The 54789-nt window shown below is 62.7% G+C and carries 62 protein-coding genes (1 of these 62 only partly in view); 23 read left to right on the top strand and 39 right to left on the bottom strand.

Annotated elements, in window-relative coordinates; translation table 11 throughout:
- Window positions 1–19 carry the end of a DJ-1/PfpI family protein gene (locus NKI17_RS22650; RefSeq protein ID WP_352620261.1) on the top strand. It extends 602 nt beyond the left edge of the window, so only the last 19 of its 621 coding nucleotides appear in the window; its start codon lies beyond the left edge, outside the window; the stop codon is at window positions 17–19.
- Between the two features lie 148 nt (window positions 20–167).
- On the opposite strand, the gene NKI17_RS22645 is transcribed toward NKI17_RS22650, so the two are convergent.
- Both NKI17_RS22645 and NKI17_RS22640 read right to left on the bottom strand, forming a co-directional pair.
- A complete protein-coding gene (locus NKI17_RS22645; protein WP_352588358.1) occupies window positions 168–1190 on the bottom strand; it encodes a fatty acid desaturase in 1023 nt (340 codons plus the stop codon).
- A gap of 126 nt (window positions 1191–1316) precedes the next feature.
- Window positions 1317–1520, bottom strand: a complete 204-nt coding sequence (locus NKI17_RS22640) for a hypothetical protein (RefSeq protein ID WP_023675249.1) — start codon at window positions 1518–1520, stop codon at window positions 1317–1319.
- 236 nt (window positions 1521–1756) lie between these two features.
- Between NKI17_RS22640 and grpE the strand changes: the two genes are divergently transcribed.
- Window positions 1757–2392: a nucleotide exchange factor GrpE gene (gene grpE, locus NKI17_RS22635; RefSeq protein ID WP_023675250.1), complete on the top strand. Its 636-nt coding sequence runs from the start codon at window positions 1757–1759 to the stop codon at window positions 2390–2392.
- Between the two features lie 160 nt (window positions 2393–2552).
- Here grpE and olsB read toward each other — a convergent pair whose 3' ends face one another.
- The 7 genes from olsB to NKI17_RS22600 all read right to left on the bottom strand — a co-directional run bounded on the left by olsB (window position 2553) and on the right by NKI17_RS22600 (window position 9998).
- The gene (gene olsB, locus NKI17_RS22630) at window positions 2553–3428 is read right to left on the bottom strand and encodes a l-ornithine N(alpha)-acyltransferase (RefSeq protein ID WP_023675251.1); all 876 of its coding nucleotides are present in this window, start codon (window positions 3426–3428) and stop codon (window positions 2553–2555) included.
- A 149-nt stretch (window positions 3429–3577) separates the two neighbouring features.
- On the bottom strand, window positions 3578–5866 hold the full coding sequence (locus NKI17_RS22625; RefSeq protein WP_352906821.1) for a PAS domain-containing hybrid sensor histidine kinase/response regulator: 2289 nt from the start codon (window positions 5864–5866) through the stop codon (window positions 3578–3580).
- 88 nt (window positions 5867–5954) lie between these two features.
- Window positions 5955–6944, bottom strand: coding sequence for an acrylyl-CoA reductase (NADPH) (acuI, locus tag NKI17_RS22620; RefSeq protein ID WP_352644096.1), 990 nt, complete (start codon window positions 6942–6944; stop codon window positions 5955–5957).
- A gap of 51 nt (window positions 6945–6995) precedes the next feature.
- Window positions 6996–7472 (bottom strand): signal peptidase II, encoded by a 477-nt coding sequence (lspA, locus tag NKI17_RS22615; RefSeq protein WP_352588495.1) that lies wholly within the window; start codon window positions 7470–7472, stop codon window positions 6996–6998.
- Between the two features lie 26 nt (window positions 7473–7498).
- Window positions 7499–8362 carry a TrmH family RNA methyltransferase gene (locus NKI17_RS22610; protein WP_352906820.1) on the bottom strand — a complete coding sequence of 288 codons (864 nt, stop codon included), beginning with the start codon at window positions 8360–8362 and terminating at the stop codon, window positions 7499–7501.
- A complete protein-coding gene (locus NKI17_RS22605) occupies window positions 8363–9424 on the bottom strand; it encodes an RsmD family RNA methyltransferase (protein ID WP_352906819.1) in 1062 nt (353 codons plus the stop codon).
- An 88-nt stretch (window positions 9425–9512) separates the two neighbouring features.
- Entirely contained in the window at window positions 9513–9998 is a 486-nt protein-coding gene (locus tag NKI17_RS22600) for a DUF1772 domain-containing protein (protein WP_352568230.1), read from the bottom strand.
- Window positions 9999–10104: 106 nt separating this feature from the next.
- Between NKI17_RS22600 and NKI17_RS22595 the strand changes: the two genes are divergently transcribed.
- Both NKI17_RS22595 and NKI17_RS22590 read left to right on the top strand, forming a co-directional pair.
- The gene (locus NKI17_RS22595) at window positions 10105–10788 is read left to right on the top strand and encodes a helix-turn-helix transcriptional regulator (RefSeq protein ID WP_352906818.1); all 684 of its coding nucleotides are present in this window, start codon (window positions 10105–10107) and stop codon (window positions 10786–10788) included.
- Between the two features lie 86 nt (window positions 10789–10874).
- The gene (locus NKI17_RS22590) at window positions 10875–11243 is read left to right on the top strand and encodes a VOC family protein (protein ID WP_352906817.1); all 369 of its coding nucleotides are present in this window, start codon (window positions 10875–10877) and stop codon (window positions 11241–11243) included.
- Between the two features lie 80 nt (window positions 11244–11323).
- Here NKI17_RS22590 and lhpI read toward each other — a convergent pair whose 3' ends face one another.
- From lhpI to sppA, 4 genes are all read right to left on the bottom strand, one after another.
- Window positions 11324–12316, bottom strand: coding sequence for a bifunctional Delta(1)-pyrroline-2-carboxylate/Delta(1)-piperideine-2-carboxylate reductase (gene lhpI / locus NKI17_RS22585; protein WP_352906816.1), 993 nt, complete (start codon window positions 12314–12316; stop codon window positions 11324–11326).
- A gap of 52 nt (window positions 12317–12368) precedes the next feature.
- The gene (locus tag NKI17_RS22580) at window positions 12369–12701 is read right to left on the bottom strand and encodes a LapA family protein (RefSeq protein WP_352906815.1); all 333 of its coding nucleotides are present in this window, start codon (window positions 12699–12701) and stop codon (window positions 12369–12371) included.
- A gap of 47 nt (window positions 12702–12748) precedes the next feature.
- On the bottom strand, window positions 12749–13033 hold the full coding sequence (locus tag NKI17_RS22575) for an integration host factor subunit beta (RefSeq protein WP_023675261.1): 285 nt from the start codon (window positions 13031–13033) through the stop codon (window positions 12749–12751).
- Window positions 13034–13114: 81 nt separating this feature from the next.
- On the bottom strand, window positions 13115–14071 hold the full coding sequence (gene sppA / locus NKI17_RS22570; protein WP_352568227.1) for a signal peptide peptidase SppA: 957 nt from the start codon (window positions 14069–14071) through the stop codon (window positions 13115–13117).
- 308 nt (window positions 14072–14379) lie between these two features.
- Between sppA and lptC the strand changes: the two genes are divergently transcribed.
- The 6 genes from lptC (at window position 14380) to ptsN (ending at window position 19621) form a co-directional block, all read left to right on the top strand.
- Complete coding sequence (gene lptC, locus NKI17_RS22565) at window positions 14380–15093, top strand: LPS export ABC transporter periplasmic protein LptC (RefSeq protein ID WP_352568226.1); 714 nt, start codon at window positions 14380–14382, stop codon at window positions 15091–15093.
- Window positions 15080–15679 carry an LptA/OstA family protein gene (locus NKI17_RS22560; RefSeq protein WP_023675264.1) on the top strand — a complete coding sequence of 200 codons (600 nt, stop codon included), beginning with the start codon at window positions 15080–15082 and terminating at the stop codon, window positions 15677–15679. Before lptC ends, NKI17_RS22560 begins: the two co-directional genes overlap by 14 nt.
- Window positions 15679–16497, top strand: a complete 819-nt coding sequence (gene lptB, locus NKI17_RS22555; RefSeq protein ID WP_023675265.1) for an LPS export ABC transporter ATP-binding protein — start codon at window positions 15679–15681, stop codon at window positions 16495–16497. Before NKI17_RS22560 ends, lptB begins: the two co-directional genes overlap by 1 nt.
- Window positions 16498–16694: 197 nt before the next feature.
- Entirely contained in the window at window positions 16695–18221 is a 1527-nt protein-coding gene (gene rpoN, locus NKI17_RS22550) for an RNA polymerase factor sigma-54 (RefSeq protein WP_352568225.1), read from the top strand.
- A gap of 291 nt (window positions 18222–18512) precedes the next feature.
- Entirely contained in the window at window positions 18513–19097 is a 585-nt protein-coding gene (gene hpf, locus NKI17_RS22545) for a ribosome hibernation-promoting factor, HPF/YfiA family (RefSeq protein ID WP_023675267.1), read from the top strand.
- Window positions 19098–19156: 59 nt separating this feature from the next.
- Window positions 19157–19621, top strand: a complete 465-nt coding sequence (gene ptsN / locus NKI17_RS22540) for a PTS IIA-like nitrogen regulatory protein PtsN (protein ID WP_023675268.1) — start codon at window positions 19157–19159, stop codon at window positions 19619–19621.
- Between the two features lie 111 nt (window positions 19622–19732).
- Here ptsN and NKI17_RS22535 read toward each other — a convergent pair whose 3' ends face one another.
- Together NKI17_RS22535 and NKI17_RS22530 are read right to left on the bottom strand one after the other, a co-directional pair.
- Complete coding sequence (locus NKI17_RS22535; RefSeq protein ID WP_023675269.1) at window positions 19733–19990, bottom strand: BQ00720 family protein; 258 nt, start codon at window positions 19988–19990, stop codon at window positions 19733–19735.
- A 63-nt stretch (window positions 19991–20053) separates the two neighbouring features.
- Window positions 20054–20479, bottom strand: coding sequence for an Hsp20 family protein (locus tag NKI17_RS22530; protein WP_023675270.1), 426 nt, complete (start codon window positions 20477–20479; stop codon window positions 20054–20056).
- A 144-nt stretch (window positions 20480–20623) separates the two neighbouring features.
- On the opposite strand from NKI17_RS22530, the gene NKI17_RS22525 reads away from it, so the two are divergent.
- On the top strand, window positions 20624–21565 hold the full coding sequence (locus NKI17_RS22525) for a nucleoside hydrolase (protein WP_352453985.1): 942 nt from the start codon (window positions 20624–20626) through the stop codon (window positions 21563–21565).
- Window positions 21566–21574: 9 nt separating this feature from the next.
- Here the strand turns inward: NKI17_RS22525 and NKI17_RS22520 are convergent, their stop codons facing one another.
- The 6 genes from NKI17_RS22520 to NKI17_RS22495 form a co-directional block, all read right to left on the bottom strand.
- Window positions 21575–21934, bottom strand: coding sequence for a hypothetical protein (locus NKI17_RS22520; RefSeq protein ID WP_352577452.1), 360 nt, complete (start codon window positions 21932–21934; stop codon window positions 21575–21577).
- 3 nt (window positions 21935–21937) lie between these two features.
- Window positions 21938–22306 carry a hypothetical protein gene (locus tag NKI17_RS22515; RefSeq protein WP_352906814.1) on the bottom strand — a complete coding sequence of 123 codons (369 nt, stop codon included), beginning with the start codon at window positions 22304–22306 and terminating at the stop codon, window positions 21938–21940.
- Window positions 22307–22358: 52 nt separating this feature from the next.
- Entirely contained in the window at window positions 22359–22973 is a 615-nt protein-coding gene (locus NKI17_RS22510; protein WP_352644100.1) for a LysE family translocator, read from the bottom strand.
- A gap of 103 nt (window positions 22974–23076) precedes the next feature.
- Window positions 23077–24537 (bottom strand): amidase, encoded by a 1461-nt coding sequence (locus NKI17_RS22505; protein ID WP_352755082.1) that lies wholly within the window; start codon window positions 24535–24537, stop codon window positions 23077–23079.
- A gap of 6 nt (window positions 24538–24543) precedes the next feature.
- Window positions 24544–25452 (bottom strand): ribokinase, encoded by a 909-nt coding sequence (locus NKI17_RS22500; RefSeq protein WP_352588331.1) that lies wholly within the window; start codon window positions 25450–25452, stop codon window positions 24544–24546.
- Window positions 25453–25568: 116 nt separating this feature from the next.
- The gene (locus tag NKI17_RS22495) at window positions 25569–26462 is read right to left on the bottom strand and encodes a methylated-DNA--[protein]-cysteine S-methyltransferase (protein WP_352453988.1); all 894 of its coding nucleotides are present in this window, start codon (window positions 26460–26462) and stop codon (window positions 25569–25571) included.
- A 162-nt stretch (window positions 26463–26624) separates the two neighbouring features.
- Between NKI17_RS22495 and NKI17_RS22490 the strand changes: the two genes are divergently transcribed.
- On the top strand, window positions 26625–27392 hold the full coding sequence (locus NKI17_RS22490) for a class I SAM-dependent methyltransferase (protein WP_352576236.1): 768 nt from the start codon (window positions 26625–26627) through the stop codon (window positions 27390–27392).
- Window positions 27393–27401: 9 nt separating this feature from the next.
- Here NKI17_RS22490 and NKI17_RS22485 read toward each other — a convergent pair whose 3' ends face one another.
- On the bottom strand, window positions 27402–27896 hold the full coding sequence (locus NKI17_RS22485) for a DUF2244 domain-containing protein (protein WP_023675281.1): 495 nt from the start codon (window positions 27894–27896) through the stop codon (window positions 27402–27404).
- Between the two features lie 22 nt (window positions 27897–27918).
- On the opposite strand from NKI17_RS22485, the gene nth reads away from it, so the two are divergent.
- Window positions 27919–28740: an endonuclease III gene (gene nth, locus NKI17_RS22480; RefSeq protein WP_023675282.1), complete on the top strand. Its 822-nt coding sequence runs from the start codon at window positions 27919–27921 to the stop codon at window positions 28738–28740.
- A gap of 34 nt (window positions 28741–28774) precedes the next feature.
- On the opposite strand, the gene NKI17_RS22475 is transcribed toward nth, so the two are convergent.
- The 4 genes from NKI17_RS22475 to NKI17_RS22460 form a co-directional block, all read right to left on the bottom strand.
- A complete protein-coding gene (locus NKI17_RS22475) occupies window positions 28775–30286 on the bottom strand; it encodes a tripartite tricarboxylate transporter permease (protein WP_352588322.1) in 1512 nt (503 codons plus the stop codon).
- Between the two features lie 9 nt (window positions 30287–30295).
- Window positions 30296–30763 carry a tripartite tricarboxylate transporter TctB family protein gene (locus tag NKI17_RS22470; RefSeq protein ID WP_352568215.1) on the bottom strand — a complete coding sequence of 156 codons (468 nt, stop codon included), beginning with the start codon at window positions 30761–30763 and terminating at the stop codon, window positions 30296–30298.
- Between the two features lie 79 nt (window positions 30764–30842).
- On the bottom strand, window positions 30843–31820 hold the full coding sequence (locus NKI17_RS22465) for a tripartite tricarboxylate transporter substrate-binding protein (RefSeq protein WP_352453992.1): 978 nt from the start codon (window positions 31818–31820) through the stop codon (window positions 30843–30845).
- Window positions 31821–32005: 185 nt separating this feature from the next.
- Window positions 32006–32461: a DUF2214 family protein gene (locus tag NKI17_RS22460; RefSeq protein WP_352453993.1), complete on the bottom strand. Its 456-nt coding sequence runs from the start codon at window positions 32459–32461 to the stop codon at window positions 32006–32008.
- Window positions 32462–32686: 225 nt separating this feature from the next.
- On the opposite strand from NKI17_RS22460, the gene NKI17_RS22455 reads away from it, so the two are divergent.
- The 6 genes from NKI17_RS22455 (at window position 32687) to NKI17_RS22430 (ending at window position 38679) form a co-directional block, all read left to right on the top strand.
- A complete protein-coding gene (locus NKI17_RS22455; protein ID WP_352576228.1) occupies window positions 32687–33226 on the top strand; it encodes a GNAT family N-acetyltransferase in 540 nt (179 codons plus the stop codon).
- Window positions 33227–33433: 207 nt separating this feature from the next.
- Window positions 33434–34411 (top strand): Bug family tripartite tricarboxylate transporter substrate binding protein, encoded by a 978-nt coding sequence (locus tag NKI17_RS22450; RefSeq protein ID WP_352576226.1) that lies wholly within the window; start codon window positions 33434–33436, stop codon window positions 34409–34411.
- Window positions 34412–34569: 158 nt separating this feature from the next.
- A complete protein-coding gene (locus NKI17_RS22445) occupies window positions 34570–35103 on the top strand; it encodes a tripartite tricarboxylate transporter TctB family protein (protein ID WP_352906813.1) in 534 nt (177 codons plus the stop codon).
- Between the two features lie 4 nt (window positions 35104–35107).
- The gene (locus tag NKI17_RS22440) at window positions 35108–36631 is read left to right on the top strand and encodes a tripartite tricarboxylate transporter permease (RefSeq protein ID WP_352568211.1); all 1524 of its coding nucleotides are present in this window, start codon (window positions 35108–35110) and stop codon (window positions 36629–36631) included.
- A 15-nt stretch (window positions 36632–36646) separates the two neighbouring features.
- A complete protein-coding gene (locus tag NKI17_RS22435) occupies window positions 36647–37831 on the top strand; it encodes a CaiB/BaiF CoA transferase family protein (RefSeq protein ID WP_352568210.1) in 1185 nt (394 codons plus the stop codon).
- Window positions 37828–38679 (top strand): citryl-CoA lyase, encoded by an 852-nt coding sequence (locus NKI17_RS22430; protein WP_352465928.1) that lies wholly within the window; start codon window positions 37828–37830, stop codon window positions 38677–38679. Before NKI17_RS22435 ends, NKI17_RS22430 begins: the two co-directional genes overlap by 4 nt.
- Window positions 38680–38757: 78 nt before the next feature.
- Here NKI17_RS22430 and NKI17_RS22425 read toward each other — a convergent pair whose 3' ends face one another.
- From NKI17_RS22425 to NKI17_RS22365, 13 genes are all read right to left on the bottom strand, one after another.
- Window positions 38758–39267 (bottom strand): NUDIX hydrolase, encoded by a 510-nt coding sequence (locus tag NKI17_RS22425; protein ID WP_352755073.1) that lies wholly within the window; start codon window positions 39265–39267, stop codon window positions 38758–38760.
- A gap of 130 nt (window positions 39268–39397) precedes the next feature.
- On the bottom strand, window positions 39398–39853 hold the full coding sequence (locus NKI17_RS22420) for a hypothetical protein (protein WP_352755070.1): 456 nt from the start codon (window positions 39851–39853) through the stop codon (window positions 39398–39400).
- Window positions 39825–40517, bottom strand: coding sequence for a response regulator transcription factor (locus NKI17_RS22415; protein ID WP_352454001.1), 693 nt, complete (start codon window positions 40515–40517; stop codon window positions 39825–39827). The genes NKI17_RS22420 and NKI17_RS22415 overlap by 29 nt, the downstream gene beginning before the upstream one ends.
- Window positions 40514–43255, bottom strand: a complete 2742-nt coding sequence (locus NKI17_RS22410; protein WP_352568206.1) for a DUF4118 domain-containing protein — start codon at window positions 43253–43255, stop codon at window positions 40514–40516. Before NKI17_RS22410 ends, NKI17_RS22415 begins: the two co-directional genes overlap by 4 nt.
- A gap of 53 nt (window positions 43256–43308) precedes the next feature.
- Complete coding sequence (gene kdpC / locus NKI17_RS22405; RefSeq protein WP_023675296.1) at window positions 43309–43878, bottom strand: potassium-transporting ATPase subunit KdpC; 570 nt, start codon at window positions 43876–43878, stop codon at window positions 43309–43311.
- Window positions 43879–43890: 12 nt separating this feature from the next.
- Window positions 43891–45984: a potassium-transporting ATPase subunit KdpB gene (gene kdpB / locus NKI17_RS22400; RefSeq protein ID WP_352568204.1), complete on the bottom strand. Its 2094-nt coding sequence runs from the start codon at window positions 45982–45984 to the stop codon at window positions 43891–43893.
- A gap of 213 nt (window positions 45985–46197) precedes the next feature.
- Window positions 46198–47901, bottom strand: coding sequence for a potassium-transporting ATPase subunit KdpA (kdpA, locus tag NKI17_RS22395; RefSeq protein WP_352906812.1), 1704 nt, complete (start codon window positions 47899–47901; stop codon window positions 46198–46200).
- A gap of 25 nt (window positions 47902–47926) precedes the next feature.
- On the bottom strand, window positions 47927–48016 hold the full coding sequence (locus tag NKI17_RS22390) for a K(+)-transporting ATPase subunit F (RefSeq protein ID WP_023675300.1): 90 nt from the start codon (window positions 48014–48016) through the stop codon (window positions 47927–47929).
- A 334-nt stretch (window positions 48017–48350) separates the two neighbouring features.
- Window positions 48351–49832 carry a hypothetical protein gene (locus tag NKI17_RS22385; protein ID WP_352568202.1) on the bottom strand — a complete coding sequence of 494 codons (1482 nt, stop codon included), beginning with the start codon at window positions 49830–49832 and terminating at the stop codon, window positions 48351–48353.
- A 113-nt stretch (window positions 49833–49945) separates the two neighbouring features.
- A complete protein-coding gene (locus tag NKI17_RS22380) occupies window positions 49946–50128 on the bottom strand; it encodes a hypothetical protein (RefSeq protein WP_352568201.1) in 183 nt (60 codons plus the stop codon).
- Complete coding sequence (locus tag NKI17_RS22375) at window positions 50128–50316, bottom strand: DUF3606 domain-containing protein (protein WP_023675302.1); 189 nt, start codon at window positions 50314–50316, stop codon at window positions 50128–50130. The genes NKI17_RS22380 and NKI17_RS22375 overlap by 1 nt, the downstream gene beginning before the upstream one ends.
- A 231-nt stretch (window positions 50317–50547) precedes the next feature.
- A complete protein-coding gene (locus NKI17_RS22370) occupies window positions 50548–50778 on the bottom strand; it encodes a hypothetical protein (protein WP_023675303.1) in 231 nt (76 codons plus the stop codon).
- A 374-nt stretch (window positions 50779–51152) separates the two neighbouring features.
- Complete coding sequence (locus NKI17_RS22365) at window positions 51153–51578, bottom strand: DUF3597 domain-containing protein (RefSeq protein WP_352568200.1); 426 nt, start codon at window positions 51576–51578, stop codon at window positions 51153–51155.
- A 321-nt stretch (window positions 51579–51899) separates the two neighbouring features.
- On the opposite strand from NKI17_RS22365, the gene NKI17_RS22360 reads away from it, so the two are divergent.
- The 4 genes from NKI17_RS22360 to NKI17_RS22345 all read left to right on the top strand — a co-directional run bounded on the left by NKI17_RS22360 (window position 51900) and on the right by NKI17_RS22345 (window position 54455).
- Entirely contained in the window at window positions 51900–52325 is a 426-nt protein-coding gene (locus tag NKI17_RS22360) for a cupin domain-containing protein (protein ID WP_352568199.1), read from the top strand.
- Between the two features lie 120 nt (window positions 52326–52445).
- The gene (locus tag NKI17_RS22355) at window positions 52446–53045 is read left to right on the top strand and encodes a YdeI/OmpD-associated family protein (protein ID WP_352568198.1); all 600 of its coding nucleotides are present in this window, start codon (window positions 52446–52448) and stop codon (window positions 53043–53045) included.
- A gap of 460 nt (window positions 53046–53505) precedes the next feature.
- Complete coding sequence (locus NKI17_RS22350) at window positions 53506–53778, top strand: hypothetical protein (protein WP_292657364.1); 273 nt, start codon at window positions 53506–53508, stop codon at window positions 53776–53778.
- A 269-nt stretch (window positions 53779–54047) separates the two neighbouring features.
- Entirely contained in the window at window positions 54048–54455 is a 408-nt protein-coding gene (locus tag NKI17_RS22345; RefSeq protein ID WP_023675307.1) for a hypothetical protein, read from the top strand.
- The last annotated feature ends 334 nt before the right edge of the window (window positions 54456–54789 follow it).

The following is a 54789-nucleotide window of genomic DNA, read 5'->3' as shown; positions in this document are numbered from 1 at the left end:
CCAGCGCCAGGCGGCTTAAGCTCGGAATGTGGAGCCCCGCCGCACCCCTAACGCATGTCGCGCAAAAGTGTTCAGCGGTTTTGCGATAACGGCATGCATAAACAAGAACCTAAAGCGCGTCGCATGAGGCCGGTCGAGCGCGACGCGCTTTAGATGCGGCGGTGCGTCTACACGGCCATCCGCGCTTCGCGGAACGATACCAGCTTGCTGCGGCTCTCGTCCCACAGCGCCAGCTTGACGCAGCGCAAGCTGTCGAGGAGTGTGACGCGGCCGATCTCACGCAGCTCCGGATAGTCCCTCAGCACTTCCGGAAGCCGGTAGCATGGCACCTTGGCCGAGAGGTGGTGCACGTGGTGGACGCCGATATTGCCGGTGATCCAGTTCAGCACCGGCGGCAGGTCGTAATAGGACGAACCGTGCAGGGCAGCGTGCTGGAATTCCCACTCGGAGTCCTTTGTCCACTCCGTCTCTTCGAACTGATGCTGGACATAGAACAGCCAGATGCCGGCCGATCCGGCGAGGATGACGATCGGCAAATGCACGACCAGAAACGCGCCGGGGCCAACGAACCAGATGAGCAGAGCGGCTATGACCGTGATGGCTAGGTTGGTGGACATCGACGACACCCAAGGGGTGAGGCCGCCCCGCATCATGCCCAAGGGCAGTCTCTGCTCGAAAATGAAAATCCAGATCGGGCCAAGGCCGAACATCACCAGCGGATGGCGATAGAGGCGATAGGCGAGCCGGCCCCGCCACGACAGTTGCCGGTATTCGGCGACGGTCAGTGTCTTGATGTCGCCGGTGCCGCGCTCGTCGAGATTGCCGGCGCTGGCGTGATGGGTTGCGTGGGCGCGGCGCCAGCAATCGTAGGGCGTCAGCGTCAGCACGCCAAGGACGCGGCCGATCCAGTCGTCGGCATAGCGATTGGCAAAAAAGGAGCCGTGGCCGCAATCGTGCTGGATCATGAAGATCCGCACCAGAAAGCCGGCGGCCGGAAGGATGAGGACCAGACCCCACCAATGGCCATAAGCATAAGCGGCCGAGGACAATGCCCACAGCGTGGCGAAAGGAATGAGGGTGATGGCGAGTTCGACGGCGCTGCGACGCCTGTCGGGCTTTTTATAGCGCGACAGGATTTTCAACCAGGCGCGCTTGCTGTTTGCCACAGCTTCGGGGGAAATCATGTTCATCATGAAACATAGGCGGAGCGGCGCGCTGCCGCAAGGCGGAGATCACGCAAAGTTACTGCGGGTAAATGTCGCGCGATGGCGAGGAATTGCGGCCGCAATCGCAGGTCGCGTTGCTTGCGATGGTGTCTACCGACGGCGCCCGCCTGCGACCACCTTGGCTTCGACGCCGTCCAGGCGGTCGAGCAATTCCTTCAGACGGTCGGGAATATCGGACTCCGTGCGGAAGGCCGGCAAGGTGCGCAGAAAGCGCTTGGTCGCCTCGGTGCCGAGCTGGCGCCGGATATCGGCGGCGAGCCCGTCGCGTTTTTCGCCATTCCTGCGGGGCATCATCCAAAATCCTGTGTCGGCTTCGAAACTCTTCCAAGGGAGGAATGGTTCCCGCATTGTAGTATGCTGGCAAGCAAAGCCGTCGGGTACGGTAAAGTTTGAATTAAAATCGAAAGGTCTGCGCCGTCCGCCATCAAGCCGCGGCAGCGGCTGCAGTAGCGCTTGCCCCTTGATTTTTGGCCGCTAAACCTCGATATCGGGCGCAAATCCACACCATTCGAAAATGACGGGAAACGGCGATGAGCGACCAGGCAAAAGACGAACGCGCGCCCGATGAAGCCGAGAAGACCGAGGCTGCCGCGGAGCCAAGGGAAGGCGGCGTCGACGGCGACTATGAAGCGCTTGTGCGGCTTCTGAAGGAAAACGAAGAGCTGAAGGATCGCGCGCTGCGCGTCGCGGCCGACATGGAGAACTTGCGTCGCCGCACCGCCCGCGACGTCCACGATGCGCGCGCCTATGCGGTTGCCAATTTTGCCCGCGACATGCTTTCGGTGTCAGACAATCTGCGCCGTGCGCTGGATGCCATCCCGGAGGAGGCCAAGGCTTCGGGCGATGCCGGCTTCAAGGCGCTGATCGACGGCGTCGAGATCACCGAGCGCGCCATGCTGTCGGCGCTGGAACGCCACGGCGTGAAGAAGCTCGAGCCCGAGGGCGAGAAATTCGATCCGAATTTTCACCAGGCGATGTTCGAGGTGCCCAATCCCGACGTACCGGCCAACACGGTCGTGCAGGTCGTGCAGCCCGGCTATTCGATCGGCGAGCGTGTTCTGCGGCCGGCCATGGTCGGCGTCGCCAAGGGCGGCCCCAAGCATGTCGCAAGCGAAGCGCCGGTGGAGCCGGGGCCGGTCAACGAGCAGGCTGAGAAAGATGCGTGAATGGTGAATGGTGAATAGTGAATGGTGAATAGTGAATGGTTAGTAGTGAATGGTGAGTAGTGAGTAGTGAGTAGTGAGTAGCCAATTGCTGCTCCAGCAGTCAGTGCTAGGTTCTATTCACTATTCACTATTCACTCACTATTCACTCACTATTCACTACTCAGGCCGCAAACCGCTGCGCTTCTCCGCCATAATAATTGACGTAGCGGGCGCCGATCTCCTTGACCGGCATCACCACGAACACGTCGACCGTCGAGAATTCACGGTCGATGACGCAACCGTCGCCAATGCGCGCGCCGACGCGCAGATAGCCCTTGACCAGCGGCGGCATCGCGGCGATCGCCGCCTTGGTATTGACGGCCTCGATCGGCATCAGATCCATGGAACAATAGCGCCCGGCGACGGCGCGCACGTCCCAGGATGAATTCGTCCGGCAGTGGTGGGCAAGATAGGTCAGCGCCTCCGCATGTGCCGCCGGCACGGTGCCGTGGAACGACGCGCAGCCGGTCATCACGCCGATGCCGTAATGGTTGATGTAGGCCCAGATGCCTTGCCACAGCGCCTCGATGGTGCGCTTCGAGCGGTATTCCGGCAGAACGCAGGAGCGGCCGAGCTCGAGGAAGCGCTGGCCGGGATGCCGCGCGATCAGCTTGGTCAGCTCGAATTCACCTTCGGAATAGAAGCCGCCGGCGGCCGCGGCAATCTCCTGCCGCAGCAGGCGGTAGGTGCCGACGATGCGGCGATGCTCGGGGCCGGAAAGCGAAGTATCGAAGACCAGCAGATGATCGCAGAGGGGATCGAAGCGATCGGCATCGCGGCGGTCCTGCATCTGGAACAGGTCCTTCCTGGCACCAAGCTCGTCGTAGAACACCCGGTAGCGCACTTCCTGCGCGGCAGCGATCTCGGCCTCGTTGCGGGCGAGCCGCACTTCGAGATTGCCGATGCGGCCGAGCGATGCGCCTTTTATGACGGCATCGGCGTTCCGGCCGACGAGCAAAGGCCCGCTGGCGTTCGGCCGAGCATCACATTCCGGCATGACTGTATGCACGAGTGATTCTCCTTCGAGCCATCCCTCTTGGCACGGGGATACGGTGTAGGTGCAACAGGATTGTGACAGTACCGTGATACGGCTCTGCGGGCAATACTTCGTCGGCTGGGTAATCTATCAACCGTCTATGTTGTGCCTCAGGCGGCCGCTTGCCCTTCGACCGCATGAACCAGGGCATCGGGGTCGAGCGGCTTGGTGACGAAGCCGCTGGCACCGTGAGCGAGCACGGCGTGGCGGGTCTTTTCCTGGCTGTCGGCCGACAGCACCATGATCGGCACCGGCGGCACCGCGGTCTCCTCCTCATGGCGGCGGATGGCGGCGATGGCGTCCAGGCCGTCCATGACAGGCATATGCAAGTCCATCAGCACCACGTCGTAACGGTGCTTGTGGCCGGTGCTGATGACCGCCTCGACGGCGGCCTTGCCGTTGCCGACCACTTTCACGCGATGCCCGGCCTTCAGCAGCGTGGCGCGGGCCAGCATGGCGTTGATGTCGTTGTCCTCGGCGATCAGCACCGACAGGCCCTGCTGGCGGGCGCCAATGGCGTGCCCCGCCTGCGCGCCGCGCTTTTGCAGTTGCGGCTCGGCGATGACCGGTGCGTGGCTGGTCAAAAGCACGCGCAGCAATGTCTCGCCGCGCACCGGCCTCGCAAGGAAGGTGGCGTAACCATTGGCACGGAACTCGCCAAGCATGCCACGGTCGGTCGGTGCGATCAGCGTCACTGCCTCGCAATCGGCAAATCCGCTCTGGCGCAGGCGCCTGAGCAGCCTGCCGTCGCTTTGCTCCATGGCAGCATCGATCAGCAGCACGTCGCAGCTCTCGGCGAAAGGGGTGGCCTGGGCGGCGGCGGTGGCCAGATCGACCGTGCCGCCATTGGCGCGAATGGTGCGGGCGAGGGCTTCGGCCTCGACCAGGTTCTTCGACACGATCACCGCATGCCGGCCCGACAGCGCGTCCTGGTGGATCTGCGGCGCCTCGACGGCGGAAATAGCGGGAATATCGAAGACGAATTCGGACCCCTGGCCAAGCCGGCTCGACACCGAGATAGCGCCGCCCATGGCGGTCACCAGGCGCTTGGAAATGGCAAGGCCGAGGCCGGCGCCGCCATGCGCGCGGGTCGAGGTGCCGTCGGCCTGTTCGAAGTCCTCGAAGATGCGCTCCATGTCCTCCTCACGCAGACCGGGGCCGGTGTCGGCGATGGTGAAGCGGATGCGGTCGGTGGTTTCGGTTCGGACGCGGGCGATGCTTGCCAGGACGCCGCCGCTGTCGGTGAACTTGACGGCGTTGCCGATGAGATTGAGCAGCACCTGCCTGACCCTGCCGGGGTCGGCGGTGATCAGCTGCGGCACGTCGGGTTCGACATGACAGCCGAGGCCGATATCCTTGGCAAAAGCCCGCGCCGCCAAAAGCTCGACGACATTGTCGGCGATCTCGCGCACCGACATCGGCTGCGGTTCGGGATCGAAGCGGCCGGCCTCGATCTTGGAGTAGTCGAGCAGGTCCTCGATCAGCGCCAGCAGCGCGCTGGCCGAGGTCGAGATGGCGCCGACATAGGTCCGCTGCTCGGGCGAAAGGCTGGTGTCGGCGAGAAGCCGGGCCATGCCCATGATGCCGTTCATCGGCGTGCGGATCTCGTGGCTGACGGTGGCGAGAAAGCGCGATTTGGCCTGGCTCGCATATTCGGCCCGCTCGCGGGCGGTGATCAGCGAGGATTCGGCGCGCTTGCGAGCGGTGATGTCGCGGGCGATGGCGCGATGCGAAACGGCGCCGCTGTCCTTGTCGCGCACCGACAGCTCGATCCAAGAGAACCAGCGTGGGCCGTCCGGCGTGCGAATGGCGACGTCGGTGGAACTCAGGCATTCATGGTCGGAAAACGCGGCGTCGGGGACGATGCCGACATCGATGCCTAGTTCGGCCAGGGTCTTGCCGGCAAGGTCGCGCTGGTCGGTTTCGACAAGGTCGGCGAAAACCTTGTTGGCGTAGACAATGTGGCCGTCGCGGTCACGATGGACGACGAGATCGCCGAGTGCATCGATCAGCCCGCGAAAGCGCTCCTCGCTCTCCTGCATCTCCCACATGCGGTCGGCCAGCGTCTCGATTTCGGCGCGGCTGCGGGCGGTCGTGGCATCGAGCAGGGCCACCGCGCGGCGCTCGGTGCGCCTGTTGCGCAGATGCATGGCGAGCCCGGCGATGGCTGTCGCCAAAAGGCCGATGGTGATGAAGATCGGCGCCCCGGTCAGATGCGAAAAGCCTGCCAGCACGACGATGGCGACGAGCGTCAGGAAGGGCAGGCCTTCGCGGTTGGAGGCCGGCAGTTCCGGCGCCAGCGGTGGCGCGGCGACAAGCTGCCGTCCTGGCGCCGCGGGGGCCGTCCCGTCGGCCCGTTCGGCTGGTTCCGCCTCTCTGATGCCGGGTTCCGCAATCATACAGAACTCCTGCCAGACAGAGCTTATCGAAGGTTGTGGTTGATCGCTCGAATTTTAGCGGTCGCGCTCTTTTTTATCCCTTGGGGGCTCACATATCCACCACCACGCGGCCGCGGATCTTGCCCTCGACGATGTCATGCGCGGCGCCGATGATGCCGTCGAAGCCGATGCTCGTCGACAGGCTGGCAAGCTTTGCGTGGTCGAGATCGGCGCCGATGCGGCGCCAGGCCTCGAGGCGGACCGCCTTCGGCGCCATCACCGAATCGATGCCGAGCAGCGAGACGCCGCGCAGGATGAAGGGGGCGACGCTTGCCGGCAGGTCCATGCCGCCGGCGAGGCCGCAAGCGGCGACGGCGCCGCCATAGGAGGTCATCGACAGAACGTTGGCCAGCGTGTGACTGCCGACCGCATCGACGCCGCCGGCCCAGCGTTCCTTGGCGAGCGGTTTTGCCGGCTGGGTGAGCTCGTCGCGTGAAATCACTTCCGCGGCGCCGAGGTCGATCAGATAGGGGCTTTCGGCAGCGCGGCCGGTCGAGGCGATGACGTGATAGCCGAGGCTGGACAGGATCGAGACCGCGACCGAGCCGACGCCACCGGCAGCGCCGGTCACCACCACCGGGCCGCGATCGGGCACGATGCCGTGGCGCTCCAGCGCGATGACGCAAAGCATGGCGGTGTAGCCGGCGGTGCCGACCGCCATCGCATCATGCGGGCTCATGCCGTCCGGCAGCGGCACCAGCCAGTCGCCCTTGACGCGGGCGCGTCCGGCATAGGCGCCGAAATGCGTCTCGCCGACGCCCCAGCCGTTCAATATGACCTTGTCACCCTTGCGCCAGCCAGGATTGGAAGACGAGATGACGGTGCCGGCGAAATCGATGCCCGGCACCAGCGGCCAGCGGCGGATCACCGGCGCCTTGCCGGTAATTGCAAGACCGTCCTTGTAGTTCACCGTCGTCGCCTCGACCGCGACAGTGACGTCGCCCTCCATCAGGTCTGCCTCGGTAAGCTCGGTCACCGCGACTGACTGGTTTTTCTCGGCGTCACGCGAAACGAGGATGGCTTTGAAGGTTTCGGGCATTTTTTCTCCTCGGGCTTGCAGATCAGAATGTGCGGCGCCGGGCGAGTGAGGTCAATCGCTCGACGCTCCGCGCCGCCAGCCAATGAGTTCGTCGAAGACGACCAGCACGGCACCGACCGAAATGAAGGCATCGGCGAGGTTGAAGATCGCGAAGGACCAGACCGGCGTGTGAAACAGAATATAGTCGATGACATGACCGTAGATAGCGCGGTCGATCAGATTGCCGAGCGCGCCGCCGACGATCAGCGCGAAGCCGATGCGGGCAAGCAGGTGGCCCGGCGGCGTGCGGGCCGCAAGGTAGAGCACGAAAGCGACCACCACAACCGCGACGACCACCAGGCCGGTGTCGCCGAAGGACGAAAACAGCGAAAACGCGATGCCGGTGTTGTAGGTGCGGTACAGCGCCAGGAAAGGCAGGAGATCGAGCTTTTCCTGAAAGGCAAGGCCGGTCTCGACCAGATATTTCAGCCACTGGTCGAGCGCTATCGCGGCGACAACCAGAAAAGCGTAGGGGCTCCAGGACTTCATAGTTTGCAGTTTCACGGTTTGGGACGTCACGATCGGGCATCCTCCGGGCCGAGCTTCAGCGCGCCGCGCCGGATCTCGAACAGCATGACGCCGGTGGCCACCGCAAGGTTGAGCGAATCGGCGCGGCCGGCCTGCGGTATCCGCAGCAGTTTGTCGCAGCTTGCGGCAAGCTCGTCAGGCAGGCCTTGCTGCTCGTTACCCATCATCAAAAGCACCGGGCCTTTTGAAAAATCGACCGAGCGGTAGTCGACCGCACCCTTCAGATGGGTGCCGGAGACGAGGCCGGGAAAGCTCGTTCGCCAGGCGAGAAAAGCTTCGGGCGACGCCTTGGCGACCGGCACGGCGAAAATCGAGCCCATGGTGGCGCGCACCGTTTCGACCGAAAAGGGATCGGTGGTCTCGCCGACCAAGATGACGCCCCTGGCCCCGACAGCGTCGACCGTGCGGATGACGGTGCCGAGATTGCCGGGGTCGCGGACGCGGTCGAGCGCCACCCAGACGTCGCCGTCACGGGCGCGGATGTCCTTCAACGGCAGGAATTTCTGCGAGAACACGCCGACGACCATTTGCGGATTGTCGCGGCGGGTGATGGCGACCAGCACTTTTTCCGAAACTTCAAGGACGGTGCCGCCGGCGGCGACCGTGCGCGCCGCGATCTTTTCAACCGCCGTATTGCCACGTCCGGCCTTGGCGAAGACCAATGTCCTGATCGACCAGCCGAGATCGAGCGCGTCGATGACCAGCTTCAGGCCTTCGGCCATGAAGGCATTCTGCTGGTCACGGAATTTCTTCAGCGCGAGCGCCTTGATGTCCTTGACCAGCGGGTTGGCGAGGCTGGTGACTTCCTTCACCTGCCCTGGCGCGCCCGCGTGCCGTTCGTACGCACTCATTCAGGCCACCCAGCGTGAGAACAGCGAGGTCGACAGCGCCCGACCGGCAGATTTCTCGCGGATGATCAATTCACCCGACTCGACCGTGCCGCCCATGCCGGCGAAGGTGTCGCGCATCACGGCATGGATGGCGAAAAAAGAGGCGCGGATCGAATAGGCGGTCAGCACAACAGCGAGCGGCTTCGGCGTCAGGATCGCGCGGCAGATATCGGTCAGCGCCGGCAAATCCTCGAACAGCTGCCAGACCTCGCCCTTCGGTCCGCGGCCATAGGCGGGCGGGTCGAACAGGATGATGTCGTAGCGGCTGCCGCGGCGCTCCTCGCGTTCGGCGAATTTCACGGCATCATCGACGATCCAGCGGATCGGCTTTTGCGACAAGCCCGCCATTTCTTGGTTTTCGCGCGCCCAGCCGATCGCCTTCTTGGAAGCATCGACGTGGGTGACCTCGGCGCCGGCACGCGCCGCCACCAAGGAGGCAAGGCCGGTGTAACCGAACAGGTTCAACACCTTCACCGGCCGTTTTGCCGCCGCGATCAGTCCGGCCATGTGGTCCCAGTGCGAGGCCTGCTCGGGAAAGACGCCGACATGGCGAAACGAAGTGAAGCGGCCGAGATAATCTATGCCGTCATGCTTCATCGGCCAGGTCTCGCGGAGCGGCGTCTTGGGGAAGCGCCAGCGGCCGATGCCTTCCTCGTCGGTATCGCCGGTGAAAATGGCGTCGGCGCGCTCCCAGTCCCTGGCCGGCAAAGCCTTTTGCCAGATCGCCTGGCCCTCCGGCCGAACGATGCGGTAGGGGCCGTATTGCTCGAGTTTCTCTCCGGCGCCGCTGTCGAGCAGCGCGTAGTCCTGATTGGCGCCGACCTCGAGGATCAGCGGCAGATGTTCGGCAGGCAGCGCGCCATCGCGGCGGGATAGAGGGCGCGGCGCGGCTTTCGGCTCGGACCGGTCCTGCAGTTTAGGCTCCGAACCGGCGGTCAGGCCGGCGTCGCGCCGCCGCGGCTGCTCCGCCCCGCCCTTCGCGGGCGGGCGGCTGTCGCGGCGTTTGTCGCGAAAAGGTTTCAAGAAGGCGCATCTCCGGAAGGCGGCTCGCCGCTTCTGCCACAGCACATTGACCGGCGCAACAAAAGGGCTGCCGACGTGTGCAACCGGATCAGCCGCGCCTGATCGACAGCAGGCCGACTGCGAGCGCTATGAAACCAACGGCCTTGAAGCCGGTGACGACCATATGGCCGGTTTCCCAGCTGCTCCGGATACTTTCGAAATTGTCCGGGATCGGTCCAGGCACCCAGGTGGCCAGGACATCGTTTGCCGGTTTGACCAGGGTAAACCACGCCACGAGGGCCATCAGATAAAGCACGGTGGCGGCCAAAATCCACCAGAATGCCGGGCGGTCGCTGCGCAGCATCCAGGCGAGAAGCCCCGGGCAGGCGATCGCGGCCACGTCCAGCGGTGCGCCGACAATCGCGAAGAATTGGAACTGAGCGTTGAAGACAGTGGTTTCACGCCAGAGCGAAGGCGGCCATCTGGTCAGCCGCGGCACCGATTCCAGCACATGGGCGAAGGATGGTCCGAGGCTGAGCGCAGCGACGATGGCGGTCAAAACCGACCAGAACAACAGGAACCCGCGTATATCCATAATGGCCAGACAACGGCGTCAGGGCGCAGACGTTCCCGTCCGCCACCATGTCGCTTGCCGCCGAAAGTGCTGGGGCTCTATCGTGATTGAAACTAGGTCATGATTCATGTCCCGTGCTGAACGCCTGCTCGACCTGATCCAGATCCTGCGCCGGCATCGCCGGCCGGTCAGCGGCCGCAGCCTTGCGGGCGAAATGGGTGTGTCGATCCGCACGCTCTATCGCGATATCGCCACGCTGCAGGGGCAGGGCGCGCCGATCGAGGGCGAGGCGGGGTTGGGTTACGTGCTCAGGCCCGGTTTCATGCTGCCGCCCTTGATGTTCACCGATGAGGAGATCGAGGCGATTGTGCTCGGTTCGCGCTGGGTGGCCAAGCAGCCGGACTGGCGGCTTGCGAACGCCGCCACCGACGCGCTGGCCAAGATCGCCGCGGTGCTGCCGGACGATTTGCGCGAAGAGCTCGATGCCTCGACGCTGTTGGTCGGGTCGCGCACCGAGCTCGCCGAAGGCATCGATCTCGGCGTGGTGCGGCAGGCCATCCGCGAGGAGCGCAAGCTGAGCTTTGTCTATCGCGACGCCGGCGGCGCTGCCTCCGAGCGCACCGTCTGGCCGTTTGCACTCGGCTTCTTCGACAAGGTGCGCGTCGTCGCGGCCTGGTGCGAGATGCGCCAGGATTTCAGGCACTTTCGCGCCGATCGGATATCCGGCCTCAACGCCACCGACATGCGCTATCCGCGCCGCCGTCAGGTGCTGCTCAAAGAATGGCGGGCGACGCTCGACACGCCAAGCTAAGGCTGCTGCTCAGTTAAGACTGCTGCCAGAATCTGGCAGTGGCATACGCTATGCTCCTCCAGTCGAAACCATCTGGAGAGCAATTCATGACACCGCCCAATTTCGTCATCCTCTATGTCGACAAGCCTGAGCAAAGCGGCGCCTTCTACAGCGCGCTGCTTGGGCGGCAACCGGTCGAGACCTCGCCGACCTTCGTGCTGTTCGTGCTCGACAACGACTTCAAGCTCGGCCTCTGGTCGCGTCACACCGTGGAACCGACCGCCGCGGCAGCAGGCGGTGGCGCCGAGATCGTCTTTGCGCTGGACACGCCGGGTGCCGTCGACGCCACCCATGCCGAGTGGGCCGGCCGCGGGCTGAAAATTCTGCAGACGCCGACCGACATGGATTTCGGCCGCACCTTCGTCGCGCTTGATCCCGACAGCCACCGGCTGCGGGTTTATTGGCAAAGGGAGTAAGGCAGTAGGGCAGTAGGGCAGTAGGGGAGTACGTGACAGGAAATATAGCTGGCGCGGCGCCGCACGATCAGTGCGGTTTCCTACTCCCCTACTCCCCTACTCCCCCGCTGCCCTACGTTTGCCCGACACACGGCAATGCCGGCGGCGAGGTCCTCGAGGGCTGCGCCGACCGACTTGAACAGCGTGATCTCGTCGTCGTTCTGCCGGCCTTTTTTCTGGCCGCGCGTGAGTTCATAAAGGTCGGCGACGATGGCTTCCGGCTTCAACACGCCGGATGCCAGCGGCTGGACGATGTCACCGGCTTCCTTGGTGGCGCCGGCGCGGGTGTCGACATAGACGCGGGCGCGTACGATCGCGTCGTCGTCGCTTTCGCGCATCGCCGGCGTGAAGCCGCCGACCAGATCGACATGGGTTCCGGGCTTCAACAGTGCCCCCTTGATCAGTGGCATGGTGGTGATGGTCGCCGACGATACGATATCGGCCTGGCCGAGTTCGGCGTCGAGATCGCCTGCTGCTTCGGCCGCAAAACCCTCGGCACGCAATTTTGCCGCGACCTTTTCGGCATTCGCCGGCGTGCGGTTCCAGATGCGGATGTTCTTGATCGGACGCACCGCCGAATGCGCCTTTGCAAGGAATGGCGACAGCGCGCCGGCGCCGACCACCAGCAGCCGCGATGCGTCCTCGCGGGCCAGATAGGAGGCAGCCAGCGCCGAGGCACAGGCCGTGCGCCACTGTGTCAGCCTCTGGCCGTCGATCAAGGCCTGCGGCTCGCCTGTGGTGCCGTCGAGCAAGAGGTAAAGCCCCATCACCGCAGGCTTGCCGACGGCATTGTTGTCGGGCGACACGGTGACGATCTTGACGCCGATATGGCCACCGGCCGAGGTGCCGGCGGCGTTGAAGTCGGTCCAGGCCGGCATCAAAAGCAGCGTCGAGGCGGCGCCATCGGGCCGCTCGACCGTGTGATGATGCCTGACCGGCTGCACGGCGCCGTCGCGAAAAGCGGCGCGCAATGTCTCGACCAGCCCGGGAAAGGTCAGCGCGCGGTCGACCTCGGCGGCGGAAATGGTCAGCATGAAAGGCTCCGTGGAGAAATAGGCCAGCTGCGCTTCAGGCCCGAGTCGCGGCTCAGTTCGTCGGCTTCGGCAAGGCCGGGCCCTGCGACGCGGTGGGCGCGCGGCTGACCGCCTGGCGCAGGTTCTCGGCCTCGGCGCCGCGCTGGCGCGCCAGCTTGCGGTAGCGGCCCTGCTTGATCCAGGTCGCCAGGCTGCCGACGATCATGCCGATGGCCAGCGCCAGGAACAGGAAAATGAAGAGCGGCATGGTCAGCGTCAGCGCCGGATTGCCGGGATTGAACGGATCGAGCGTGAAGGCGACCGGTTCGCGATTGGCGACGGCCAGCGCAATCAGGATGACGGCCAGCGGCACGAAAACCACGATGAGAATGAAGCGATTGAACATGTTTTTCCGTTCGGAAGCAAAGGCACCAGCGGTGGCGGGCGCCGCGCCTATTTGCCTCCGTTCAGCCTTTCACGCAATTCCTTGCCGGTCTTGAAGAACGGTACCCATTTCTCCTCGACCTCTACGGATTCGCCGGTGCGCGGGTTGCGGCCGGTGCGGGCAGGGCGATTTTTCACCGAAAACGCGCCGAAGCCGCGCAACTCGACCCGGTTGCCCTCGGCAAGCGCGTCGGTGATTTCATCGAAGATGGCGCTGACAATGTTTTCGACGTCGCGCAGGAAAAGATGCGGATTACGCGTGGCGATGATCTGCACAAGTTCGGATTTGATCATGAAAAGGCTCCCCGTAAAAGCAGTGCCGCCGAAATTATCAGAATGATTTTATTTGGTTTTTCACTCGTCCCAAGCGGTTCCTCAAGGGTGCCAGACGGAAACGAGACCGTCAAGAAACAAGCGGTCCGCTCCAATTTCGTGAAGGACGTCGCCGCCATGGCCGGGCAGGCCAAGCGCAGCACCGACGGTCTGCGCCATCGCCTTGGAGAACAGGAAACCACCACGTTTTTCCGTGTCCTTCCATTCCACCACCTTGAGCTTGGCATCGACACCCTTGCCTGCAAGCCAGTCGATTGCTTCGGCCTCGCCGCCGACCGCGTCGATCAATCTGTTGGTGACCGCCTGCCGGCCGGTGAAGATCGACCCGTCTGCGAGCGCCAGCGCCTCCGGCTTGGTCATGTTGCGGCGCTCGGCGACGATGCCGACGAACCAGTCGTAGCTGTCGAGGATGAGCTTGCGGACCATGGCGCGCTCATCGTCATTGGTCGGCTTGAAGGGAGAAGGCGAGGCCTTCAAGGGCGAGGATTTCACCTCCTCCAGCTTGACGCCGAGCTTGTCCATGAGGCCGCTGACGTCCGGGTACTGGATCAGCACGCCGATCGAGCCGACGATCGAGGATTTGCGTGCGACAATATGGTCGGCCGCGGTGGCGATCATATAGCCCGCCGAAGCCGCGAGCGTGCCGACCTCGGCCACCACCGGCTTGTCGGCGGCGAGCTTGCGCACTGCCTCATAGATCGACTCGCCACCGACGGTGGTGCCGCCGGGTGAATCGATCGACAGGATCACAGCCTTGACGCGCGGCGACTGACGGATTGCCTCCAGCCGCTTGATCAGTTCTTCGTCTTCGGTGATGGTACCTTCGATCTTGACCTTGGCGATGTGGTCGACAGCCGCGCCGGTGAAGTCGTCACCATAGATCCATGCCGAGAAGGCGATCAGTCCGGCTGCTGCGACGATAATCGCCGCAACACGCCAGAATGTCAGCTTGCGGCGCAAGCGGCGGCGGTCGATCAGGTCGTCGGCTCTCAATGCCATGGTCAGCCTCGTAGTCGGTGGGAGCAGATGCTTTTAAAGCAACCATTCGCGCCCGGCTACCGTTTCCTGACGGCCTTGCGCCAAAGGCCGTCTTAGGCATTCGCGGCAAGCCTCAACCTGTCACGTTCTACAGGCTCTAACACTGTGCGCCCATATCTGGTATGAGGTACAGGCTGCGCTGGGGCCATTTTCATTGTACAGGGGCGGCTGTCACATTTTTGCGGTTTTCCTCGGCTTGTGCTTGCTTGAGGGCGCCGGCACCCCACCTATAGGGCGGCCTGGCGGGCAGGGGTTTAGAAGAAGCAGTCATGTTAGCGGGACCAATCGAACCGACCAACACCGAGACGGAGTTGGCTCCCAAGGCCGCAGGCCGGGCGCGGGTCGACGCGTTTGACGTTGCGCAGCGTCATTCGCGCCGGGTCCGTATCCTCAAGCTGGCCGTGCCGCTGGTCGCTGCCGTGATTGCGGTCGCGTTTCCGGTCTATTCCTATCTCATGGCTCCCGCTGCAATCGAGGTGCAGGCCGACGGCGGCGCCTTTGCCGATGGCAAGCTGGTGATGGCCAATCCCAAGCTCAACGGCTTCACCAAGCAGGACCTGCCCTATTCGATGACGGCCCTGCGCGCCATACAGGACGTCAGCAAACAGGGCATCATCGATCTGGAAGGCATCAAGGCCAAGCTGCCGATTGCGGCCGACAACACGGCCGCCATCAACGCCACGCACGGCACCTACGATCGCGACGGCAACACGCTCAGCCTGACCAGCGATGTGACCGTGTCGACGACGGATGGTGTGGTGGCAAAATTCAAATCAGTCTATCTCGACATGGGCGAAGGCACTATGAAGACAAGCGAGCCCGTCGATGTCAGCCGCGGCGGGTCGCGGATCAGGGCGGATTCGATGTCGGTCCAGGACAATGGCAAGGTCCTGGTTTTCGAGAACAAGGTGCGCGTCGACATCGATCCCGCCAGTTTGAAGGCGGCAGAGGCAAAGAGCGGAGAGACCAATGCGGTTCAGTAGTTCGGCACGGCGCCTCGCCGCGATTTCGGCGTTGCTAACCTTGGGGCTGACCTTGGGGACGGCGCCGTCGCTGGCGCAGTCCAAGGCCACCAGCCAAATGTCCGGCCTCAGGCTGTCGGGCGACAAGCCGATCCAGATCGAAAGCGACAAGCTCGAGGTGCGCCAAGCGGAAAGCGTTGCCGTCTTCACCGGCAACGTCAACGTCGTCCAGGGTCCAACTGTGCTCAAGGCCGGCAAAATGACGGTCTATTACGTCAGGGATGCAGGCGCCGCCAAAAGCGCCCAGCCGGCGGGTGCCGCGGCAATGACCGGATCCGCCAACATCGACCATCTCGAGGTCGACGATAAGGTCTACATCAAATCGGACAATCAGGTTGCCACCGGCGACCGCGGCACTTTCGACATGAAGACCGAAGTGCTGGTGCTTTCGGGCAGCAAGGTCGTGCTCTCGCAAGGCGACAACGTGCTTGTCGGCTGCAAGCTCACTGTGCAGATGAAGAGCGGCCTTGCCCAGGTCGACGCCTGCGGCGGCCGCGTCATGATGTCGATCACGCCGCCGGCGAAGTCTGGAGCAGCGAAACCCTGATGACCGGCATATCGTCGCTGCTGGCGCGTCTTCCAGGGCGCGCCGCCAGCCAACTTGCGGCACCGGCCAGGGTCACCGTCGAAGCGGCAAAGTTCAAGGGAACCTTGATCGCCAAGGGGCTGACCAAAAGCTACAAGGGCCGCAAAGTCGTCAGCGGCGTGACGCTGGGCGTGCGCGCCGGCGAGGCGGTTGGGCTGCTCGGCCCCAACGGCGCCGGCAAGACGACCTGTTTCTACATGGTAACCGGCCTGGTGCCGGTCGATGAAGGCACGATCGAAATCGACGGTTTCGACGTCACGTCGATGCCGATGTATCGCCGCGCCCGTCTCGGCATCGGCTATCTGCCGCAGGAAGCCTCGATTTTTCGCGGCCTGAATGTCGAGCAAAACATCCGGGCCGTGCTCGAAGTGGTCGAAAAGAGCCGCAAGGAGCGTGAGCGCCTGCTCGACGAATTGCTCGAGGAATTTCACATCAGCCATCTGCGCAAGGCTCCGTCGCTGTCGCTCTCCGGCGGTGAGCGGCGACGCCTCGAAATTGCCCGCGCCTTGGCAACCCGCCCCGCCTACATGTTGCTCGACGAACCTTTCGCCGGCATCGATCCGATCGCCGTCGCCGACATCCAGCAGCTCGTGCGCCACTTGACGGCACGTGGCATCGGCGTTCTGATCACCGACCACAATGTCCGCGAGACACTTGGCCTGATCGACCGCGCCTACATCATCCATGCCGGCCAGGTGCTGACCCATGGTCGAGCCGACGAAGTGGTCGCAAATGCCGATGTGCGGCGGCTTTATCTCGGCGAGGGATTTACGCTCTAAGTGCGAAATTCCGGCTCGAGCGGGATTTCCGGCGTAGTCCAGCAGCTTTTTCTTCAATTTTCTGCCTGAAAACGCTCCGACAGGCGAGTTTTACCGCTCCTCGCCTTGACAAGCAAAAGCCGGGCCAGTTTCTATGCTGGCCTGGAAAATTCCTTCCAGCAGTGCGGGTGCGTAGACGGAGCGTTTGAAACCGAACCATGGCGTTGGCGGCAAAACTACAGCTACGACAGTCGCAGTCGCTGGTGATGACGCCGCAGCTGATGCAGTCGATCCGCCTGCTGCAGTTCACCCATCTCGAGCTGGAACGCTTCATCGACGACGAGATCGAACGCAATCCCCTGCTGGAACGCGCCGAACCGCAGGAGGACGCCGCCAGCGACCAGGCGCAGAAGGGCGACGCCGCATCGGAACCGGCTGCCGACGGCGACTGGTTCGAGGCGGAAACGGCGTGGAGCGCCGAGGCGATCTCGGAAAAGCTCGATACGTCGCTGGAAAACCTGTTTCCTGACGATCCTGGTACGAGCGAGCGGCTCGGGCCCGACCTGACGGCACAATGGAAATCGGCGTCCGGCAACGGTTCCACCTCTTCCTCCGACGGCTTCGACGTCGCGGATATGGCGGCGGCGGCCATCACGCTGCGCGACCATGTCGGCGAGCAGGTGGCGCTCGCCTTTGCTGATCCGGCGGCGTGCCTGATCGCCGGCGAGCTTGCCGACGGCCTCGACGAGGCCGGCTACATGCGTGCCGACATGGCCGAGATCGCCGCCCGCCTCGGCACGGACGCCACGGCGATGGCACCGGTCCTGGCGGTCTGCCAGACATTTGAGCCAGCCGGCATATTCGCCCGCGACCTCGCCGAATGCCTGTTGCTGCAGCTGGCCGTGCGCGACCGGCTCGATCCGGCGATGAAGGTGCTGATCGCCAATCTCGAACTCCTGGCACGGCGCGATTTCCAGACGCTGAAGCGGATTTGCGGCGTCGACGAGGAGGATCTGCTCGACATGCTGGCCGAGATCCGGGCGCTCGACCCGCGGCCTGGAATGGCGTTTTCGCGCGGTGCCAGCGATGCGATCGTGGCCGACGTCGAGGTGCGTGCAGCCAATGACGGCAGCTGGACGGTCGAGCTCAATGCCGAGACGCTGCCGCGCGTGCTGGTCGATCACATCTATTTCGCCCAGGTCACGCCACATGCGAAAAACCAGGCGGAAAAGGATTTCCTTGCCGAATGCCTGCAGAACGCCAACTGGCTCACGCGCAGCCTCGACCAGCGGGCGAAGACCATTCTCAAGGTGGCCTCTGAGATCGTGCGCCAGCAGGACGCTTTTCTCGTCCACGGCGTGCGGCACCTGAAGCCGCTCAACCTGCGCACGGTGGCGGACGCCATCGGCATGCACGAATCAACGGTCAGCCGGGTCACGGCAAACAAATACATGCTGACGCCGCGCGGTGTGTTCGAGCTGCGCTATTTCTTCACCGCCTCGATCGCTTCGTCAGGTGGCGGCGATGCGCATTCGTCGGAAGCGGTGCGCGACCGCATAAAGCAGCTGATCGACGAGGAGAAAGCCATCGATGTGCTTTCCGACGATGCCATCGTGGACATGCTGCGGGAAAGCGGCGTCGACATCGCCAGGCGCACGGTGGCCAAATACCGGGAAGGCATGAACATACCCTCTTCGGTGCAGCGGCGGCGCGAAAAACGCGCTTTGGCCAGCGCCGGCCGTTGATCTCCGGCGGAATTTCCACAGCTTTCGCCCTTCATTGACAAGCGGCGACGAAGTGGCTAGAAGCCCGCCCGCATGAGACGGGCTGGCGAGTGGATTTGAGTTCGCCGATGCCCGCACGAGAGATGGTCCGTCACGACGTAGGCCACGGGACGGCCAAGAAGGCGGCTTGTGATCAACCGGAAAGTTCGGATCTAAAATCGGCGCAAGTGACGCCGCAAAAGCTTGTGCGCGCGGACCACGAGTATAAACTCGGGACAGTTTGAAGCCTGAGCAAGGAAGGTCAGTTTTCAGATGACACTGCGCATATCGGGAAAACACATGGATATCGGCGATGCGTTCCGTACGCGCATCAACGACCGTGTCGGGGAAGTGATCGGGAAATATTTCGATCGGGGCTTTTCAGGGCAAATCGTAGTCGTCAAATCGGGGTCGCGCTACACGGCCGATTGCATGATCCGGCTGGACTCCGGTGCTTCGCTGCAGGCGACCGGCGATGCCCAGGATCCAACGCTTGCCTTCGATACTGCGGCAGACCGTCTGGAAACGCGCCTCAGGCGCTACAAGCGCCGGCTGAAGTCGCACAATTCAGGCAATAGCAACGGCGAGCTCACCGACGTCGCCTATACGGTGATGGCGCCGCTTGCCGACGACGAGGAGGACATACCGGAGAATTTCGCGCCGGCCATCGTCGCCGAATCGACTATGACGCTGCGGACCATGTCGGTGGCGTCAGCGGTGATCGAACTCGACACCAAGGACAGCCCGGTCCTGGTCTTCCGCAATGCCGGAAATGACCATCTCAACATCGTCTATCGCCGGCCGGACGGGAATATCGGCTGGATCGACCCGTCCACGGCCAAGGTCGCGCAGGGGTAAAGACCAGCCGCACGCGAGCGTGGGGACTGGCGACGGCAGGCGAACAAGGGATTTCAAGCATGGATCTGAGCGATCTCGTCAGCGTTCCGGCAATCATGCCGGCGTTGAAGGCGAACTCCAAAAAGCAGCTGCTGCAATTGCTGTCCGAAAGGGCGGCGGCAATTTCCGGCATTCCGGAGCGAGAGGTGTTCGACACCATCCTGCAACGCGAGCGGCTCGGCTCCACCGGCGTCGGCAACGGCATCGCCATTCCGCACGGCAAGCTGGCTGGGGTGAAGCGGATCGCCGGCGTTTTTGCCCGGCTGGAGACACCGGTGGACTTCGAGGCCCTCGATGATCAGCCGGTCGACCTGGTGTTTCTGCTTTTGGCTCCCGAAGGTGCCGGCGCCGACCACCTCAAGGCGCTGTCGCGCATCGCGCGGGTGCTGCGCGACGCCGACACGGTTGCCAAGATCAGGGGCACGCGCGACGCCGTGGCCATCCATGCGCTGCTGTCGGACACGCAGGCCTCGCACGCCGCTTGAGGTTTTGATTAAATCCTTTGAAGGGCCGCCGTGAGCGGCCCTGTCCGTTTCCAGCCAGATCGCTGCGCCGTATTTGTCAGTCGATGGCGCCAATGTTGGTGGATAGCGACGTTAGTGGATAGCGACCGGGGTCAGATCGTTTTCCAGCGCGCCAGCCAGTGCCCGGTCGCGAGCGTCCGAAAGCAGGATCGGCTGGCCATTAGCGGCAAACAGGGCCCACAGTTCCAGACCCGGCGCGATTTCGCCGAGGCCCGGGAAACGGCCGCGCAGATCGTCGCTCGACACTTTCCTGAGATAGGCGACCGAACCTTCGCCGAGATGGGCGAATTCGCCGCTGGTCATGATGATATTCTCGTTAGTTCTGGTCATTTCAAGCCTCCTTGCCGCGAGACGCCGCTCAAGGCCATCCCGCATGAGAGCTATCGGCAAAAATCAGTCTTTCACCGATATGTTTATTTTTCGTACCAGCCGTTCGGATTCCGGCCGATCGAGATCGATCGACAGAAGGCCGTTCTTCAATTCCGCCGCAATCACCCGCATGCCGTCGGCCAGCACGAAACAGCGCTGGAACTGGCGCGCGGCGATGCCGCGGTGGAGAAATTCGCGCTCGGTGTCGTCGTTCTGACGGCCGCGCACGACCAACTGGTTCTCCTCCGTTGTGACATCGAGATCGCTTTCCGCGAAACCGGCGACGGCGAGCGTGATACGCAGCCTTTCGGTTTTGCCGTCGGCACCGCTGAGGCGCTCGATGTTGTAGGGAGGATAGCTGTCACCGGACTTTGCCAAGCGCTCCAGCGTCTTTTCCATGGAATCGAAACCGAGGAGAAGCGGGCTGGAAAAAGGCGTCATTCGGCTCATGTTACAGTGTCCTCTCAAGAGCGACATAAAGTGGAAAAACCCGGATGGCATTTTTCCCGATGGTCTTGATATGGTCCGCCGCCCGGCAGACTTCAAGCCGTCACACGTCCCGCCCAAAAAGACTTGCCAAAACAAGGAATTGAAATGCCCCAATCCCGCAGGATCATCATCGACACTGACCCCGGCCAGGACGATGCCGTCGCCATATTGCTGGCGCTCGGCAGCGCCGAGCTGGAGATCGTCGGCATCACCGCGGTGGCCGGCAACGTGCCGTTGAAACTTACCGAAAAAAACGCCCGCAAGATCTGCGAGCTGGCCGGCCGGCCGGACGTCAAGGTCTATGCAGGCGCCATCCGGCCGCTGGCGCGCGAACTGGTCACCGCCGAGGAAGTGCATGGCAAGACCGGCCTCAACGGGCCGCAACTGCCCGAACCAAAGATGAAACTGCAGGAAGAGTATGCGGTCGATTTCATAGTCGAGACACTGATGAGGGAGGAGAGCGGCACGATCACGCTTTGCGCGCTCGGGCCGCTCACCAACATTGCGTTGGCGCTGATCCGCGAGCCGAAAATCGCGCCGCGCATCAAGGAAATCGTGCTGATGGGCGGCGGCTTCTTCGAGGGCGGCAACGTCACGCCGACCGCCGAGTTCAACATCTATGTCGATCCGCATGCCGCCGATGTCGTGTTCAAATCCGGCATTCCGATCGTGATGATGCCGCTGGACGTCACCCACAAGGCGCTGACCACCGCCAAGCGCACGAAGGCCTTCCGCAAGCTCGGCACCAGGGTCGGCACGGCCACCGCGGACATGCTGGAATTCTTCGAACGTTTCGACGAGGAGAAATACGGTACCGACGGCGGCCCGCTGCACGATCCTTGCGTGATCGCGTATCTGCTGAAGCCGAAGCTGTTCAAGGGTCGCAATTGCAATGTCAGCGTGGAAACCGCCTCGGAGCTCACCATGGGCATGACGGTGATCGACTGGTGGGGGGTGACAAAGCGGCCGAAGAACGCCATGGTGATGCGCGACATCGACCATGATGCGTTTTTCGCGCTGTTGCTGGAAAGGCTGGGGCGGCTTTAGCGCCGTCTTTCATTCCCGAAGCAGACGATACGTTTCGGTGTCGTTCATGCGACGCTGTCGCTCGATCAAAACTTGCGAGCCGATGGCGCGCGGCGCGCGCGGGTCGCCATACACGAACACCAGGAGGTTACTTTCTTCGAGACGGATTCCATAGAGATAGCGGAATCCGTCACCGACCGCCCCTTCAGCATTGAGGACGTTAACCACCGTGCCTGTCACGCGCTCCACATCGACGATGGGGCTGCTCCGCCTTGCAATCAGTGCACCGATTGCCAAAATGCAGACGCCCACCACAAGGCTGGTGATAATGACGCCCCGGAGGTTTTCCCGCAGTATCAACAAGGTGAAGGCCAGCCGCGCTCTTGCCATGGTTCAACTTGCAAACCGGTAAAAGACGAAGCCATTGTCGCGCGTGACGCGCTCGATGCCAACGCGCGAGCCGATCAGATGCGGGAGGTCGTCGTAAACGAGGACCGTCGAACCGTTCTCAAGGACCAGCAGATATTGGATATTGCGCCCTTTACCCTGTCCACTTTTGATCGTTGCATCGACCGGGTCGACCGACCGGATCGGACTTGCGTCATTCGCCCATTTGTTCAGAGCCGACGGAACCATCGCCGCGAACAAAGCGATGGACAGGATCACGCCAAACGCGTTCCTTTTCAAATCCGCGTAAGTCCACGGCATAGACATGAATCCCCAACTGTTGATCCATCTGGTGGCCTGAAGGCCGACTTTCAATCGGCCTTCCTATTCCAGGATGTTGCTGTTGGCGTCGCCGGGCTCGCGGCCGTTACTTCGCCTTGGAACAGGCCAGCCACAGGCCGCCGCCGACCAGGAAGCTGCCGCTGATCCTCGACAAGAGCTTGACGCGGCCGGCCGACAGCAGACGCCCGGCGCGGCCGGCGGCCAGCGCGTAGGTCGAATCCGAGACGGCGGCGAAGATCATCGCGGTGAGACCCATGACGCCGATCTGTAACGCGTAATTGCCTTCAGGCGCGATGAACTGCGGAAAGAAGGCGCCGAAGAACACTAGCGTCTTTGGATTGCTGATCGCCACCAGCAGCCCCTGCAAAAAGAAGCCGCCACGCGGCTTTTTTGCCGATCCGTCGGCGTTAAGCTTGCCTTTCGAGCGGAACATCTGCACGCCCATCCAGATCAGGTAAGCGGCGCCGATCAGCCGGACCCATTCGAACCAGTGTCCCATGCCGGCGATCAGTGAGGTCAGCCCGATGCCGACAATGGCGATCATGATGGCCAGCCCGGCCTGGGTGCCGGCGACATTGGCGAGCCCGGCGCGCGAGCCGTGGCGGATGCTGTTGGCAATGATCAGCGTCACCGTCGGCCCCGGCACCAGGATGATGACGATGCAGGCGACGACATAGGTGGCGTAGAGTTCCAGCGACATTTTTTCCCTCCACAGATGCCGCGCGTGCGGCGCGCTGTCGCGATCAATGCATGACGATGAGTTGCGTGCAAGTCGGCGAGGCGCCGACAATGCGGAGCTGATTTCAGCAGGCGCCGGCCTGCCATGGCAGCGTTGCCTCATAGGCGGCAGCCGCCCTCAGCACGGAGAGGTCACCGCGCGGCCGCCCGATCAATTGCATGCCCATTGGCCGGCCCCTGGCGTCGAAGCCCGCCGGTACGTTGACCGCCGGGCAGCCGCCCATCGCGGCGAGCGCTGAGACCTGCATCCAGCGGTGATAGCTGTCCATGGCACGCCCGGCCACTTCCCTTGGCCAGTGGGTGACGACATCGAAGGGAAAGACCTGTGCGGCTGGCAGCGCAATCAGGTCGAAACGCTCGAAGAGCGATAGCAGTATTCGGTGCCAGGACGAGCGCCTCACCGTGGCGGCATGGATCTGCGGCGCGGTGAGGCGCAGTGCATGTTCCACCTCCCAAACGGCCTCCGGCTTCAGCAGACTTCGTTTCAGGAGATCGTCGTAATGCGCCTTGAGTGCACAACCGCTGCTCGCCTGGCGAAGCGTTACAAAGGCTTGCCACAGCGCTTCGAAGTCGAATTCCGGCATCAGCAGCTCGGCCTCGAAGGATACATCCGCGAACCGGCCGAGTGCTGCCTCGCAAAGCTGTAGAATGCCTGCTTCAACCGGCAGATGGCCGTTAAGATCGCCGAGCCAGGCGATGCGCCCGCCGGCCGCCGGTGCTTCCAGCCCTTCGAGGAACGAGCCTGGCTTATCATGCGACAGCGGCGCGCGAGGATGATAGCCGGCCTGAACGTCGAGCAGCAGCGCCATGTCCCGCACGTTACGCCCCATCGGCCCTTCGACGCCCATCTGCGCATGAAACACATCAAGGTCAGGGCCAGCCGGCACCAATCCCTGCGACGGGCGGAAGCCATAGACATTGTTGTAGGCAGCGGGATTGCGCAGGGAACCGCCAAAATCGCTGCCATCGGCAACGGGAACCATGTCGAGCGCCAGCGCGACCGCCGCACCGCCGCTCGAGCCGCCGGCGGTCAGCGCCGGGTCAAATGCGTTGAGCGTCTGTCCGAACACGGTGTTGTAGGTGTTGGAGCCGAGCCCGAATTCGGGAACGTTGGTCTTGCCGATGATGATCGCGCCGGCCTTGCGGACGCGCTCGACGAAGAAGTCGTCTTCCTCAGGCACAAAATCGGCGAAGATCGGCGAGCCGAAGGTGGTTCTCAGGCCGTTTGTCAGCGAAAGATCCTTAATCGCGATCGGCAGGCCGAACAGCGATCCGGTATCTCCTCCTCGCGCCAGATGGGCGTCAGCGCTGTCGGCCTCGCGCAGGATGTCGGCACGCTCACGCAATGAAACGATAGCGTTGACCAGCGGGTTCACCGCCTCGATCCTGTCGAGGCATGCCGCGACCACTTCGCGCACCGAAAGCTGCCGGCGCCTGATCTTCCCGGCAAGCTCCACGGCAGACAGGCGGCAGATGTCGCCGGCGGGCGGCACCGCATGCTTGGTCGTCGGGCGCATCGCTGTCATCCGGCTTCAGCCTGTAGATTTCTGCAGGGCGGCATCGACGTCCCTGGCCAGCGGGATGGCCGGCTGTGCACCGGCTTTCAGGCAGGCCAGCGAACCGGCTGCGGCAGCGCGGGCAAGCGCCTGGTCGAGCGGCAGGCCGGCTGCCAGCCCGGCTGCAAAATAGCCGCAGAACGTGTCGCCGGCACCGACCGTGTCGAGCGGGGTGATCTTCAGCGCCGGAACCATCAGGAGATCGTCCGGCGTTGCCGCCAGAACGCCGTCCGAGCCAAGCGTGACGACGATGGTGCGGCCGGTTCTCGCGGCATAGTCGCGCATCCGTGCCGGGCGGTCGCGGCCATTCAACGACAGCGCCTCGCCATAGAGGTCGAACTCGGTTTCGTTGGCGACGAGATAGTCGGCCTTGCCGAGGAAGCCGGCCGCGTCGCCATGGAAAGGTGCGGTGTTGAGCACGGTCATCGCGGCGGCTGTCCTTGCCGCGTCGAGTGCTGCCTCGACGGTCTGCAGCGGGATCTCCAGTTGCAGCAGCACGACGTCGCCGTTTTTTACGAAAGCCTTGGAAAGGTCACCCGGCACGACCGAATCATTGGCGCCCGGCACAACGGCGATCACGTTCTCGCCGTCGGCGCCGACCATGATCAACGCGGTACCGGTCGAGGCAAAGGTCTCGCCGACGCCGGACAGGTCGATCTTGCCGTCGCGCAGCAGCGCCAGAGCGTCGCTGGCGAAGCTGTCCTTGCCGACCGCGCCGACCATGCGCACCTTGGCGCCGGCGCGGGCGGCGGCCAGCGCCTGGTTGGCGCCCTTGCCGCCGGGGGCAGTAGCGAAACCGGAGCCGCGCACGGTCTCGCCGGGACCGGGCAAGCGGTCGACACTTGCGATGAGATCGAGATTGATGGAGCCGATGACGACGATCAAGAAGTGCCTCCCGCTAGCGCATACCACTCTAATTGCGCGGGAAGCTACTCCGTAAGATCGCTGCTTGTCACCCTAGCGGTCCTTGCATCGCTCGTGTCGTTCCATTCGTTGGCTATTCAAGAAGAGACCTGTCCCGCCTCCCAGCCGAGGATGGCGCGTTTGCGGGTCAGGCCCCAATGGTAGCCGGTGAGTGCGCCGGACTTGCCGAGAGCCCGGTGGCACGGCACGACGAAGGACATCGGATTGGCACCGACCGCGGCACCGACAGCCCGGCTGGCACTCGGTGCGCCGATGCGCGCGGCGATCGAGGAATAGGTGCAGGCCTGGCCCATCGGAATACGCAGCAAGGCCTCCCAGACACGGACCTGGAAGTCTGTGCCGATCATGACGACGCGCAGCGGCTGGTCGGCGCGCCACAGCGACGGATCGAAGATGCGCGCGGCATAGGGCGCCGTCGCCGCCATGTCCTCGACATAGGTCGCATTCGGCCAGCGGCTGGACATGTCGGCAAAGGCCGCACGCTCGCCGCCGGGATCGTTGAAGGCGAGGCCGGCAAGGCCGCGGTCCGTCACCATGATCAGCGCGATGCCGAAAGGTGAGATATGATAGCCGTAGCGGATGGTGAGCCCTGCGCCGCGGGTCTTGTAATCGCCCGGCGACATCGCTTCGTGGGTGACGAACAGATCGTGCAGCCGGCCTGGGCCGGACATGCCGAGTTCGAACGAGGTTTCAAGCAGCGGCATGCCGGCATCGAGCAGCTTGCGCGCATGATCGAGGGTGACGGCCTGCAGAAAAGCCTTGGGCGACAGGCCGGCCCAGCGGGTGAACAGCTTCTGCAGCCCGGTCGGCGTCTCGCCGACCTCCTCGGCCAGCACTTCCAACGAAGGCTGGTCGCGATAGTCGAGGCTGATCTTTTCGATGGCACGACGGACGATTTCGTAGTCTCCACCTTCAGGCGTGATGTCTTTCTGAAGGATTGCTGTCGTTTTGAGAGGCATTTGGGCGTTCATGGCAGTATCTCCTTGAGTGCGAATATCGTCCTTCGCGGCGCCGATCACCACCCGAAACTTGCTTTCCCGCAGCATGTACCCAGATAGAGTCGGCTTTGAATGGGAAGGACGGTCGTGGCTGGTGAAAAAGTAAACTTGACCGGGGCAAAGGAGACTTTGCTTTTGACACTTTACGGCAAGGCGCTGGAGAGCCGGCTGCCCAATTCGCTGCTCAGGGACTACTTTGCCGACGAGGCGGTGCGCAACATCGATTATGATTTCTCACGGCTCAAGGTCGACAACAATCTCGGCATCGGTCTAGCAATCAGGGCAAAGACGCTGGACGTCTGCGTTCAGGACTTTCTCGCCCGAAATCCTGACGCCATCGTACTGCATCTCGGGTGTGGGCTCGATACGCGCATATTCCGTATCGACCCGCCAGCCGGCGTGGACTGGTTCGACGTCGACTATCCCGAAGTCATCGATCTCAGGCGCAAGCTCTATCCAGTGCGGGATCACTACCATCTGATCGCTTCGTCGGTCACCGAACCTGGATGGCTGAACAAAGTACCTCGGGATCGCCCGGCCATAGTCGTGGCGGAAGGCCTGACTCCCTACCTGGGTGCCGAGGAGGGGCAGCAACTGTTTTCTCGTTTGGTGGGACATCTTTCGAGCGGCGAACTGGTTTTCGATGCCTATAGTCGCCTGGGACTGAAGATCATTCGCCTCAATTCCTCCTTCCGCGCCACCGGCGCCGAGGTCCACTGGAGCATCGAGAACCCGCATGAATTGGAGCGAGCCGTTCCGAAGCTGCGGTTCGTCGAGGACATCCCTGCCTATAAGCCGGAACATGCCGCTCGCATGCGCTGGTTCGCGAAACTGTTCGTTCGCCTTTGGAAATACATTCCAGCATTGCGCAAGATCGGCAGGCTGTTGCGCTATCGGTTCTGAAACGCTGGCTCAGCGCGCCTTGGCGGCTGCCAGAGCGCGCGAAAATGCGGTGGCAAAACTTTCGCGGTCGGCAGGGTTGAGGAAGCCGCCGATCGAGACGGTTTTTCCTTGCGCCTCGACCGCCATTCTGGTGATGCCGATCTCGGCGTGGCGGGCGATCGAAAAGCGCGCCCAGAACGGATTGAAGCGGTGTGCTTCCGATTTGCCTGACGGGGCAGTCTTGCGGATGTCGAGGCTGGTGCGCGACACCGATACCTCCTCGCGAGCCCGGGCGGCACGATAATTGGCGCGGAAGGCGATGTAGACGGCGATCACGTCGAGGCCGAAGAAGCCGAACACCGGCCAGGCGCCGCGCGACAGAAAAAAAGCTCCGGTCACCAGCCAGCCGAACAGCAGGGCGCCCATCAGGATGGCAAAGCCGGTCTTGCCCAGCGACCGGTGCGGTGTCAGCAGCGCCTGGAAAAATGGCTCGTCGGCCTGAAATGAGGCGTTTGTGTCGCTCATTGGGGAATATTATAGGAAGGCAATGACAAGCCCCAAGCCCAAAAACTCTTCTGCGCTAAAAAAAGACCTGTTGCCCGGCCGCCGCGACGGCTCGAACGTCAAGCCGCGTCCGCGGCCGGCGAGATCGCGGGCGCTTTACAGCGCGGCCGAGGTGCATGAGATTTTCCGGCGCTTTTCCGTTCAGCGGCCGGAACCGAGGGGCGAGCTCGAACATATCAACGCCTTCACGCTGTTGGTGGCGGTGGTGCTTTCGGCTCAGGCGACGGACGCCGGCGTCAACAAGGCGACGCGGGCGCTGTTCAAAATCGCCGACACGCCGCAAAAGATGCTGGCGCTAGGCGAGGCCAAGCTCGGCGACCATATCCGCACCATCGGGCTATGGCGCAACAAGGCCAAGAACGTCATCGCGCTGTCGGAGGCGCTGATCCGCGACCATGGCGGCGAGGTGCCTGAGGATCGCGATCAACTGGTCGAGCTGCCGGGTGTCGGCCGCAAGACCGCCAACGTCGTGCTCAACGTGGCATTCGGCCAGCATACGATGGCGGTCGACACGCACATCTTCCGCATCGGTAACAGGCTCGGCCTGGCGCCGGGCAAGACGCCGGAACAGGTCGAGCAAGGTTTCCTGAAGATCATTCCGGATGAATATATGCGGCACGCGCATCATTGGCTGATCCTGCACGGCCGCTATGTCTGCAAGGCGCGCAAGCCGGATTGCCCGGCCTGCGTCATCGCCGATATCTGCAAGGCCAAGGAAAAGACGACCAGCGTGCCTGCACCGCTGGTCGAGATCGCGCCGCTCGGGCCAGTAGAAGCGGCTACTGAGTCAGTGCCCGGCAAGTGACTCTGAAGTTCCTCGTATGTGGCGCCGTCCACATTCAGGAACTCTCCTCGACGAACACCTCCTCGCGCTTCTTCCTGACCGCGGGGAGAAACACGATGACGAGCACGGCAAGCGCGATGAGGAGCAGGCTGGCGCTGATCGGCCGCGTCACGAAGGTGCTCGGATCGCCGCGCGAGAGGATCATGGCGCGGCGTAGGTTTTCCTCGAGCAGCGGGCCGAGCACGAAGCCGAGCAGCAGCGGCGCAGGTTCGCAGCGCAGCTTGGTCAGGAGGTAGCCAAGCAAGCCGAAGAAGGCGACGGCATAGAGGTCGTAGACGTTGGTGTTGACGCTGTAAACGCCGATCGAGCAGAACGCCATGATGATCGGGAAGAGCACATAGTAGGGGATGGTAAGAAGTTTCACCCAAAGCCCGATCAGCGGCAGGTTCAAGATGATCAGCATCAGATTGCCGATCCACATCGAGGTGATGATACCCCAAAACAGTGCAGGCTGTTCGATGGCGACATTGGGGCCGGGCACGATGCCCTGGATGATCATCGCGCCGATCATCAGCGCCATTACCGGGTTGGCCGGAATGCCGAGCGTCAGCATCGGGATGAAGGAGGTTTGGGCGCCGGCATTGTTGGCCGATTCCGGTCCGGCGACGCCTTCGATGGCGCCCTTGCCGAATTCCCCGGGATTTTTCGAGACACGTTTTTCGACGGTGTAGGAGGCAAAGGCGGCAAGGATCGCGCCGCCTCCCGGCAGGATGCCGAGCGCCGAACCGATGATCGTTCCGCGCACGATGGGAGCCGCCATGCGCCGAAAATCTTCGCGGGTCGGCATAAGGCCGGAGATCTTTCGGATCAGCACGGAACGCTCATGCTCGTTTTCGAGGTTGCGCAGTATCTCGGCGACGCCGAAGACACCGACCGCCACTGCGACGAAATTCAGCCCGTCGGCATATTCGCGGATACCGAGTGTGAAGCGGGGCGTACCGGTGTAGATATCGGTGCCGACAAGTCCCAGCAGCAGGCCGAGCACGACCATAGCCAGCGCCTTGACGATCGAGCCGTGGGCGAGCGCGACGGACGAGACCAGGCCGACGATCATCAGCGAAAAATACTCGGCCGCGCCGAATCTCAGCGCTATCGCCGTCAGCGGTGGGGCAAAGATGGCGACGAGGAAGGTCGACACCGTGCCGGCAAAGAACGAGCCTATCGCCGCGGTCGCCAGGGCTGCTCCGGCGCGGCCGTTCCTGGCCATCTGATAGCCGTCGATTGCGGTGACGGCCGACGAGGATTCGCCGGGCATGTTGATGAGAATGGCGGTGGTCGAGCCGCCATACTGCGCGCCGTAATAGATACCGGCGAGCATGATGAGAGAGGAAACCGGGTCGCCGATCTGGAAGGTGATCGGCAACAGCATGGCGATGGTTGCGGTGGCACCGATGCCGGGCAGAACGCCAATCAGCGTGCCGAGAAGGACGCCGATCAGGCAGAAACCGAGGTTTGCCAAAGATGTGGCTGTCGAAAAGCCGAGTGCGAGGTTGTTGAGGAGTTCCATTTCATCTCCTCACAACGACAGTGGCAACCACGGGCCGAAACGCCGAAACGGCAGGCCGAGTGCGTAGCTGAAGACGACGAATGCGAACAGCGTCAGGCCGGCTGACAGCACGAGTGCAGTCAGCGGCTTCATACGGCCGCTACCGAAAGATGCGATCAGCGCCGTCAGGAAGATCGACGGGATGAAGCCGAGGCCGCGCACCGTCAGGCCGAAGAAGATCGGAGCAGGCAGGATGAACAGCATGCCGCGCCACGCAATGTAACCGATCGGCTCACTCTCGAAGCGCACTGCCTCGACTAGGATGACGGCGCCGAGCAGAATGAGCACGATCGCCAGAACCAGGGGGAAATAGCCCGGCCCCATGCGAAAGGCGGTGCCGATTTCGAGGCCCAGCGACTGCAGCGCGAAAAAGGCGCCAATAAAGATCAACAGCGCGGCGCATATGCCGTTGGTTCTGTCGATTGCGAAAGGTTTCATGGCGTCCTCCCGGCCCGCCTCACGGGCGTGCCGATGCCGGTGTAAAAACGGGGCGCTGGCGGCGCCCCGTTGAAAACCTTTAGTCGGCGTACTGGCCGGCCGCTTCGATGATCGGCTTCCAGCGCGCAATCTCACTTTCCAGCTTGGCCTTGAGCGCGGCCGGCGTGGCATCGGCCTCGGGCGACGGCTTGGTGCCGAGTTCGGCAAATCGGGCGACGACGTTCTGGTCCTTCAGCGCCACCTGCAGAGATTTCGACAGGCGTTCGGTGATCTCGGCCGGCGTGCCCTTGGGTGCATAGATGCCGTGCCAGATGCCGACCTGCACCTGGGGAAGACCGGCCTCTATCGTCGTCGGCACGTCCGGCAGCACGTCTAGCCGTTGCGGCGAGGTTACGGCATAAGCCTTGATCGTGCCGCCCTGGATCTGCTTGGTGGTATTGGTCGTCTGGTCGCACATGATGTCGACCTGGCCGCCGAGAAGATCGGTCATGGCCGGGCCGGTGCCCTTGTAGGGTACGGTGACCAGCGGCGTGCCGATGGCGCTCATAAACAGCATGCCGCACAGATGCGAGGCGGCACCGATCCCGGCATTGGCAACGGTGATGCTGTCCTTGTTGGCCTTGGCGTAGTCGACCAGCCCCTTCAGATCGGTCGGCTCGAGGTCCTTGCGGCCGACGATGGTCATCGGCACCTCGGTGACGAGGCCGACATATTCGAATGCGTTCAGCGTGTCGTAGGCGAGCTTTCTGTAGAGCGTAGCACTTGTCGCCATGCCGATGTGATGGAGGAGCAGCGTGTAGCCGTCAGGCTCGGCATTTGCGACGCGGCCGGCGCCCAGTGTGCCGCCGGCGCCGCCGACATTCTCGACGATGACCTGCTGGCCGAGGTCCTTCGACATGGCTTCCGCGACAAGACGCGTGACGGTGTCAGTAGGGCCGCCGGCCGAAAACGGCACGACAATGGTGATGGTGCGTTCGGGGTAGGTCTGCGCGCCAGCGGCCGGTGGGTAAAGCATGGCGGCCGCAGCGACAGCCAGCGCGGCGACGAATTTTCTCATCGTGATTCCTCCCATGATACGAATTACCAACCGCTGCGTGGAGTTCCTCTCAAAACTGACTGTAGATGGAGCAATAACTAGCGCAACCCGACAAATGACAATCGGGCTCAAACGGCAAACTGCACGTCTATCCGCGCAAATGAGTGGGAAGGCTGGGCCGTGCGATGCCCTTCCTCCAACCTATGCTAGTAGCCATAGCCGCGCGCCATCGCCGCCGCGAACACCGGGATCAAGAGGAAGATGAAGGCCGCGGTGCGGACATAGGTGCGAACGGACGCTAGCTCCGCCGCAGGCACCTGGAAGCCGGAACTGGCGCTCGCCTGCCTGTTCCAGGACAGGAATCGGACGGTCGGGATAATCGACAACAGGCCGACAATTGCGAAAGCGGCCATCTTTGCCCAGAACATCCAGTTGTAGACGTAGAATTCCCAGCCCTTGAGACCATAGATGACGCGGCCGATGCCGGCGACGATGATCAGCATGGCGATGATGCCGTAGTGGCGATCGATGCCGACAAGCCGCTTCAGCGTCGCGGCGGACAAGTCGCTGCGGATCAGGACGAACTCGGCGCCGATGATGCCTGCCAGCGAAAACACCAGCAGATGATGGAAGATGGCAAGCACAAGGTCGGTGGTGTCCATGCTGTTCCCCTCTGTCGGACGGCAGCGCCGAAACCGAACGCACGTGAACCAATACTGGCGAAAAATAACACTGCTTGGCAGAATTCACATCAGCCTGGAAGATAATCTACACAGCCTTGGCTCTTGTTTTACGCAACGGATTTTGATTCCCCGTCTCATGCATGTCGCTGTCCTAACCGTTGGATGACCTGCATTAGGCACCGGCAACACAACCGAGACATGACCATGGCCAGTCCGCATACAATTGTCGCCCCAGTGATTGAGACCTCTCGCACGGTCCTGCGGCCGCACCGGCTGGACGATTTCGACGCCTATGTCGCAATGTGGGCCGATCCCGTCGTCACCCGTTTTATCGGCGGCAAGCCGCGCACGCGGGAGGAAAGCTGGATGCGTTTCCTGCGCCATGCCGGCCTGTGGTCGCTTCTGGGCTACGGCTTCTGGGCGATCGAGGAAAAGGCGACCGGCCGCTTCATCGGCGAGGCCGGCTTTCACGATCTGAAACGCGACATGACGCCGTCGATCGAGGGCATTCCGGAGGCCGGCTGGGCTCTGGTTTCGGGCGTGCATGGCCAGGGGTTGGCCAGCGAAGTCGTCGCACGGGTGCTTGCCTGGGGCGATGAGGCATTTGCAGCCGCGAAGACCGTCTGCATCATCGATCCGGAAAACACCGGCTCGCTGAACGTCGCGGCAAAATGCGGTTATGGCGAAGTGCTGCGAACCGTCTACCAAGGCAAGCCGACCATCCTGCTGGAGCGGCAACCCTGACGGATGCTGTTTGGCACTGCCTGCCACGTCGTCTTCGGGCGTCCGGTCCGCCAGCCTGAAAATCGCGCAGGCCGATTGTGCCGCATGCGGCGTGTTCTGTCTTTGACAGGAGGACGCAAACTCTGCATGAATTTTATCGAGCGGGTCTGAAGTCAGGCCACGTTTCTGGCAGGCACCGGAGGAGGTGTCGCGATTTGGAGGAATCCCATGCTGAACAGACGCCGATTCTTGATGAGCACCGCGGCAGCAGGTGCTGCCGGACTCGCGCAATCGCATTTTATCCCCGCCTTCGCGCAGGACGCGCCGCAGCTGCAGATTTTCGTGCCGGCGGCGCCAGGCGGCGGCTGGGACCAGACGGCGCGCGCCATGGACCAGGTGCTGCGCAGTGAAAAACTGATCTCCGGCTCGCAGATCACCAATGTCGGCGGCGCCGGCGGTACTGTCGGCCTGCCGCAATTCGTCAATCAGTGGAAGGGCAAGGGCAATGCGCTGATGGTGGCTGGCATGGTCATGGTCGGCGCGATCATCGCCAACAAGGCGGCTAACAACCTTACCGAGGTCACGCCAATCGCCCGCCTTACTGGCGAGTTCGAGGCGCTTGTGGTGCCGGCCGCCTCGCCGTTCAAGACGGCCGCGGACTTTGTCGCTGCTCTCAAGGCTGACCCGACGCAGGTTCCGGTTGCTGGCGGTTCGGCCGGCGGCTCGGACCATATATTGTTCGGCCTCATCGCCAAGACCGTTGGTGTTCCGGCCACCAATCTTTCCTATGTGCCGTTCGCCGGCGGCGGCGAGGCGCTTTCGGCGCTGCTCGGCAACCAGGTCGCGGCCGGCATCTCCGGCTATGGCGAGTTCGCCGAACAGGTCAAGGCGGGTGCGCTGCGGCTGCTGGCCATCTCCGCGGACAAACGCCAGGAGGGGATCGATGCGCCGACGATGAAGGAAGCCGGCATAGATGTCGAGCTGTTCAACTGGCGTGGCGTCTTCGCACCGCCCGGCGTCTCGGACGCCGACAAGGCAGCAATGATCAAGCTGATCGAGACCATGGCCAAGAGCGACGCCTGGGCCACCGAATGCAAGAACCGCAACTGGACGCAGATCCTGCTCACCGGTGACGATTATGCGAAATTCGTCGCAGAAGACACGGCCCGCATCGGGACGATCCTCAAGGACCTCGGCCTAGCGTGATGCTCTCGGCAAGGGGCGGCAGCCTGCGCCAACCCTTGCCGACTTTCGCCAGCCGCATGGACATACGCGGCGCCGGAGGTGAAACTACGCCGAGATCGGCCGAGTGAGACCGGTCCAAGGAGAACCGGCCCGAAGGGACCGACATTGGGAGGACGATGATGAGCACCAGCGACCAGCCGGCGCCGCCGCGCCTTGCAGTGCCCGAACTGCTGATCGGCGTCGGGCTCCTCGCCTGTGCCGGTGCGGTTGCCTGGCAGACGCTGGCAATCCCGGTGTCGCCGCTCTATTCCAAGGTCGGTCCGACCGTCTTTCCCTACATCACCATGACCGGGATGATGATCCTGTCGCTGCTGCTCATCATTGCCGCCTTGCGGGGCGGATGGCAGCCGGAGGACGAAAAGGAGACGCCGACCGACTGGAAGGCGATGGGCATCGTCGCCCTCGGACTGATCGCCAATCTGGTGCTAATCCAGCGGCTCGGCTTTACCGCTGCATCTGTCATCATGTTCGTTCTCATCTGCCACGGTTTCGGCAGCCGGCGTCCGCTGCGTGACGTGCTGCTCGGGCTGATCCTGGCGCTGGCCGCCTATTTCGGCTTTGCCAGGGCGCTTGGCGTCAATATCGGCGCCGGCTTCATCGAAAACCAGCTGAACGCGATCGTCGATTCGGTCGTTGCCATGCTGAGGGGCTGACGCCATGGAAACGCTCGGCCATCTCGCGCACGGATTTTCGGTCGCCTTCTCGCCGATCAATCTCATATGGTGCCTGGTCGGCACCACGCTGGGGACTGCGATCGGCGTGCTGCCCGGCCTCGGGCCGGCACTGACCATCGCGCTGCTGTTGCCGATCACCTATCAGGTGGCGCCGGAGGCGTCCTTCATCCTGTTTGCCGGCATCTACTACGGCGCCATGTATGGCGGCTCGACGACATCGATCCTGCTCAACACGCCTGGCGAAAGCGCCACCATCGTCACCGCGCTGGAAGGCAACCGGATGGCCCGCTCCGGCCGCGGCGGTGCGGCCCTGGCGACCTCGGCGATCGGCTCCTTCGTCGCCGGCACGCTGGGCACCATCGGCGTTGCCTTCCTGGCGCCGATCGTCGTCAAATTCGCGCTGGCCTTCGGCCCGGCCGAATATTTCTCGCTGATGGTGCTGGCCTTCATCACGGTTTCGGCAGTGCTCGGCTCGTCGTCGGTGCGCGGCCTGACCAGCCTGTTCGTCGGCTTCGTCGTCGGCATGATAGGCGTCGACCTGCAGACGGGGCAGCCGCGCTTCACCTTCGGCACGAGCGAATTGCTCGACGGCGTCGACGTCATCGTCGTCGCCGTTGGCCTGTTCGCCGTTGGCGAGACGCTTTACATGGCCTCGCGCCGTTATGCCGGTAAGGACGATATCGTGCCGTTGAAAGGGTCGCTCTATATGACCGCGGCCGAATGGTCGCGCTCGTGGAGGCCATGGCTGCGCGGCGCCCTGATCGGCTTCCCGATAGGCGCCATGCCGGCCGGCGGCGCCGAAATCCCGACCTTCCTGTCCTATGCGATCGAGAAGAAACTCTCCAGACACAAGGAGGAGTTCGGCACCGTCGGCGCCATCGAGGGCGTTGCCGGGCCGGAGGCCGCCAACAATGCATCCGCGGCCGGCGTGCTGGTGCCGATGCTGACGCTCGGCCTGCCGACCTCGGCGACGGCCGCGATCATGCTGTCGGCGTTCCAGAGCTACGGTATCAATCCGGGGCCGCTGCTGCTGACGACACAGGCCGACCTGGTGTGGGGGCTGATCGCCAGCCTGTTCATCGCCAATTTCATCCTCGTCGTCCTCAACCTGCCGCTGATCGGGCTCTGGGTGCGATTGCTGAAGATCCCGGCCCCGCAACTCTATGCCGGCATCCTGGTGTTCGCCACGGTTGGCACTTACGGCATCTCGCAATCGCCGATCGACCTCGTCATCCTCTATCTGCTCGGTGCCGCCGGCTTTCTGATGCGGCGTTTCGATTTCCCGACCGCGCCCGTCATCATCGGCATGATTCTCGGGCCGCTTGCGGAAACGCAGTTCCGCCGCGCGATGACCATCTCCAACGGCGATTGGACGGTGTTCTACAAGCATCCGCTGTCGCTGACGCTGCTGACGCTGGCCTTCATCGGGCTGGTTGGACCGCATATCTGGGCCTACATCGAGCACAGACGCATGCGTGGACCGGAGCACGTGCCGGGCGATGCCTGAGCTGTTCGTGACGTCATGACAGACCTGCTTTCCGGCATCCGCGTTCTTGACCTGACCAATGTGCTGGCCGGCCCCTATTGCGCCTACCAGCTGGCGTTGCTCGGGGCCGACGTCATCAAGGTCGAGACGCCGCAAGGCGGTGATCTGGCGCGCCAGCTCGGCGCCTCGCCGGAGCTCAACCGGGCGGGCATGGGCGCTTCGTTCCTGGCGCAGAATGCCGGCAAACGCTCGGTGGCGCTCGATCTCAAGCAGGAGGCCGGCCGCGAACGCTTCCTCGATCTGGTCGCTTCGGCCGACGCGCTGGTCGAGAATTTCCGCCCCGGCGTAATGGACCGGCTGGGGCTTGGCCATGCCAGGCTGAAGGAGGTCCGGCCAAGCCTTGTCTATTGTGCGATATCGGGCTTCGGCCAGACCGGGCCGATGCGCGACAATCCAGCCTACGACCAGATCATCCAGGGTCTTTCCGGGATTATGAGCATCACCGGTACACCGGAAACGGCGCCGCTGCGTGTCGGCTATCCGGTTGCCGATACGCTTGGCGGGCTGGTCGGGGCGTTCGCCATTACCGCCGCATTGGTCAAGCAGAAGACGACAGGCGAGGGCGCGTTCCTGGACGTGTCGATGCTCGAATGCACGCTTTCTGCGCTCGGCTGGCCGGTGTCGAACTATCTGACGGCGGACGTCGAGCCGCAGCCGATGGGCAATGAAAACATGACGGCCGCACCGTCTGGCGCGTTTCGCACCGGCGACGGCTTGCTCAACATCGCAGCCAACAAGCAGGAGCAGTTCATCGCGCTGTGCCGATTGATCGGCCGGCCGGAGCTGGCCTCGGATGTCCGCTTTGCCGAGCGAGAAACGCGCAAGCAGAACCGCATTGCATTGAAAGCGCTGATCGAGGATGCCTTGGCGAGCGGCTCGGCCGCCGCCTGGGAGGAGACGTTCAATCGCGCCGGCGTGCCGGCAGGCCGGGTGCTGACAATCCCGCAGATACTGCAGGAGCAACAGGTGATCGAGCGCGGCATGACGGCGCGCTTCCAGGCTGTGTCCGGAATGGACAAGCCGCTGACCGTGGTGCGCGGCGGCTTCATGGTCGATGGCAAGGCACCTTTGCCGAGCAGGCCGCCGCCGGGGCTGGGCGAGCATATGGACGAGGTTTTTGCCGACCTGCCGCCACGCGCCAAGAAAAGAGCGAAGGCATGAGCGGAACGCAAAACAAGACTGGTCGCGCGCGCGGCGAGGAATGGTGGCAGACCGGCATCATCGAGATGCGCCCCGGCGTCATCCGGCTGCGCGGCTATGAAATCCAGGATCTGATCGGTCGCGTCAGCTTTCCGGCAATGATCTGGCTCATGCTGCGCGGCGAAACGCCAAGCGAGGAGCAGGCGGCGCTGCTTGGCATCGCGCTGGGTGCTGCCGTCGACCATGGGCCGCAGGCGCCGTCGATCGCCATCGCCCGTATGGCGATCACCTGCGGCGTCGGCATCAACAGCGCCATGGCATCAGCCGTCAACGTGCTTGGCGATGTGCATGGCGGCGCCGGCGAACAGGCGCTTTCCTTCTACGGAGACATCGCTGCCGAACTGGACGCCGGCATGCCGCTTGCGGACGCCGTGTCGGCGCGGCTCGATCGTTTCCTTGCCGGGGAAAACGGTTATGTGCCCGGGCTCGGCCATCGTTTCCATCCGGTCGACCCGCGGGCGCCCCGCCTCATCGAGCTAACCCGCGACTTTGCCGCGCGCGGCATCGTCAGCGGGCGCTTCGCCGATATCGCCGAGGCGATCGAGGCCGAGGTGGCGCGGCGCAAGGGCAAAAAAATCCCGCTCAATATCGACGGCGCCACGGCCGTCATCTACGGCGAGCTCGGCTTTCCGCCGCCGCTGACGCGCGGCCTTTTCGTGCTGTCGCGCTCGGTCGGCATCCTCGCACATGCGTGGGAACAGTCGCAGGAAAGCGACCGCAACAAGGGGCCGCTGCCGCGCGAATGGCTGTGGGCCTATACCGGCACGCCGGCGCGGCCTCTGCCCGAGGAAGACGATGGCAGTCAGTGAGGCATCGGTTCAAGAGACGGCGGCGGCGGGCGCTGGGACCAATTCCATCCCGACACAGTCGGGGCAGGCCTCCATCTTCTATTGAGCGGGATCTTTTCCGAACGCCGGACTCTGCTTTTTGGGATTATGCTCCAACTCGGCAATCCTGATGTTCCTCACCAGCGTCGAAAGATCCGGCTCGTCGATCAGCACCGCCGCGTCGGTCGGCGTCAGCCATGCCCGCTGACGCCTCTTGGATTCCTGCCAGTCGGCAAGCTCCTCGGTTACTTCCAGCAAATAGACGACGACGTCGACGCGAACGAAGCGGTTCGCCAGCCGCTTCCAGTAGTGGTAGGTGCCGGCCGGCTGTTTCAGTGTCTTGCCGAGAACACCGGCTTCTTCCTGTGCTTCGATGGTGGCCGCCTTGCGGCCGCTCTTGCCCTTCATCGGCCAGCCCTTCGGCACGATGAAGCGCCTCGTCGTTCGCGATGTGACCAGCATCACCTCGACATCGCCATGCTCGTTCAGCCGAAAGGGAATCGCCGCGACCTGGCGAACCCCGTCGCCCTTCCTTGCCTTGCGTACAACCTTCTTCTTGCTGGCTGCCATTCGATAATCCAGTCGAATCGGTGCCCAGACGGCAAGGGCAGCGTTGCAAACTCGCTCGCTTTCAATGGGGCGCAGGCGGAGCGGTTTCCCCAGTATATAAGCCGGCTAAATAAATGAAAGGGACCGGTCGTCAGCGGCAGGTGCTGACAAAGCCGCTCCCTGACGGCAGCAACTGGCAAGTTGGCCTCATCTGCGGCACCTCCTGCCGTTGCGGTATTGGGATTTGGCGATCCTGGGCACGGTACTGCTGTTGCTGCTGCTGGTATTGCTGCCGCCGCAGCCTGTTCTCCAACATCTGCAACTGGTCCTGCTGGATCAACACGTTGCGGTCGGCGGGACTGACGACCTGTGCCGATGCAGCAGGATTTACGCCCGACAGCATCGCCGCGGTCAGCATTGCCGACCCTAAAAACGTCAATAGACGAAGCCGTGACATCCATTCATTCCCGCACAAAACCGATCTTTCCTTAATATAGGGCTTTTGTCCGGCGACACCATGGCCGCCGCTGATTTGAAGCGGATTGGAAGAGGCATTTCGGCTTCGGATGCTCGTCGCGTCAATCGATTTCGCGCAGCCGGTATCCAACGCCGGTCTCGGTGGTGATATAGCGGGGCTGGTCGGGCGTTTTTTCGATCTTTTGCCTGATCTGCCGGACGTAGACTCTGAGATATTGAACGTCGGTGGAATCGCCCCAGACCTGCTTCAGCAGGAACTGGTGGGTGAGAACCTTGCCGGCGTGCTGCACCAAGGTGCGAAGAATGTCGTATTCCTTCGGCGAGAGCTTTATCTCCTTGTCCTCGACCTTGACGACGCGCTTCACCAGATCGACGGAGAGGTCGCCGGTTTGGAACACCGGTCTCTCACCCTGCTGCTGAAACTTGTGGCGAAGCGCTACGCGGATGCGTGCGACAAGCTCGTTCATACCGAACGGCTTGGTGACATAGTCGTCGGCGCCGAGTTCGAGGGCGGACACGATGCCGGCCTCATCAGTGCGGCTGGAAAGAATAACCACGGGAATGTCCAGGCCATCATCCCGCCATTTGCGCAGCAAATCATGGCCGCTCATGCCGGGGAGGCCGAGATCGAGCAGCACAAGGTCCGGCTTTTCCGTCTCGATGAGTTCAATCGCCGCCCTGGCGTTCGGCGCCTCGCTGATCGCATAGCCTTGGCTGCCAAGCCCGACGCGAAGCAGTTTCCGGATCGGCGGTTCGTCGTCGACCACCAATATCCTGACGTCCAGGCTCGTCATGCCAGATCGTCCATATTTTGATGGCCCGTCTCGGGTTCGCCGAGATTGGGCAGTTCCGCCGGCACCAGTTGCATCTTGATCGTGAAAACCGCCCCCGAGCGGTCGGACCTGTTTGCCGCCAAGAGCGTCCCGCCCATCGCTTCGATGAAGCCGCGGCAAATCGACAGGCCGAGCCCCGTGCCGGCACGCACCTGGTCACCCTTGCGCACACGGTAGAAAGTGTCGAAAACGCGCTCTAGATCCGCTGGCGGAATGCCTGGTCCCTCATCCATGATCTGCAGGATGACGAAGCCGTTGTCGGCCCAGGCTTGCAGGCGGATCGTCGAACCTGGCGGCGCGTATTTTGCAGCATTGTCGAGGAGGTTGAACAGCACCTGTTCGAACAGAACGGGGTCGACCCGCAACATCGGCAGATCCGATGGAATGTCGATCTCGGTCTTATGCTCGCCGACGAATTTGCGGGCCCGATACAGAGCTGAACCGACAATGTCGCCGAGATAGTGAAACGCATAGTTCGGCTCCATCGTGCCGGATTCGATCTTGGTCATATCGAGCAGATTGGCAATGAAGCGGTTAAGCCTCTCCGCTTCATCGAGCACGGTCGACAGCAGTTCCGTCCGGTCCTGCTCGGGAAGTGCGGCCTCGAAGTCCCTGAGTGTTCCGGCCGCGCCCATGATGGCGGCAAGTGGCGTCTTCAAATCGTGGGAAATGGAGGTGAGCAAGGCCGAGCGCAGACGGTCTGCCTCGGCCGCGAGCTTGGCCCGGTCAACATCGGCGACGAGCTGGATGCGCTCGATGGCGACCGCCGCCTGGTCGGCGAGCGCATCGAGCAGACGCTGCTGCTCGGGTGTCAGCAGCGGACCTTGCTTGTCGTTGTCGAGGCCGACAACGCCTACCGCCGTGCGTCCGGTCCGCAAGGGCAGATAGAGGCGCTTTGCTCCGGGCAGCGTGTCGGCGCCGCGCCCGGCGGCGCGGTTATGCTCCCAGGCCCAGCGGGCTGCTGCGATGTCGGCCTCGGCCAGCGTGTCGTCGGGTGGGTAGCCGGCTTTGACCGCAATTGTGCCGTTCTCCGGCAGAAGCAGCACCACGCGCAGCTTCAGCATCGAGGCGATCTGGAAGGCAGTCGCCCAGAGAACGTCATCAAGCGTCCCAGCGCCGGCGAGCTTCTTTGAGAAGAGATAAATATCTTCTGTGGCGCGTGCCCGCGAGCGCGCAGCGACCGCCTGACGCTGCACGCGCGCTGTTAGATTGCTGGCAATGACCGCAACAACCAGGAAGACAGCCAGCGCAACGATGCTCTCCGGATCCTCGATCGTCAGCGTGTAGCGTGGTTCCAGGAAGAAATAGTTGAAGGCAATGGCGCTGATGAGGCAGGCATACAAAGCCGGCCAGAGACCGCCGGTCACCGCCGACGTCAGGACCCCAATGAGAAAGATGATCGCCAGATTGCGGACGTCGAGAAACTGGTCGAGAAGAACGGCGAAGGCGAGCGAGCCAACAACATAGGCCGTGGCCCTGAGATAAGGCCAGATCTCGAACTGCCACTGCTCGTCCGCCGCCTTGACGGTCCTCGACGTCGCCTCGGCGTTGCGTTCGTTTCCCGAAATGACATGGACGCTGATGTCGCCGGCATTGCGGATGAGATCGTAAGTGAGCGAGCCTTCGATCAATTCCCGCCAGCGCGATCGGGTCGGCCTGCCGATCACGATATGGGTGAAGTTGTTCGCCGTCGCATGCCGAACGATGTCTTGCGCGACGTTCTGACCCGGAATGGTCGTCACCTCGGCACCGAGCTGCTCGGCAAGGCGCAGCTGCGTCGCCAGCCGATCCTTGTCCTCCTCGGGCATGGCCGCTGAATGAGGGGTATCGACATGAAGCGCCGTCCAAGGGGCGCGGAGCCGGTCGGCCAACCTCCGCGCATAGCGTACACGGGCCGCCCCGCCCGGACGCGCATCGACGCAGACGAGAACCCTTTCCCCCGCCGCCCAAGGCCCGGGTATCGCGTGGGCCTGCATGTGGGTCAGCAACTGCTCGTCGACCCGCTGGGCAGTGCGGCGGAGCGCCAATTCCCGGAGCGCCGTCAGATTGCCCGGCGAGAAATAGTTCTCGATGGCGCGCTGGGCGGTGCTGGGGATGTAGACCTTGCCTTCCTCAAGCCGTTTGATCAGATCGTCGGGGGTGAGGTCGATGATCTCGATGTCGTCGGCCTGGTCGATTATGGAGTCGGGGACAGTTTCCCGCACCCTGACGCGGGTGATCTGCGCCACGACATCGTTCAGGCTCTCGACGTGCTGGATATTCAGCGTCGTGTAGACATCGATGCCGTGCGTCAGGATTTCCTGGACGTCGAGATAGCGCTTGGGGTGACGGCTGCCGGCGACGTTGGTGTGGGCGAGTTCGTCGACCAGAACTAGCGCCGGGTGCCGGGCGAGGATGGCGTCGAGATTCATCTCCTCAAGGATCCGCCCCTTGTAATCGATCTCAAGGCGAGGAATGACCTCGTAGCCTTCGACCAGCGTCTGGGTTTCCTTGCGGCCGTGCGTCTCGACGATGCCGATCACCACGTCGACCCCGTCGGCCAGCCTGGCGCGGCCCGACATCAGCATCTCGTAGGTCTTGCCGACACCGGGGGCGGCGCCGAGAAATATCCTCAGGCGACCGCGCTCCTCCCGCTCGGCATGCTCGAGCAGCGCGTCGGGAGAGGGCCTGGTTTCGGCGGTGCGGCTGTCGTCTGGCATAAGGGTCAATCATGAACGGCGCCGGCTTCGGTGTCGATCCCGGCGCCGGTCCTTCACTGTTTCATCGCATCGTCCAGCGCAAGGTTGAGGGCCAGCACATTGACCACCGCCTCGCCGATGAATCCCAATTCGCGATCTTCGACATGGCTGTCGACAAGCGATTTGATCCTGGATTCATCGACGCCCCTGGCCTTGGCCACCCTGGCAACCTGAAAATAGGCCGCATCGGGGCTGATATGCGGATCGAGGCCGCTGCCGGACGTGGTGACCAGATTCATCGGTACCGGCTGGCTCGGGTTTTCGGCTCTCAGCTTTTCGGCGTCGCTCTTGATCCTGTCGATGAGCTTCGGGTTGGTCGGGCCGAGATTCGAGCCGCCCGAGGCGGCGGCATTGTAGCCGTCGCCGGCAGCCGACGGGCGGCCATGGAAGTAGCGGTCGCTTTCGAAAGCCTGGCCGATCAGCTCGGAACCGACGAGCTTGCCGTCCTTCTCGATCAGGCTGCCATTGGCCTGGCGCGAAAACAGCGCCTGGGCAATGCCGGTCATGCCGATCGGATAGACCAAACCCGTCAGAATGGTGAAGAAGACGATCATGACGATCGCGGGCCTGATTTGATTGAGCATCGACGAGGTTCCTTAGGCGAGACCGAGAGCGGTGATGGCCATGTCGATCATCTTGATGCCGACGAAGGGCACTACGACGCCGCCAAGGCCATAGACAATGAGATTGCGGCTGAGCAGCGCACCGGCGCCGACCGCGCGGTATTTGACGCCCCTCAGCGACAGCGGGATCAGCGCAATGATGATCAGCGCGTTGAAGATGATGGCCGAGAGGATAGCGCTCTGCGGCGTCGCCAGATGCATGACATTGAGCGCTTGCAGCGGCCCGGCGGTCTGGCCCGGGGCGATGTAGAAGACGGCGAATATTGCCGGGATGATGGCAAAATACTTGGCCACGTCGTTGGCGATGGAGAAGGTGGTCAGCGAGCCACGCGTCATCAGGAGCGCCTTGCCGATTTCGACGATCTCGATCAGCTTGGTCGGATCGCTGTCGAGATCGACCATGTTGCCGGCCTCGCGCGCCGCGACCGTGCCGGTGTTCATGGCAACGCCGACATCGGCCTGCGCAAGGGCCGGCGCATCGTTGGTGCCATCGCCGCACATCGCGACCAGTTTGCCTTTGGCCTGCTCGTCGCGGATCAGCTTCAACTTGTCCTCGGGCGTCGCCTGGGCAAGGAAGTCGTCGACGCCGGCTTCCGCCGCGATCGCCGCCGCGGTCATCGGATTATCGCCGGTGATCATCACCGTGCGGATGCCCATGCGGCGCAATTCGGCAAAGCGTTCTGCGATGCCGCCCTTGACGATGTCCTTCAGATGGACGACGCCGAGCAGGCGCCCGTCGCGCTCGACCGCGAGTGGAGTGCCACCCGATTTGGCGATCTCGTCGGCGATCGCCTGAAGGTCGCGGACGGTGTCGCTGCCGGGGCGCGTACTGCCTGTGGCAACGGTCGAGAGGTTGACGTGGGCAAGTACCGCATCGACTGCGCCCTTGCGGACTGAGGAGCCTTCCAGATCGACACCGCTCATGCGGGTTTGCGCGGTGAAGGGCACGAAAGTCGCGTGCAGGCTTGCCATGTCGCGGGCGCGGATGGCGTATTTTTCCTTCGCCAGGACGACGATCGAGCGGCCTTCCGGCGTTTCGTCGGCAAGCGAGGCAAGCTGAGCCGCGTCGGCCAGTTCCTGTTCGGTGACGCCCTTGACCGGACGAAATGCCGTCGCCTGACGGTTGCCCAGCGTGATGGTTCCGGTCTTGTCGAGCAGCAGCGTGTCGACATCGCCGGCCGCCTCGACGGCGCGGCCCGACATGGCGAGCACGTTGAAGCGCACCAGGCGGTCCATGCCGGCAATGCCGATAGCCGACAGCAGGGCGCCAATTGTGGTCGGGATCAGGGTAACGAACAGGGCGACCAGCACGGTCACCGAGATATAGCCGCCCGAATACGAGGCGAAGCTCGGGATCGTCGCCGTCGCCAGCACGAAGATCAGCGTCATGCCGACGAGCAGGATGTTGAGCGCGATCTCGTTGGGTGTCTTCTGGCGCTCGGCGCCCTCGACCAGCGAGATCATGCGGTCGAGGAACGTATGACCGGCAGCCGCAGTGATGCGCACGCGGATCCAGTCGGACAAGACCTGCGTGCCGCCGGTCACCGCCGAACGATCGCCTCCGGATTCGCGGATGACCGGTGCGGATTCGCCGGTGATGGCCGCCTCGTTGACCGACGCCACGCCTTCGACCACCTCGCCGTCCGAGGGGATGATGTCGCCGGCTTCGACAAGCACGATGTCGCCGACCTTCAGGCTGGTGCCGGGCACCAGTTTGAACTTGCTGCGGTCGCCACCGTTCAACAGCTTGGCCTGCGTCTCGGTTCGCGCCCGACGCAGCGAGTCAGCTTGCGCCTTGCCGCGGCCTTCGGCCACCGCTTCGGCGAAATTGGCGAAGAGCACGGTGAACCACAGCCAGATGATGATCTGCAGCATGAAGCCAAGATCGCCGCCGCTGGTAACAAGATCCTTGACGAACAGCACGGTGGTGAGCGCCGAGACGACGGCGACGACAAACATCACCGGGTTTCGCATCAAGGTGCGCGGGTTCAGTTTTCTGAAGGAACCGCCGATAGCGGGCCACAGAATGCGGGTATCCATGATGCTCACGGATTTCGACGGGCTCATTTGGTAGCTCCAGTGTCGATGTTGTTGACCGGTCGATCGTGTGCCGAACGAAGGTGCGGCGGCCCGTAAGCCAGCAGCCAGATCATGATCAAGGCTGCCGCAATAGCGAGGAATGTGGACAGCGTCGGGAAAGGAGGGGGTGTTTTCTCCCCCTCCGGCTCGGGGCGATGCCGGACCTTTCGAGGTATGATCTTGAACCAGGGCATGGCCGTTTCAGAATGTCTGACCGTTGATCATCGCCAGGTGCTCGACGATCGGTCCGACCGCCAGGGCCGGGAAGAAGGTCAGGCCGCCGACGATCAGGATGACACCGGCCAGCAGCCCGACGAACAGCGGACCGTCGGTCGGGAAGGTGCCGGCGGAGGCAGGGACGGTCTTCTTCGCAACCAGCGAGCCAGCAATCGCCAACGCCGGAATAATGACCAGGAAGCGGCCCATCAGCATGCCGATGCCGAGCGTTATGTTGTACCAGGGCGTGTTGCCGCTGAGGCCGCCAAAGGCGGAGCCATTGTTCGCCGCGGCCGAGGTGTAGGCATAGAGAACCTCGGAGAAGCCGTGCGGGCCGGCGTTGGCGATGGAAGCAACGCCGGTCGGCAGCATGACCGCGACAGCGGTGAAGATCAGCATTGCAAGCGGCAGGCAGAGCACGGCCAGCATAGCCATCTTGACCTCCTTGGCCTCGATCTTCTTGCCGAGATATTCGGGCGTGCGTCCGACCATCAGCCCGGCGACGAAAACGGCAATGACGATGAACATCAGGATACCGTAGAAGCCGGCGCCGACGCCGCCGACAATGACCTCGCCGAGCTGCATGTTGATGATGGGGATCATGCCGCCGAGTGCGGTGAAGCTGTCATGCATGGCGTTGACCGCGCCGCAGGATGCGGCCGTGGTGATGACGGCAAACAGTGCCGACAGGGCGATGCCGAAGCGGCTCTCCTTGCCCTCCATGTTGCCGCCGTCGACGCCCAGCGCATGGACGAGCGGATTGCCGGCGGTTTCCGCCCAGTAGCAGACGGCAACGCCGGCGATGAACAGCACGCCCATAGCCGACAGAATTGCCCAGCCCTGGCGCTGGTTGCCTACCATGCGGCCGAAGACATTGGTCAACGCCGCGCCGAGGGCGAAGATCGTCACCATCTGGATCAGGTTGGAGATTGCATCGGGATTTTCGAAGGGATGCGCTGCATTGGCGTTGAAGAAACCGCCGCCATTGGTGCCGAGCATCTTGATGGCAACCTGGCAAGCGACCGGCCCGACCGCGATAGTCTGTTGCGCGCCTTCGAGCGTCGTCGCGTTGACGTAGGCAGCGAGCGTCTGCGGCATGCCGAGATAGACATAGACCAGAGTCAACACGATGCAAAAGGGCAAAAGCAGGTAGAGCGTGCCGCGGGTCATATCGACCCAGAAATTGCCGATCGATTTGCCTGAGGCCCTGGCAAAGCCGCGGATCAATGCGACCGCAATGGCGACGCCAGTCGCCGCCGACAGAAAATTCTGCACGGTCAAGCCGGCCATCTGCACGAGATAGGACATCGTGCTTTCGCCGCCGTAGTTCTGCCAGTTGGTGTTGGTCATGAAGCTGGCGGCGGTGTTGAAGGCCAGCCCAGGTTCGACGGCGGTCATGCCGGCCGGATTGTAGGGCAGGCCGCCTTGCAGCCGTTGCAGCGAATAGAGCACCGGGAAGCCGGCCAGGTTAAAGAACAGCAGGGCCGCGGCGTAGGAAGTCCAGTGCTGCTCCTCGCGCTCGCTGGTCCCTGATATGCGGTAGAGCCCGCGCTCGAGCGGGGCCAGAATTGACGACAGGAATGTGCGCTCGCCGCTGAAAACGCGATGCATGTAGCCGCCGAGCGGCTTGGCCAGCAGAACGACGATCCCGCAATAGACGAGGATCTGCAGCCATCCGTTGATTGTCATGGGGTTGGCTCCTTGCCAGCGGAGATCAGAAGCGTTCCGGGCGAACGAGGGCGTATGTCAGGTAGGCGAGAAGAAACAAGGTCACGGCGCCGCCGAGGATATAGTCGAAAAGCATGTTACGATCCCCTAAACTTACAGCTTGTCGCAAGCTTTGATGTAGCCGAAGCATAGAGCAAAGAACGCGATTCCAATCGCGACAACAACTATGTCCACCGCGCATTTTCCTTATGTTGTATTTGTTTGTTTACTTTAACAAACTATCCAAACTCGTCGCCGCATCATGTCGGCGGCTGGATACATCGCTCCGGCGAATATGGATCAAAGTGCCATAAAGGTTCGAGACGGGACGCGGAGCAAAGAAATCAAAATCCCATAAGGATTTCGCCGCCTCGGCGCTGGCCACAGCTTCAGGGGGGAAAGTGCGCGCCGGCGCGCGAAGCTGCCGGAGCTCAGTTCGCGCGGGTGTAGATCACCGCGTAGTAGTCCGCATAGGCCCGCTTCCAGCCCAGTTCGTCGAAGAACGGAATGCGGCTGTCGTCGGCGGTCAACAATGCCCAGCCTATCGTATATTTGTCGAGTTGGGCTTTCAGGATCGGCTTGCCCCGGCTGTGCCCCGTCTGCTCATCCGTTTCCGTAAAGCCATTCAGGAAGAGCTGATCCGCCCGGCCGTCGATAAACGTCCTGATGCCATGGAAAATCAGCGTGCCGCCGAAATCGTAGGAGTTCAGCAGATTGCCCGACAGATTATGGGTTTGGGCAAAGGCCAGTGCGTCCCTCGCCGAGGTCTTCTGGCTCGGCGCGACCGGATAGGTCGTGAAGGCGGCAGCCGCCAAAACCAGCAAAACGGCAAGTCCAGCACAAATCCTGGAAAATTGTCGTGCGAAAAATTGTTCAAGTCCGTCACGCTTTTCCGCCGCCCATTTCTCGGCTGAAAGCGCTGGATATTGTTGCGCGACCTCGACGGCAAGGACCACCGGCACGAGAAGAAAGAACAGGTACATGAACCGTATGTGGGTGAGATAGACGTGCAACGTGAAGACAAGGAACAGCGCCTTGGCCCAGCCAATGCGCAATCTCGACACGAGCAGCCCGAAAAACGCCACCAGCAGGGCCACCTCCTGGGGGGTGTGCCGCGAGGCGTCGAAGGGTTGCCACTCCGCAATGTAAGGCACCGCCTCATTGCCATAGGCCACGGTGAATGTGGCGAGTATGGCCTTGACGCCATAGGGATTGAGCAGGCTGACCAGCGGGCAAAGCAGCCCGAAAACGATCCACTTGGCCAGCAGCCGGGGGTTCGACAAGCGTGTGCGCATGACGAGATCGAGGCCGGCGAAGGCGGCGATGACGAAACCGAAGGTGAAGGTGGCATGGAGATTGGCCCACAGGCATAGCAGCGCCAGCAGCCATAAGGGCGGTGCTTTCTCGTTGCGTGCGGCCTGGAAAAGACCGGCGGTCCAGACGACGATGATGGGCAAGGTAAAGATGTGCGGCCGGGCGACATAGATTGGCCCGATCAAGAGCGCGAGAACCAGCGTCAGTCCTATCGCCAGCGTCGGCTTCAACCACGCGCCGAGATACCACGACGTCAAGAAGACCGTCAGCGCGATTACTGCAGTCGCCAGCAGCACCACGCCGTTCCAGCCGCCGGCTTCAAAGGCAATTGCAAGGAGAACCTGGCTAAGCCATTCCTTGGCGATCCATGGCTGGCCGGCAAAAGTGTAGGAATAGATGTCGACGGTAGGGAATGTGCGGCTTGCCAGCATATCCATGCCGACCTTGATGTGCCACCAGCTATCAGGATCCTGCAGGAGGGAGGTGGCAAAGGCGAGGAGCGCCGCCGCCATCACGACCGCCGCCAGCAGGCAAAACACCAGCCTCACACGCCGTATGTCGTCTATCGATGGCCTCGCCTCACCAGATATCCCGCGCATATGGCATCCCTGAGCCGCGATAGCGGAAGGGATAGGCCGAATTTGTTAGAAAACCGATAAGCTGCAGGATTGCGGCCACAACCCTGTGCCGCGCGTCCAATCGGCTCGGCGGCTTAGCCCTCGGCCTTGAAGTTCTTGGCTTCCTTCTCGACCTTCGGGTTGTCCTTGCCGTGCTTGCGCATCAGATCCTTCGCCTGCTTCGGCGAAACGTCGGTGGTTTCGGCCAGACGCAGAGCCTCCTTTTCGTCCGCATCGCGCGTCTTGCGGTCGGCCATTGTGGTTTTCTTGTCAGCCATTACGACGCTCTTATGCTTTCGGCGATTTCGTTCAGCACCTTGCGGTCGGTGCCGTGGCGCTTGATCAGCGTGCGTGCCTGATCCGGGGTGATGCCCGCTTCCTCGGCGAAGTGACGTACCTCGTAGTCTTCGCCGCCCGCCATTCGTGAGCGGTCGCGACTGTCGGTCTTGGTTTTGTCGTCGGCCATGGCAGCTCTCCTCATCTCGACGAGAGCATAACGGGCAAGATTTCAGCGAGTTCCTTCGAGCGTGTCGCCCAATTACCGCCTTCGGGCATGACCCGGCATGCGCGGCGGTTTGCTCAAAGCAGGGGCTTGGCGTCAGGCCGGCCTTCGCGCACAAATAGGCTGGCCTCTTTGGCGGCGCTGCCAACCGCCCGCCACTGCTCCTGGGCGCAGCCTGGTATTCGTTCCGGATTGCTAATGGGAGCGATGGTCGAACACGACGCCCATGGTCCTACCAACGGCCGTCATGACGATAAGCTCGACCAGATCGTCGTCACTGTTGCCGCAGGCCGGGGCCGTCCTGCGAACGATGTCCAGCATCGCCCTCGTCGATATGGTGTCGCCGGCACCGAACCGTGAAAGCGCAGATGAAACAAGCTCTTGGGCCGTCAAGTCGGCGACGGTCACCCTCTGCACCACGTTCATTGGCTTCCTCCCACCATGAACCCTCTCCCGGGAGAATGATACGCCGAACGTCGCGTTTCGCCAGCAAAATGGTGGTCCTACCAGCGCGTGGGCAGCGACCGAAATCGTCGGTTTTGCGGGAGGCAATCCGGGCGCGAGGCGGCAGCGCTTTTGTGCCATGCGACTTCGCCATAGACCCAATCCCGGCGGCCGGGATCGGTCTCAATTTTATTTACTGGCAGTCTAATGCTTGGCAGTGTGGTCTGCTCGGTTGCGGCCGAAGCCGGCGCAGCAAGAACCACGGTGCGGGCAGAACCGGTCTGTCTTTTTTGTTTGACGCAATTCCGGACGGAAAGCCGTTCACACGTTTTCCTGGAATTGCTTGTCTTGTGACTCTAGGCGGCCAGGTCGCTCGGAAGCTTGCCGCCATTTTCGGCCAGCTTTTTCATCAGTGCGTCGTGCAGCCACAGATTCATCGTTACAGTGTCGTTCATATCGCCGGTGTAGTTCAGCTCGTGGGCAAGCTCCTTGCGGGCGCCGAGGCTGCTGTCGATATTCAGAGCCTTCATCAGGTCGACGATCGAATTCTTCCAGTTGAGTTTCTGCCCCTTCACGGCCACCGCCTTGTCGAGAATGGCAGCGATGTCCGGGGCAGAGGACGGCGCGGCCGGAGCCGGGGTTGCAGCCGGGGCGGATCGGGTAGGCGCCGTCGGCTGGGTGGCCGTGCTCGAAGCAGGCGCGGGAGACGGTTGCGCCGGCGGCGCTTCGGCCGCAACCGCGTTTCCGAAAATCGCACCTTTGATACTGTCGAAAATGCCCATTGCTATCTCCTGTGTTGGCTCGACGGTGTGTTGCCTTGACGGTCGGTGGGGCGACCGTTGCCGAATGCCGCATTGAGCGCCCTGGTTGTACCAGACCACGAACGCAACGCAGGGGCAACTCAAAACTGACTAAAAGGTAAAGGCTTGGTTGCATTGGGGGATCGGCTCAGTGATCCGGCCCGAGAGTAGAATAGATTGGATCGCGGCCCGACAAATCGTCACGCGCAATGGACGAGGGAACGGTCAGCAGCCAGTTTTGCTGACGCAGACCAGAAAAATCATCTAGATTCGTGTTCGCAATTCGCTGAGAGGAACGAAGCCATGACAGCAGTCGTCGCATCCGACAGGCTCGAACGTTCGCTGGTTTGGGCAGAGGACGATCCGTCGGTCAAATGGGCTGGCGCTTTCGCGGTTTACGGCGGGCACGGCACCACCCAGTCCTCGGTCATTGTCTACGAGATCGAGCCCGGCAAGCGGCTTGGTTGGCACACCGACGCCACCGAAGAGACGCAATACATCATCGCCGGCACCGGCGAGCTGTACATCGAGGGCGGCAGCACCCACCCGGTCGGGCCCGGCAGCGTCCTGGTACTTCCGACGCCGGTCCGGCACGACCTCGTCAACACCGGCACCGAAACCCTGCGCGCCGTCGCTTTCTTTGCGGCGGCGATGTTCACGCAGACATTCGACGATGTCATGCTGCCGCCGAAATCCCATGTCCTCGGCACGCCCAATCGTGCGGGCTGAATGCGTGCCGGCGAGAATCACTAGGCCTGCGGATTGCGGACTCGGAGCTGATATGAGCGCGCGCGCGGCCGGCAAGCGGTTTGGCGTCGTTACGCGCTCGCGTCATGGGCGGACCGGCTGATGGCGCCCGTCAAGGTCGATCCCGCCAAGGTGCGCGAGTTCAGGGATGCCGAAAGCTTCCATGCCTGGCTTGGCGAGCATCACGACAGCGAGGACGAAGTCTGGATCAAGATCCATAAGCTCGATTCGGGACTGCCGTCGATCACGCCGAAGCAAGCCATCGACGTGGCGTTGTGCTGGGGCTGGATCGATGCGGTGCGCAAGGCCTTGGACGGCAAAAGCTACCTGCAGCGCTACACCCCGCGCGGCAGGAAGAGCACCTGGAGCCAGATCAATGTCGACAATGTCGCCCGGCTGATCGAGGAGGGCCGGATGATCGAGCACGGGCTGAAGCAGGTCGAGGCAGCCAAGGCCGATGGCCGCTGGGCGCGCGCTTACAAGAGCGGCAAGGAGATGAAGATCCCCGACGACCTCCAGGCGGCAATAGACGCCGAGCCCAGGGCGAAAGAGATGCTGGCAAAGCTCAGCGGGCAAAACCGCTTCGCGCTAGCCTTCCGCACCCACAACATGAAAACCGAAGCCGGACGCAAGAAGAAGATCGCGGCGTTCGTGGAGATGCTGAAGCGCGGCGAGACCATCTATCCGCAGGGCAGAAAGTGACATCTGACGAGGCGTGCCGGCGCTGCGTCTTGTACTTGTCCCTACCGGCGAGCCCCGAACGCGGCCGGATCGCTGCTCAAGCCCACCTTCGATCCTGGCGATGTCGCAGACGATTGTTTTCGGCGAGCGTCGCCTGCCATTTCGACACCATCTCTCATTCGTTTAATCGATGCACGAACAAAGCTCCGTCTCCACAGTCGCATAAGTATATTAGCAGGCGCTGTTATGAGGTTTTTGCCCATTCAGGAGCCGACTGGCACGTGGGCCGTGCTTGATGCGACCGTGGATGTGCCTGCGGATTTCGCTGGCAGTTGCCTTATCGGCTTGCCGCGGGAGCGGGCGGAGTGGCTCGCAGCAAGCGCCATCGATATGCTGCAAAAGGCACTTCGATTGCCGGTTGTCAGCTGCCGGACCGGCACAAGCTGCGGTTCTTAGACTTAGACCGTTAGGAGAGATTTCGATGATGCACGAACAGGTAATGGAAGCTGCGTTGGCAGCCAGAAATCAGGAAGTGGATATTTGTGGTGTCTTCGACATCACCAACAAAACCGATGCGCCAATTGGCTCTCGCCGATTGGGCGAGGCTATCCACTTTGTCGCCAATGCACCTATCGTTGGCTATGATGTTCACGCCGCAGTCATCAGATATGGCCCACTTGGAACCCCCAGCCTCAGAGCAACAGATTGCGCACAGCTGTGGGAGAAGTTTGGCGAGGCCTTGCTGCAACACTGACGGGCAGACCTTTGGCGCGTATGGCACCACGATCGTGCAGGACACTTCGCTAGCGAGAACGACATGGAGCCTAGCCGGTAATGTTGCAATTAAATTAGCGTGAGTGCATATTTTTTGCTGGCTGGACTCGCAACCGGCCAAGCCCGGCGGCCGGCCGCCAACGGGCTGTCGGGCTGGCGACAAATGGTGCCGCAGGCCCGACGGTCCCTTGGCAAGATCGCCGGAACCACAGCATGATGCGGCGGCAAAAACGGGTTTGGGAGAATGACATGCCTAAGGTTTCGGAACTCTTTTTCAAGACAGCCATCATCTTTCTTATTCTGGGAATTGCAGCTGGCCTGCAGATGGCAATTTCAGGCGATCACGGCGCGTTTCCGGCTCACGCGCACATCAACCTGCTGGGCTGGGTCACCAGTGCAATATTCGGCGGCTATTATGCGCTGAACCCGGCGAAGGCTGCCCGCAGGAGCGCGATGATCCACTACGGCGTCTACAATCTCGGCCTGGTCGTGATGCTGCCGGCGCTTTACCTGATGCTGCAGGGAAATCCGGCGCTCGAGCCGATCGTCGCCACCGGCTCAATGATCGTCGCTGTCGCCGTGCTTATCTTTGCCTTCGTGGTTTTCTCCGCCGAAACAGAGCGCTCAGTCTCGGGGATACAAGCGGTCCCGCGCTAGACGGGGCGGCGATGGTGCCGAGTCGACCAAGCCCGCGCTTCTGGTGAAGCGCGGGCCGATTGGTTGTAGGCTGATCTGAGGTAAGGGTGCGGCGAAGATGAAAGCCGCTCCGTAGCCTTCGCGCCCCCTCTGCCTGCCCCAAGATACCTGCACCGCAGCGGCAGTAGCCGTCCAGTGTCCCTTTAGGCTGGCGAACCGGTGAGATTCAACTGGCGGAGAGAGCGACCTTCTGTAAGCGCTGTTGTGGGACCACCTTTCGGGAGTGGTCGTGATCTGTGAGGTTGCCGGTTCTGCATTGGGATCGGAGATCGGCTTGTGTCTGGACTTGACCTTA

This window comes from Mesorhizobium sp. M0816 (assembly GCF_040320005.1).
Classification (GTDB): domain Bacteria; phylum Pseudomonadota; class Alphaproteobacteria; order Rhizobiales; family Rhizobiaceae; genus Mesorhizobium.
The sequence above is the reverse complement of the archived record's forward strand: the minus strand, read 5'-3'. Positions and strand labels throughout refer to the sequence as shown.

Coding starts and splice junctions, on each gene's coding strand:
- NKI17_RS22360 (WP_352568199.1), top strand. CDS start 51,900: ATGACAGCAGTCGTCGCATCCGACAGGCTCGAACGTTCGCTGGTTTGG.
- NKI17_RS22440 (WP_352568211.1), top strand. CDS start 35,108: ATGGAAACGCTCGGCCATCTCGCGCACGGATTTTCGGTCGCCTTCTCG.
- NKI17_RS22495 (WP_352453988.1), bottom strand. CDS start 26,462: ATGAACGCCCAAATGCCTCTCAAAACGACAGCAATCCTTCAGAAAGAC.
- NKI17_RS22485 (WP_023675281.1), bottom strand. CDS start 27,896: ATGAGCGACACAAACGCCTCATTTCAGGCCGACGAGCCATTTTTCCAG.
- NKI17_RS22455 (WP_352576228.1), top strand. CDS start 32,687: ATGGCCAGTCCGCATACAATTGTCGCCCCAGTGATTGAGACCTCTCGC.
- NKI17_RS22460 (WP_352453993.1), bottom strand. CDS start 32,461: ATGGACACCACCGACCTTGTGCTTGCCATCTTCCATCATCTGCTGGTG.
- NKI17_RS22380 (WP_352568201.1), bottom strand. CDS start 50,128: ATGGCTGACAAGAAAACCACAATGGCCGACCGCAAGACGCGCGATGCG.
- rpoN (WP_352568225.1), top strand. CDS start 16,695: ATGGCGTTGGCGGCAAAACTACAGCTACGACAGTCGCAGTCGCTGGTG.
- hpf (WP_023675267.1), top strand. CDS start 18,513: ATGACACTGCGCATATCGGGAAAACACATGGATATCGGCGATGCGTTC.
- NKI17_RS22510 (WP_352644100.1), bottom strand. CDS start 22,973: ATGTCGCTGGAACTCTACGCCACCTATGTCGTCGCCTGCATCGTCATC.
- kdpB (WP_352568204.1), bottom strand. CDS start 45,984: ATGAGCCCGTCGAAATCCGTGAGCATCATGGATACCCGCATTCTGTGG.
- NKI17_RS22375 (WP_023675302.1), bottom strand. CDS start 50,316: ATGGCCGACGACAAAACCAAGACCGACAGTCGCGACCGCTCACGAATG.
- lptB (WP_023675265.1), top strand. CDS start 15,679: ATGACCGGCATATCGTCGCTGCTGGCGCGTCTTCCAGGGCGCGCCGCC.
- kdpA (WP_352906812.1), bottom strand. CDS start 47,901: ATGACAATCAACGGATGGCTGCAGATCCTCGTCTATTGCGGGATCGTC.
- lhpI (WP_352906816.1), bottom strand. CDS start 12,316: ATGCTGACCATTTCCGCCGCCGAGGTCGACCGCGCGCTGACCTTTCCC.
- NKI17_RS22425 (WP_352755073.1), bottom strand. CDS start 39,267: ATGGCAGCCAGCAAGAAGAAGGTTGTACGCAAGGCAAGGAAGGGCGAC.
- olsB (WP_023675251.1), bottom strand. CDS start 3,428: ATGCCGGAATGTGATGCTCGGCCGAACGCCAGCGGGCCTTTGCTCGTC.
- NKI17_RS22415 (WP_352454001.1), bottom strand. CDS start 40,517: ATGACGAGCCTGGACGTCAGGATATTGGTGGTCGACGACGAACCGCCG.
- NKI17_RS22530 (WP_023675270.1), bottom strand. CDS start 20,479: ATGAGCCGAATGACGCCTTTTTCCAGCCCGCTTCTCCTCGGTTTCGAT.
- grpE (WP_023675250.1), top strand. CDS start 1,757: ATGAGCGACCAGGCAAAAGACGAACGCGCGCCCGATGAAGCCGAGAAG.
- NKI17_RS22410 (WP_352568206.1), bottom strand. CDS start 43,255: ATGCCAGACGACAGCCGCACCGCCGAAACCAGGCCCTCTCCCGACGCG.
- NKI17_RS22445 (WP_352906813.1), top strand. CDS start 34,570: ATGAGCACCAGCGACCAGCCGGCGCCGCCGCGCCTTGCAGTGCCCGAA.
- NKI17_RS22600 (WP_352568230.1), bottom strand. CDS start 9,998: ATGGATATACGCGGGTTCCTGTTGTTCTGGTCGGTTTTGACCGCCATC.
- NKI17_RS22505 (WP_352755082.1), bottom strand. CDS start 24,537: ATGACAGCGATGCGCCCGACGACCAAGCATGCGGTGCCGCCCGCCGGC.
- NKI17_RS22520 (WP_352577452.1), bottom strand. CDS start 21,934: ATGGCAAGAGCGCGGCTGGCCTTCACCTTGTTGATACTGCGGGAAAAC.
- NKI17_RS22435 (WP_352568210.1), top strand. CDS start 36,647: ATGACAGACCTGCTTTCCGGCATCCGCGTTCTTGACCTGACCAATGTG.
- NKI17_RS22645 (WP_352588358.1), bottom strand. CDS start 1,190: ATGAACATGATTTCCCCCGAAGCTGTGGCAAACAGCAAGCGCGCCTGG.
- NKI17_RS22430 (WP_352465928.1), top strand. CDS start 37,828: ATGAGCGGAACGCAAAACAAGACTGGTCGCGCGCGCGGCGAGGAATGG.
- NKI17_RS22470 (WP_352568215.1), bottom strand. CDS start 30,763: ATGAAACCTTTCGCAATCGACAGAACCAACGGCATATGCGCCGCGCTG.
- NKI17_RS22450 (WP_352576226.1), top strand. CDS start 33,434: ATGCTGAACAGACGCCGATTCTTGATGAGCACCGCGGCAGCAGGTGCT.
- lptC (WP_352568226.1), top strand. CDS start 14,380: ATGTTAGCGGGACCAATCGAACCGACCAACACCGAGACGGAGTTGGCT.
- NKI17_RS22525 (WP_352453985.1), top strand. CDS start 20,624: ATGCCCCAATCCCGCAGGATCATCATCGACACTGACCCCGGCCAGGAC.
- NKI17_RS22355 (WP_352568198.1), top strand. CDS start 52,446: ATGGCGCCCGTCAAGGTCGATCCCGCCAAGGTGCGCGAGTTCAGGGAT.
- NKI17_RS22390 (WP_023675300.1), bottom strand. CDS start 48,016: ATGCTTTTCGACTATATCCTCGGCGGCGCCGTGACCTTGTTTCTTCTC.
- NKI17_RS22580 (WP_352906815.1), bottom strand. CDS start 12,701: ATGTTCAATCGCTTCATTCTCATCGTGGTTTTCGTGCCGCTGGCCGTC.
- NKI17_RS22370 (WP_023675303.1), bottom strand. CDS start 50,778: ATGAACGTGGTGCAGAGGGTGACCGTCGCCGACTTGACGGCCCAAGAG.
- lspA (WP_352588495.1), bottom strand. CDS start 7,472: ATGAAGTCCTGGAGCCCCTACGCTTTTCTGGTTGTCGCCGCGATAGCG.
- NKI17_RS22640 (WP_023675249.1), bottom strand. CDS start 1,520: ATGATGCCCCGCAGGAATGGCGAAAAACGCGACGGGCTCGCCGCCGAT.
- ptsN (WP_023675268.1), top strand. CDS start 19,157: ATGGATCTGAGCGATCTCGTCAGCGTTCCGGCAATCATGCCGGCGTTG.
- NKI17_RS22575 (WP_023675261.1), bottom strand. CDS start 13,033: ATGATCAAATCCGAACTTGTGCAGATCATCGCCACGCGTAATCCGCAT.
- NKI17_RS22610 (WP_352906820.1), bottom strand. CDS start 8,362: ATGAGTGCGTACGAACGGCACGCGGGCGCGCCAGGGCAGGTGAAGGAA.
- NKI17_RS22595 (WP_352906818.1), top strand. CDS start 10,105: ATGTCCCGTGCTGAACGCCTGCTCGACCTGATCCAGATCCTGCGCCGG.
- NKI17_RS22465 (WP_352453992.1), bottom strand. CDS start 31,820: ATGAGAAAATTCGTCGCCGCGCTGGCTGTCGCTGCGGCCGCCATGCTT.
- kdpC (WP_023675296.1), bottom strand. CDS start 43,878: ATGCTCAATCAAATCAGGCCCGCGATCGTCATGATCGTCTTCTTCACC.
- acuI (WP_352644096.1), bottom strand. CDS start 6,944: ATGCCCGAAACCTTCAAAGCCATCCTCGTTTCGCGTGACGCCGAGAAA.
- NKI17_RS22535 (WP_023675269.1), bottom strand. CDS start 19,990: ATGACCAGAACTAACGAGAATATCATCATGACCAGCGGCGAATTCGCC.
- NKI17_RS22625 (WP_352906821.1), bottom strand. CDS start 5,866: ATGATTGCGGAACCCGGCATCAGAGAGGCGGAACCAGCCGAACGGGCC.
- NKI17_RS22350 (WP_292657364.1), top strand. CDS start 53,506: ATGATGCACGAACAGGTAATGGAAGCTGCGTTGGCAGCCAGAAATCAG.
- NKI17_RS22345 (WP_023675307.1), top strand. CDS start 54,048: ATGCCTAAGGTTTCGGAACTCTTTTTCAAGACAGCCATCATCTTTCTT.
- NKI17_RS22475 (WP_352588322.1), bottom strand. CDS start 30,286: ATGGAACTCCTCAACAACCTCGCACTCGGCTTTTCGACAGCCACATCT.
- nth (WP_023675282.1), top strand. CDS start 27,919: ATGACAAGCCCCAAGCCCAAAAACTCTTCTGCGCTAAAAAAAGACCTG.
- NKI17_RS22365 (WP_352568200.1), bottom strand. CDS start 51,578: ATGGGCATTTTCGACAGTATCAAAGGTGCGATTTTCGGAAACGCGGTT.
- sppA (WP_352568227.1), bottom strand. CDS start 14,071: ATGGCATTGAGAGCCGACGACCTGATCGACCGCCGCCGCTTGCGCCGC.
- NKI17_RS22590 (WP_352906817.1), top strand. CDS start 10,875: ATGACACCGCCCAATTTCGTCATCCTCTATGTCGACAAGCCTGAGCAA.
- NKI17_RS22385 (WP_352568202.1), bottom strand. CDS start 49,832: ATGCGCGGGATATCTGGTGAGGCGAGGCCATCGATAGACGACATACGG.
- NKI17_RS22560 (WP_023675264.1), top strand. CDS start 15,080: ATGCGGTTCAGTAGTTCGGCACGGCGCCTCGCCGCGATTTCGGCGTTG.